This is a genomic window from Proteiniborus sp. DW1 (assembly GCF_900095305.1).
GTDB lineage: Bacteria > Bacillota > Clostridia > Tissierellales > Proteiniboraceae > Proteiniborus.
In genome coordinates, this window is record NZ_FMDO01000007.1 from 57,672 (window position 1) to 115,342 (window position 57,671).

Genomic DNA, 57,671 nt, shown 5'->3' on the forward strand with positions numbered 1-57,671 from the left:
GAAAATAGGAAAAGAGCCAAGCAAAAAATCCAGTCATCTAGCCCATATTTAAGGCTTGCTCGTGAATCACTAACTTATTTCCTAGCTAGTGGTAAACACATGGATATTCCTTCCTATGTAACAGAGGAAATGCTGACAGAAAAAAGAGGAGTTTTCGTATCATTGAAAAAAGAAGGACAATTAAGAGGATGTATTGGAACTGTTTTTCCAGCCACTGAGAATGTAGCGAATGAGATAATCAGAAATGCTGTAGAAGCAGGACTATATGATCCTAGATTTATAGCTGTGACAGAAGGGGAGCTAGAAGAAATAGATTTTTCTGTAGATGTGCTTACAGAGCCTGAAAAAGCTACTATGGGAGAGCTAGACCCTAAGAAATACGGAGTAATAGTGAGAAGTAGAGGTAAAACTGGATTGTTGCTTCCTGATTTAGATGGGGTAGATACTGTAGAAGAACAGCTAAGTATTGCATTACAAAAGGCTGGTATAGGTAAGAATGAAAAATATACTATTGAAAAATTTGAAGTCATTAGATACAGTGAAGTGTAGGTGGTGTTTTGTTACGAGAGGCATTATTTTATAAAAAACATGATGATAAGATAAAGTGCTTCCTGTGTCCCCATAATTGCAATATACCAGAGGGAAAGCATGGACTATGTGGTGTTAGAGTCAATAAGGAGGAAATCTTAAAAACTATAAATTATGGGGAAATAACCTCTATGGCAATAGACCCTATAGAAAAAAAGCCACTTTATCATTTCAAACCAGGCGGCAATATATTGTCTGTAGGCAGCTTTGGATGTAACTTTTCCTGTGACTTCTGCCAAAATTATTCCATATCCAAGTATAAGCCTGATAGCAAATATATATTGCCTGAAGAGCTAATCCCAATATGCTCAAGTGCTAGTGATAGCATAGGTATAGCCTTCACTTATAATGAGCCATCTATATGGTATGAATATGTACTTGATACCTCGAGGCAGCTTAAAGAAAAGCATCCAGACCTAAATGTAGTACTTGTCACTAATGGTTTTATTGAAGAAGGGCCATTAGTAAAGCTTTTACCATATATAGATGCCATGAATATTGATTTAAAATCCTTCCAAAATGATTATTATAGAAAAACCTGTGGGGGAGAAAAAGATGCAGTGCTTAAGACTATTGAGAACTCGTACAAGGCATGTCATGTTGAGATAACTACATTACTTGTAAATGGGCTAAATGATTCTGAAGAGGAAATCAAAGAGATAGCATCTTATTTAGCAGGATTGAATAAGGACATTCCATTACACCTGACTAGATATTTTCCAAGCTATAAAATGGAGGCTCCACCTACAGACATAAAAACAATGCTAAAAGCTAGGGAAATAGCAGCTGAATATTTAAATTATGTATATTTAGGGAATATACCCAATACAAGTGCTTCCACCTATTGTCCTCAATGCAAAACCCTTTTAGTGGAGAGAAGTGGGTATTATACCAAGACATTTTTGGAAGAAGAAAGATGTCCAGAATGTGACTATGAAATAAATATTGTGTTATAAAGCAACTTGGAAACTTTTGAAGTACACTCTAAATGTTAGGCGTCTATAACATCAGAGTGTATTTTTTTAGAGTTGCTTTTGAACAAAATCATGATAAAATAATATAATGTTTAATGTTATAAAAAATAAAGCAGGAGTTGTTTATTGTGGGAGCTTATAAACCTAAGAACATAAAAAGAAAAATCTATATACTTCTAACTAATACAGGCTCTATTCCTACAAAGATTATAAAAGTATATACTAAATCTCCATATAATCACGTGGCTATTTCATTTACTAGAGATTTAAGAAGGTTTTATAGCTTTGGCAGAAAAAAGTACTATAATCCTTTATTTGGAGGTTTTGTGATTGAAAGCATAGATAGTAAAATATACGACTACTTTAGTGAAACTACCTGTTCAATTTTTTCTCTTGAGGTAGATTGGCAGGTTTATTATCGTATGAGAAAGGTGGTCAAAGAGTTTGAAAAAGAGAAAGATAAGTATGTATACAGCTTTTTAGGACTATTAGGAGTTATTATAAAGATTCCTATTGAAAGAGAGTATTGCTATTTTTGTTCCCAATTTGTTGCTACAGTACTTGAAAAAAGTGGACTTAATCTATTTAATAAACCACCAGGATTAGTGACTCCAAATGATTTTATGAGGTTGGAGGAGCTTGAGCATATTTACACTGGTAAGCTTTCTGACTATTCCAAGGAAGGAAGTTTAAGTATGAATTTTATCCCATCTACAAGTGATGTATAAAAGCCCATTAGATAGCAAAACTCTATTTAATGGGTTTAATATTTGTAAGAAAAATTTAAGAAATTAAATGACCTATTCTTAAATATTCTGCTGTAAAATTGAAATAGATAGAGCTAATATTTAAAAAAATGATATAATGTAATTGATTTCCAATAGAAGTGAGGGATGAAAATGTGGGAGTACAATGTACTTGTAGTAGATGATGAGGATGAAATAAGGGATGCCATAGAGATATATTTAAGAAACGAAGGAATTAAAGTTTTCAAGGCAAAGGACGGATTAGATGGACTGATGATATTAGAAGAGGAGGATATACATCTTATACTAATGGATATAATGATGCCTAGAATGGATGGGATAAAGGCTACATTTAAAATAAGAGAAAGTAAAAACATACCTATAATCATGCTTTCGGCAAAGTCTGAGGATACTGATAAAATACTGGGATTAAACGTAGGTGCAGATGACTATATTACTAAACCCTTTAACCCTATGGAGCTAGTGGCTAGAGTAAAGTCTCAGCTTAGAAGATATATTAATCTAGGAAATTATAAGCAAGGCGAAGATGAGATAAATGTAAATGGTCTTATATTAAATAAAAGCACCAAAATGGTAACTGTAGATGGAGAGGAGATTAGGCTTACTCCTATAGAATACAAGATACTTGAGCTTCTCATGGAAAATAGAGGAAGAGTGTTTTCTATTGAAGAAATATATGAGCGAGTTTGGAAGGAGCCATATTTTAATTCTGACAATACAGTAGCAGTCCATATAAGGAGAATAAGAGAAAAAATAGAAATAAACCCTAAAGAGCCTAAATATTTAAAGGTGGTGTGGGGGATTGGATACAAAATTGAAAAATAGCAACATAAGCCTCCTTATACTGATCATAGCTGTATATATGCTAGCAATATGTGTACTAACTGTTATTGACATTAAGGGACACTCGGATTTTCTTACAATGGATCCGAAGGAAGCTTCTATTAAAATGGGTTATGAATTTCAATATTTTAATTCCATAAGGGAAAGAGTTTTTAAGGAAATAGGAATATTGGTATTTGCCTTAGGAATTAGTATCGGATTAATCTTTATTGGTATAAAACAATATAAAATACATGGGCTTTTAGATAAGCCCTTAAATTTATATATAAAGATACCAATAGATATTAGAGCTTTAGGATTTTTAATGTATTTATTTTTTATGCTTGATGTTACTAGGGGAATACATTTCTTTTATCTGCCCATAGGAATTGACCACGTTATTAAACTTACATTTATAAGTATATATATTTTTTACCTGGTTCTCAACTTATGGGAAGCATATAAGTTCATTACTATTAGCGACTATCTAATACAAGAGCTTAGAAAGAGTTTCATATATACTACAATAATTATGCTAAGAGATAGCTTCGCAGTTAAATCTGTAGGAGTTAGTATTTTAATAATAGTGTGGTTAACAGCTTTTACTGGACTTTTCTTTGCAATATTTTTCATTTCATACTATGAAAGTAGCCCATTATTTTTGATATCAGCATTATATATGATTTTATATCTAATATTTGTTCCACGTTATGTTATCAAACACGTCAGTCATCTCAATAAAATAATTTTAGGTGCAGAGGAAATTGCATCTGGAAACCTTAATCACACCATAGAGGAAAATGGTAATAGTAGTTTATCAAGGCTTGCAAATAGCATAAATAACATGGGTTCTGGCTATAGAAAATCTGTGGAAGAACAACTAAAAAGCGAAAGACTCAAGGCAGAACTGATAACAAATGTGTCACATGACCTAAAAACACCTTTGACTTCAATAATTAACTATATTGAGTTATTAAAAAAGGAAGACATCCCAGGTGAAGCAAAGGACTATGTAGGTGTTCTAGATAGAAAGGCACAAAGGTTAAAGGCTCTAATTGATGATTTGTTTGAAGCATCAAAAATGGCTAGTGGAACAATTGAGCTTGATATAGAAAAGCTAGATATTGTATCACTTCTAAAACAATCTCTAGGAGAATTTGATGAAAAAATAAAAAGTTCAGCTCTGGATTTCAAAGTAAATACTCCAGAAAAACCTATATATGTAGAGCTTGATGGAAAAAAGACATGGAGGGTATTCGAAAACCTCATTAGCAATATACTTAAATATTCAATGGCAAATACAAGAGTATATATAGATATATCAGAAAATGATAATAATGTTATTGTTACTATGAAAAACATATCAAATCATGAACTGGATTTTAATTCAGAGGAATTGTTTGAAAGATTTATTCGTGGTGATAGGTCTAGGAACACAGAAGGCTCTGGGCTAGGTCTAGCCATAGCAAAGAGTATAGTAGAGCTTCAAGGTGGAAGAATAGATATAGAAATTGATGGAGACTTATTTAAGTCAATAGTGTATTTTAACAAGATGCAATTAAGCTAGGAAATCTATTAATTTCCTAGCTTTTTATGACTTAACTCAATTTTTTGAATGTATAATATTAAAGTTTTTCCTCAAATTGCCGATATTAAATGTAGATAAACTTGATGTGGAGGGAAAGAGCATGAGAGTAGAGAGTATAAAAACTACTGAAATACAGTTTAGCTCACAGCGTCTAAGTGCAGGGGATAGCATGCAGAGAGAGTTGCAAAAGAATACAGAAAAAGAGAATACTGAAGCAGTTTCCACAAAAAAATATTCTGAAGAAGACATAAAAACAGCAATAGGAAACGTAAACAAGGCACTAAATCCTTATGATAGAAAGCTTGAGTTTTCAATACATGAGGCTACTAATCTAATATCTGTAAAGGTAATAGATACAAACACTGACGAGGTAATTAGAGAAATCCCGCCTGAAAAAATACTTGATATGGTTGCTAAGCTATGGGAGATGGCAGGTATTATTGTAGATAAGAAAATTTAAGTGAGGTGAAAATATGAGCAGTATAAGATTAACTGGGCTGGCCACTGGAATAGATACAGATGCAATGATAAAAGAGCTTATGAAAGCAGAAAGAACCAGAGTAGACAAGGTACAGCAGGATAAGCAAATATTACAATGGAGACAAGAACTGTATAATTCAATCAATAAAGATTTTGCAAACTTTATATTAAATACCAGAAAAGAGTTTGGATTAAATGTGACGACAATTACTGGTAGTATAGACGGCAAGTCCTTAAATAACTTAACATGGGTAAAAAAAGCAGTGTCCTCCAATGAAAATATAGTTAAGGCAAGTACTACATCCCAAGCTGCTAATGGAACTCATGAGATAACTGTACATAGATTAGCTGATGGGGTTAAGGGAGTTAGTAGTAAGGATATTAGAGAAGATATAGACAAAATATTAACAAGTTTAGGTGCTGAAATAGATGGAGAAGATGGAGAAAAAATAAAGATTCCTGAGTCTTTTAGCTTTGAAATTAATGACAAAACTATTACTGTAAATAAAAATGACACCATGAGTACAATAATAAAGCGAATAAATGATTCAGGGGCGGGAGTACAAGCATCTTACGATGCTAATATAGGTAGATTTTTTATTCAAACAAAGACTACAGGGACAGATGCGAAACTTTCTTTCAGAGGAACAGATGAACTATCTAGAAACTTTATAGATGCTTTAAAATTAAATATTACATCTGGAGATACTACTCTATATACATATAGCGAATCTGAACATCTGTTTGACAAAGATCAGTTTACTGGTACAAATGCCCTTATATCCTTCAATGGTGCTACAGGTATAGAGCAACCTACTAACCAATTCACCATCAACGGCATTAGTCTTGATCTTAGACAAGCTGATCCAGATACCAAAATAACTATAAGAGTAGATACAGACGTAGACGCAGTATACAATAAGATTAAAGATTTTGTGGACAAATATAATGAAATAATGGATAAAATGGGTAAGCTCTTAAGCGAAAAGAAGTATAGGGATTATAGACCTTTAACTTCGGAACAAAAAGAAGCCATGAAAGAAAAAGAAATCGAGCTATGGGAAGAAAAAGCTAAGAGTGGAATCCTAAGAAATGACACTGTAATCTCAAGTATTATGCAAAACATAAGAAGCTCTTTATACAGTAAAGTTGACAAGCTTGAAAATAGTCCTCTTAACTCACTGTATCAATTAGGTATAGAAACTGAAGAGTACTCACCAGGAGCTATAGGTGGTAAATTACAAATAGATGAAGAAAAACTAAGAAAAATGATAACAGAAGATGTAAATGGTGTGCTAGAGGTATTATTTAGTGAAGCGAAAACTACCATAGAGGATGGAAGAACGGTTCCTGTAAAGGAATCAGGTGGAGTAATTACAAGAATATTTAACAACATGATAGATGGAATGAGTGATATTCTTGGCAAGGCTGGTCCAGGAGAAGATTCTAACTTATATAGAAATATAAATACAAGGCTAATGATAGACTTTGTTACTGAACATAGCAGTATGAGCACGCTGGATAAGGATATTAAAGATATAGATGAAAGAATAAAAGACTTGAATACAATGCTAATAAATAAAGAGAATAGGTATTACAGCAAATTTGCTGCTATGGAGAAGTTCATACAACAAATGAATAGTCAGAGTAGTTGGTTGATGCAGCAGCTTGGCATGTAAAAAATAGAAAGGTGGCTACAAAGCAATGACTTATAATAATATGTATCAACAATACCAGCAATATCGTCAAAATTCAATAACAACAGCATCTCCAGAGGAGCTAACTTTAATGCTCTATAATGGAGCTATTAAGTTCATCAACCTAGGAAAGGTCTATATAGAAAAAAAAGAAATAGAGCAAGCTAATAGTGCTATTAAAAGAGCGCAAGATATTATTCATGAGTTAAATAATACTTTAGATATGAGCTATGAAATATCAAATAATCTTAGAAGTATATATACTTTTATATTAGAAAAATTAATAGATGCAAATATTAAAAAAGATGTGAAATGTTTAGATGAGGCTTTACCACTAATAGAAGAAATCCGAGATACTTGGAAGGAAGCTATGAAAGAAGCCAGAAAAATTAAATATGGAGCTCTTTAGGTGGGGATTATGGTAGAAAATATTATTATCGAAATGATAGAATTAACAGAGAAAAAGCTAGAAAGTCTAGATGTGATTTTAAATTTAAAATCAAAGCAAAAAGAAGTTATTGATCAGGAAAACATGGACGATTTAAGCACCATAATAGACTCAATACAAGAGCAAATAAATATAATTGATAAAATAGATTCTCTATACATCCTGAAATTAAATGAGCTTAAGTCCAGTACAGGCATGGAGAGTATTGCTCAACTAAACAATGAGATGTATCCTAAATCAAGAGTTTTACAAGATAAACTAAGCAAAACTAATTCCAAGCTCCAGTTAATCAAAGCTCTTGATGATGAAAACAATCATTTAATAAATGAAAAATTCCAAGAAACAAAAGATATGTTGAAAAACCTAAGACAAGGTAAAAAAATGGCGAAGGGTTACTTTACAGAATATAACGGAACAATGTTCATAGATGAAAGAAATTAGCTAAAAAGAGATTGTGCAATTAACAGTGCACAATCTCTTTTTTTCTAGTACTAGACTGATAGCTTGAATATGTTTCTAAGCTCTAAAAGTAGTTCAAGAGAGTTTTTTAGATGATAATTATATACAATATCAAGATCACTTAGCTCATCTGTTCCTTCCACATTCATATTGTATTTACTATTTATAATATTAGAGTTTTCAATATTTACATTTAAGTTAGAGCCCATTTCAGCTAATATAGTAAGATTGTTATATAGCTTCTTCAATAAAACCATGGAATGTTCTAGATTTATATCACCTAAGCCTTTTCTATAGAGCTTAATGTTCATTTCCTTTATTAATATAGGATACTCTTTATTAATAATTTCAAGCTCATTTTCAATATTAGTCAAGTATTCCTTATCTGTATCTGGCTCCTTTTTTAAAATGATAGTTCTTAGAGCTTTAGAAAAATCATCTATTATTTTTAAAGATGCTTCATGTATTTTATTTTTAGTAAGTGGTGGAGAAATCACAAAGTTAACTATTACAGCTACAACTATTCCAACCATAGTGTCAAGAATACGATTCAAACTATAATGTAATTCCTGACCTTTTTCTACATTCATTATAATGGAAATAAATACTATGGTGGCTATTGATATGGATTTAGTCCAGTTTAATTTGTTACACAGATAGATAACTACTATTATACCGATTCCAATAATTATAGGGTTACCAATGGATATAAAAGAACATAATAGTCCAATTGCTGCGCCTAACATGGTTCCTAGGATCCTGTCTCTTCCCATTCTATATGAATCTACTAGGTTGCCTTGCATAGCTATTATTGCTGCGACTCCTGCAAAAAATGGGGAGTTTAGATTAAGAGCATAACCCAAACTAATACTTATAGTTACAGCAATGGATGTTTTAATTGTCCGCATACCTATTTTCATACTAATCATCCTTATTAAAACAGTGTTTATATAAGCTATTATCAATTTCACCTATATATATATTAATATTTTATGTACATAATGTCTATATACTATATATAGCCCTGAATAACATTAGTAAACACAAAAAAGCACAAGTATAACTTTTGATTATTTGCAAACCTTCAGATATATAGTAGTAAAATGTAGAAAATAAGTTTTCCACTTTATGAGTACATGTTGTCCACAATAAGATTAGTACAAATATACAGTTTTCCACAGATTTATACACATTATCCACAGACAATCACATCACTTATCCACAAATAAACAACAGGGTTGCTGTGGATATTGTTTAAATAATTATATGAAATGACGAATTATAAAAGAAGGTGTTTTTTAGTTTGGACAATGGGTATCATATAAGTATAAACGAACACTTTTAAAACTACATAATTTTTTAAAAATTTCGAGAAGTTAAAAGGATAATTAAATTTTATGTAGAATTTTATATTTAATAACTGAATATAGTTTTTATAATCAATCATTTAAACTGAGAGGAGTTGAAGTATATGAAAATTACTATCAGCGGCAAAAATATGGCAGTAACAGATGCATTAAGAGAAGTCACAGAAAAAAAGTTGAGCAAGCTAGATAAATACTTCTTTGAAGATGTACCAGTGGACGTTACATTAAGTGTTGAGAAGAATAGGCAGATTATTGAAGTCACAATTCCTTTTTCAGGTGCTATCATTAGGGCAGAAGAGTCTACAGAGGATATGTATCAATCAATAGATAAGGTTGTTGATATTTTAGAAAGACAGATAAGAAAACATAAGACAAAGCTTCAAAAGAAAAACAAGGGATTTGAGACTATTAGATTTGAAAACGTTCAGGCACTTCCAGTCGGAGAAAATGGAAAAGAATCCAGTATTGTAAGAACAAAGAGATTTGCTATGAAGCCAATGGATGCTGAGGAAGCAGTACTACAAATGGAACTACTTAGACATGCTTTTTACGTATTTAGAAATGCTGAAACAGACGAAGTAAATGTTGTATATAAAAGGAAAGATGGAAACTATGGGTTGATTGAACCAGAGTTTTAATATATATAATATATTTGCGACAGAGATTATCTGTCGCATTTTGAATTTTCTAAGGGAATTTATAAACATATAAAGGGATTAGTCTAAATGCATAGAATATTTACATTATAATATGTCATTTGACGAAGGGGGATTTTAAGTTGCTGATAGAAAGCATGGTTTTAGCTATTTTATTTGGCAAAATAAGAGGGGGTAAGGTCTCTAGGTTGTCTAATTTAGAATTTAAGAGGGTTTGGGTATTTGTTTTGGCACTGATAATTCAAGTTGGGGTAATATTGTTTGCGGTAAACGGAAATGAGTTTGCACTTAAGTATATAAGAGAGATTAACGCAATTTCTTATGTACTTCTGTTTGCAGGTTTCGTAATTAATGCAAAACAGAGAGTGCTGATTACGATGTTACTAGGGATGTTAATGAATGTTCTTGTAATGTTCTCTAATGGATGGCAAACACCTATTTCTATTGATGGACTGACCTTAGCTGGTTATGAGGAATTGGCGAAACTCACATTATCTGGTAAATTGGCTTTTTATACACCATTAAGTGAGACCACAAAATATGGATTTTTAAGCAAGATAATTACTATCCCACCGCCATATTTTTTTCCACAAGTGCTTAGTATAGGAGATGTATTTATAGCTCTAGGATTATTTACATTTGTACAAAGTATAATGACTAACGATGGATTTGGGAAGAGTGGTGTAGTTAGATTCAATTATAAGAGTAAAATATAGAAAAATTACATAAATATAGGCTTGCCTATATAAGAAAATCCTGCAATTTGGAAATTGTTCTTAATAGAAGCATCTTGTGAAGGCGCTATTATATAACGAATAGGCAAGTTCTAGTTTGTAATACTTATAATCAAGAACTTGCCCTTATGAGTTTTAAGCAGATTGCCGAAATCTTTGGTTTCGTGCAAGTTGTTTATGCAGTGACTCAAGAAAAGCTTCCTTGAATGCGTGAGATAGAAGCTTTTCTTATTTAATTGTTTGCTTGTAATTATTTGTCATCAATGATACAATAAATTGATAAGGCAAAAAAATAGAGAGGTGAGAATTATGAAGAGGATTTTCGAAAAGTTCTTTGGTACTCACAGTGAAAGAGAGATAAAGAAAATAGAACCGATTATAAATAAAATTGAAGCATTAGATGAAACTATGCAAAAGCTAACAGACAGTGAATTAAAGGCAAAAACTCAAGAATTTAAGAATAGATTGAATAATGGAGAGACATTAGATGATATATTACCTGAAGCCTTTGCTACAGTTAGAGAAGCATCCCACAGGGTTTTAGGTATGAAGCATTATAGAGTACAGCTAATAGGAGGTGTTGTTCTTCACCAAGGAAGAATTGCTGAGATGAAAACAGGTGAAGGAAAAACACTTGTTGCAACACTTCCTGTATATTTAAATGCTCTTACAGGTAAAGGAGTCCACGTGGTTACAGTAAACGATTATCTTGCTCAAAGAGATAAAGACTGGATGGGCAAGGTATATGAGTTCCTAGGTCTATCAGTAGGATGTATAGTACATGATATGGATAATAGTGCAAGAAGAGCAGCATATAATGCAGACATAACCTATGGAACTAACAACGAATATGGATTTGATTATTTAAGAGACAACATGGTCATATATAAGCATGAAATGGTTCAAAGAGAGCTAAACTATGCTATAGTTGACGAGGTAGACAGTATTTTAATTGACGAGGCCAGAACTCCTCTTATTATCTCTGGTGAAGGTGATAAATCTACAAAGCTTTACTATGCAGCTAATCAATTTGTTAAGACGTTAAAGGGTAGAATAATAGACCCTAATGAGGAGAAAGTAAGCAAATTTGATAGAGAATATAAGGAAGAGACAGTAGATTTTGTTGTTGATGAAAAATCTAGAAATGTAACGATTACTGAGAGGGGAGTAGAAAAGGCAGAAAAAGCCTTTGGCGTAGAAAACCTTGCAGACCCTTCTAATATGGAGTTATCACATCATATAAATCAGGCCTTAAAGGCTAATAATTTAATGAAAAGAGATATAGACTATGTAGTTAAAGATGGAGAAGTCATCATAGTAGATGAATTCACTGGAAGACTTATGTTTGGTAGAAGATATAGTGAAGGACTTCATCAAGCTATAGAAGCTAAGGAAGGACTTGATGTAAGAAGAGAATCTAAGACTTTAGCTACTATTACATTTCAGAACTACTTTAGAATGTATAAAAAGCTTTCAGGTATGACAGGTACTGCAAAAACTGAAGAAGATGAGTTTAGAGAAATATATAATGTAGATGTTATAGAGATTCCAACTAATAAAGCTGTTATTAGAAAAGATTATCCTGATGCAGTATATAAAAATGAAGAATTTAAATTTAAAGCAGTTGTAAATGAAATAAAAGAGAGAAATAGCAAGGGACAGCCTGTTCTTGTAGGTACTATTTCTATTGAAAAATCAGAGTTATTAAGTAAAATGCTTAAAAAAGAAGGTATAAAGCATGAGGTATTAAATGCTAAGCACCATGAAAGAGAGGCTGAGATAGTAGCACAAGCAGGTAGATTTGGTATGGTTACCATAGCTACTAACATGGCAGGACGTGGTACAGACATAGTTTTAGGTGGTAACCCAGAGTTTATAGCTAAAAGCGAAATGAAGAAAAAGGGCTATAGTGATGAAATCATATCTGTAGTAGATAGCTTTGCAGATACAGAGGATGAAGAAATACTTGCTGCAAGAAAGGTATATAGAGAATTATTAGATGAAGCTAAAAAGCACACTATAGAAGAAAGTGAAAAGGTAATACAGGCAGGTGGGCTTCACATAATAGGTACTGAAAGACATGAATCTAGACGTATAGACAATCAGCTTAGAGGTCGTGCTGGACGACAAGGAGATCCAGGTTCATCAAGATTTTATGTATCGTTAGAAGACGATTTAATGAGACTCTTTGGAAGTGATAGGATCAAAGGCATGGTAGAGAGCCTTGGTATGCCGGATGATGAACCATTAGAACACAACCTTCTATCAAAATCCATAGAGAGTGCACAAAGTAGGATAGAGGGACGTAACTTCAGTATCAGAAAGCATGTTCTTCAATATGATGATGTTATGAACAAGCAAAGAGAAGTAATATATGCTGAAAGAAGAAAGGTACTTGAAGGAGAAAATTTAAGAGACTATATTCTTTCAATGGCTGAAGGCATAATTGATGGCGCTATAGCAATCTATACAGAAGGACTAAAATATCCAGAAGAATGGGATTTAAAAGGACTTGTAGACTATATTTCAGGATTTATGCCCATTAAGCCTATGGTTAGCTTTGGAAATATAGAAGAGCTTACAAAGGATAGTCTAAAGGATATATTAGTAGACGCTTCCACTAAGTTCTATGAAAATAAAGAAAAGGAAATTGGGGAAGAAGTAATTAGAGACCTTGAAAGAGTCATATTGTTAAAAATTGTAGATACAAAATGGATGGACCATATCGATGCAATGGATCAGCTAAAACAGGGTATAGGTCTAAGAGCGATGGGTAACGAAGACCCAGTAATAGCTTATCAGGTAGAAGGTTTTGATATGTTCGAAGAAATGACTAAGAGCATTCAAGAAGACACAGTAAGAGCACTGTTCCATCTTGAAAAGCCAGAAAAGGTAGAAAGAGAAAGAGTAGTCAAGGTAACAAGAACAAGTCACGGTGAACCTGAAAAGAAATCAAAACCAGTAGTAAAAGGCGAAAAAATAGGCAGAAACGATCCATGTCCATGTGGCAGCGGGAAGAAATATAAGAAATGTTGTGGGCAAAACGAGTAGAACAGAATTATAAAATCTAAGATAGAGCTGTCATCCTGAGCGTAAGCGAATGTATCTCTCTTTGAGATCTTTCACTGACGTTCAGGATAAGATTAAGAGTGCATATTTTATCCATATTCCGGGGACATGTAATAAAGATTGGGAATACAGAAGGAGCTGATGATTTGATAGAATTTGAAATATATAAAGAACGAATATCTAAATTACGGGAAGAATTAATAGAGGTTGGTGTTTCTCTTTGACTTAGAAGGTCTTAGAGAAACAGTAAAAAAACTAGAAGAAAAAACATACGAACAAGACTTTTGGTCAGATGTAGGGAAAGCCCAAAAGACTATGCAAGAGATTACCTTTATAAAAGATAAAATAACAGAATACGAAGAAATATCATCACAACTGGAAGATATGGAAGTACTTCTTCAGCTATTAGAAGAAGAAGAGGATCCTACTTCCGAAAAAGAATTGCGGCAAGGTACAGAAGATGTGGAAGAAAAGATAGGAAACCTTAGAGTGAAGACATTACTTAGTGGAGAATATGACAAAAACGGAGCAATACTTTCTATTCATGCAGGAGCAGGTGGACTAGAAGCTCAGGATTGGGCAGAAATGCTCTTAAGGATGTATAAAAGATGGGCAGAAAGAAAGGGCTATAGTACAGCGATTCTTGACATACTTTCTGATACAGAGGGAGGAATAAAAAGCGTAACTCTTTCAATAAGAGGGATAAATGCCTATGGGTATCTAAAATCTGAAAAAGGAGTTCATAGGCTGGTAAGGATTTCACCATATGACTCTTCAGGTAGGAGACATACCTCCTTTGCATCAGTAGATGTATTTCCAGAGCTAGATGAAAACATAGAAATAGACATAAATCCTAATGATTTAAAAATAGACACATATAGATCAGGAGGAGCAGGAGGACAGCACGTAAATACTACAGACTCAGCCATAAGGATAACTCATATACCTACAGGTATAGTAGTCCAATGTCAGAGTGAAAGATCTCAGCATAGCAACAAGGCTACAGCAATGAGAATGCTCATGGCAAAGCTAATAGAAATTAAAGAACTTGAGCAAAAGGAGAAAATAGAAGATATTCAAGGTCAATATAATCAAATAGGCTGGGGCTCTCAAATAAGATCATATGTATTTCATCCATATAGTCTAGTAAAGGATCACAGAACAAATGCAGAAACAGGCAACACTTCAAGCGTAATGGATGGAAGCCTAGATATGTTCATGAATGAATATTTAAAACACAAAGCAAAATAGTCATCAATATGATGGCTATTTTTTATGACCTAACCCGATTTCCTGAACGCTTTTTCAGGAAATCGATGGTAGGTCAAACTGGGGAAAATATCCTAATCCTTTTTTATGTTAATAGAGGAAATTACAATAAAATGTAGAATATTGTTGTAGGGGTCATTGTAGCCTAGGTTATTATTCGTCTAAAGGAATAGGGGGAAGATGAAAATGAACAGTAAAAATTTGTTTTCTAAAATGAAGAGGGATAAGAAGGAGAAAAAAGAAATAATAAGCAAGTCCAACAGAAAAAGTTTGTTACTAAGTAGAATAAAATCGTTCAAAAGAAAAGATGACAAAGCAAATAACCTTAAGACAAAAAGAAAAATAGCAAATCAATTGACCAAGATAGTTATGGTTCTTGCAATCTTACCATTACTATTTATAGGAATTACAAACTATTTTATGGAAACTGAGAGAAGCATTAAAAGTATTGAGGAATCAAATCTAAATATGGCTAAATCCATATCTAATCAAGTAGAAGCACAGATAAACGGTTTGTTTGACGTGTTAAAAATATTGCATTTATCTAATGATTTTATCAATTTAGATATAAGCAAAGCAAGAGGGATTCTTACAAAAACCGTATATGAATACGATAGTATAAATTCAATTCAAGTCTATGACGAAAAAGGAAATCAGCTTTTATCAAGTAAAAATATGGATACTGATGTAAATGTTTCAGGTGAGGAATGGTTTCAAAAGACCTTAGAAGAAGAAAGATATGTATCTGATTCCCATATAGAAGATATGCTACCAGAAATAATAATAGCTATGCCTATAAAAAATGTAGTAAATCAAACAAAAGCAGTTATATCTGCTAATATTAGTTTGAAAAACCTGACTTCTATAGCCGAGGAATTTAAAATGGGTGAAACAGGCAATACTTATATAGTGGACAGAAATGGAGTAATGATTGTGCATATGGACTATAGAAACAAGGTATTTACTCCGTTTGATGCTAAGGAAGCAGGTATAGAAGGTGTAGTTAAGGTATTAGAAGGAAATTCAGGTGTAAGTACGTATAAAAATGAAAATAATGAAACAGTATTGGGTGCTTATTGCTATATGCCATCTACAGGTTTTGGAATACTTGTAGAACAGAATGAAGCAGAGGTAACTAAATCAGCTGTTATAAATTTTGGAAGAACCTTATGGGTAACAATAGTAGCAGTATTTATTATCATATTCCTAACTTCAATTATTTCAAGAAGATTTTCTGCGCCAATAGTTAATCTTGTTAAAGTGGTAGATGAAATTGGGAGTGGAGATTTAACAAAGAGAGTTAAGGTGAATTCAAAAAATGAAATAGGAAAGCTTCAACATGAGTTTAATAAGATGGTGGATTCTTTATATAATATTATATCTAATGTAAGTCAGGCTATAATAAACTTTAAGGAAAATGTAGAACAATTAAGCCAGAATACTGAGTTAACTGTAGTAGCTTCTGAAGAGATAACCAGAATAGTACAACAGGTTGCATCTGGTGCTGAGGACCAACTTAAAAATGTTGAGGATACCATAGGATTAGTTGAAGGAATAGCGAAAAATGTAGAAGTGGTAGATGCTAATGCCAATAGTATTTTAGTAGCAACTAGCGAAGCCTCACATATTGCAAAAGAAGGCTCAAAGGATGTGGAAAGCACAAGAAGCTCAATGTACTCAATAGCATCAAAAGTAAAACAGTCAGCTGAACAGATTCAAGCGCTAAATGAAAGAACCAATGAGATAGGAAATATTATTACCTTTATAGACAATATTTCAAAACAAACTAATTTGCTTGCACTAAATGCTGCTATTGAAGCTGCTAGAGCAGGTGAATATGGTAAAGGCTTTACAGTAGTTGCAGAAGAGGTAAGAAATCTAGCAGAGCAGACTAGTGATGCTTCAAATAATATAGTGAATCTTATTAGTCAAATTCAATTGGAGATGGATAAAGTATCAAAATCAATGGAGGAAGGAATTATAGAGGTAGATAAAGGAAGTCAAGCAATTGAGAAGACAATTTCGTCCTTTGAGAAAATAGTAAGGGAAACTGATAAAGTATTTCAAGGTGTAGAGGATTTTGCTGTAGTAGTTGAAGAATTATCAGAGAACATGAATAAAATAGAAGGCTCTATAGCTTTGGTAAGTGCAGTATCACAGCAGACAGCAGCAGGTACCCAGACTATAATGGCAAGTACAGAAGAACAGCAATCAGCTATTCATCAAGTCAACCAAGCCATAGAAGATCTTAACAAAATGACAGATAGCTTAAATGAAATGATAAAAGGCTTTAAAATAAACTAAAATACAAAGGATTCAGTATATTAATATATTGAATCCTTGATTTGACACTTTATGAATAGGATGAACAGGCTCTAATAAATACAGTAATTAAGATATTTGAAAAAAGGAGAGAGAAATTTTGGATTTAATTTTAAGATTAGCTGAGGAGTTTAAGTTAAAAAAATTTCAAGTGGAGAACACAGTAAAGCTTATAGATGAGGGAAATACAATACCTTTTATAGCAAGGTATAGAAAAGAGCAAACAGGTGAATTAAGTGATGTTGTATTAAGAGACTTGTTCGAAAGACTTACATATTTAAGGAATCTTGAAAGCAGACAAAATGAAGTAATTCGTCTAATAGAAGAGCAAGGAAAACTAACAGATGAATTGAAAAAGGAAATATTATCTGCTGAAACACTTCAGAGAATAGATGATTTATATAGACCATATAGACCAAAGAGAAGGACAAGAGCAATAATCGCTAAGGAAAAGGGTTTAGAACCTCTAGCTGATATTATATTATCTCAAACCATTAATCAAGGAAGCCTAGATGAAATAGGATCTCCATACATAGATTCAGAAAAAGAAGTAAATACCATAGAAGAGGCTTTCCAAGGTGCTATGGATATAATAGCAGAAATAATATCTGATAATGCTGAGTTCAGAGATATAATTAGAAAAATAGTTTTTGACAAAGGAATAGTTGTCACAACTGCGTCAGATGAGAAGACTGACTCTGTATATGAAATGTATTATGACTATAAGGAACCTGTTAAAGCAATTGCAAATCATAGGATATTAGCAATAAACAGAGGCGAAAAAGAAAAGTTTTTAAGAGTTAAGATAGACAGTCCAGATGATGAAATAATAGATATATTAAAGTCAAAGGTATTGACCAATGAAAAAGCAATAACAACACAGTACTTGATTTCAGGTATTGAAGATGGATATAAAAGGCTTATTTCACCTTCTATTGAAAGAGAAATAAGAAATACACTTACTGAAAGAGCAGAGGAGCAGGCTATTAAGGTATTTGGAATCAACCTAAAGCCTCTACTAATGCAACCACCTGTAAAAGGTAAGGTTGTTATGGGCTTTGACCCTGCATACAGAACTGGATGTAAAATTGCAATAGTAGATGAAACAGGTAAGCTTTTAGATTATACAACTGTTTATCCGACAGAACCTCAGAATAAAGTAGAAGAAACTAAAAAGGAGTTAATAGACCTTATCAAAAAATATAATGTAGATATTATCGCTATTGGGAATGGCACTGCTTCTAGAGAATCAGAGACCATAGTAGCAGATATGCTGAGGGACCTTGACAGAAAGGTGTATTATACTATAGTTAGCGAAGCAGGAGCATCTGTATATTCTGCATCTAAGATAGCAAATGAAGAATATCCTGATATAAATGTATCTATAAGGGGAGCTATTTCCATAGGCAAAAGACTTCAAGACCCTCTTGCGGAGTTAGTAAAAATTGACCCCAAAAGTGTTGGTGTGGGACAATACCAGCATGATTTGAATCAAGGAAAACTAGATGAAACTCTAAAAGGCGTTGTGGAAGACTGTGTAAATAGTGTAGGAGTTGATTTAAATACGGCTTCTGTATCACTGCTTAGCTATGTTTCAGGTATTACATCAAGTGTTGCAAAGAATATAGTTAGTTATAGAGAAGAAATGGGTAAATTCACCAATAGAAAAGAACTTCTGAAAGTAAAAAGGCTAGGAGATGCTACATTTGTACAATGTGCAGGTTTTTTAAGAATATCTGATGGGGATAATCCTCTTGATAATACAGCTGTTCACCCAGAATCCTATGATGTAGCATTTAAGCTTATTGAAAAATTGGGATTCTCTAAAGATGATATTAAAACAGGAAAATTTAAGGAAATAGACTCAATGATAAATGAAAAAAATATTATAAGGCTTGCTGAAGAACTTCAAATAGGAGTTCCGACCCTGAGAGATATTGTTAAAGAATTAAAAAAGCCAGGCAGGGACCCTAGAGAAGATATGCCAAAGCCAATCTTTAGGACTGATGTATTAAAGATAGAAGACTTAAAACCCGATATGATACTGACAGGAACGGTAAGAAATGTAGTAGATTTTGGAGCATTTGTAGATATAGGAGTTAAGCAAGACGGTTTAGTCCATATTTCTCATTTATCTAATAAGTTTGTAAAGAACCCAATGGAAGTAGTCTCAGTAGGAGACATTGTAAATGTAAGGATACTTGATGTGGACATTGAAAAGGGAAGAATATCCCTCAGCATGAAGGAAGTCTAGGCATTATATTGCTAGAAACAATCTATCATGCTAAGTTAAGCTAATTTATCTCTCTTGGAGAAATTCCGCTATGTCTGGAATGATTGTTAAGATACTATAGTTATACTCTAGGAGAAATATGGAGGATAGAAAAGTGGATAGAATTCAATTACATAAAATAAATGAGAGATTGGAGTTTATAAACGAGCTAATTCTAGATGTAGCATATAGGCAGAGCAATGAAGAGGTGTTAGATACAGCATTGAAAAAAATTATGGAGATGCTCCAGATAGATTATGGATATGTAGTCAGCTACACTGAAATTGATAAAACAATAAGAAATGTTGAAATACAGTGCAATCTACCAGATGGTTTTTTAGAAGAAGTAATAAACTATAGATTTGAAAATATTTTAGTGAGAGACTCCATAAGAGATTCCATGAAAAAAGAGGTTTCAATAGTATCAAAAGAAGATCTTAGTACTCCATATCAAAAGTATATAAGTAAAAAATATGGATTTGAGACTATGATAATTGTGCCTATAGGATTTAACGATGTTTTTTCAACTATATTAATGCTATTATTTTTGCGTAAAGAAAAAGATAATATTCTAGAGTATGTACCACTTCTAGAGACTATAGGAAATACTCTTTGGGTACTATTACACAAACAAAAGATATATAGGGAATATCAAAACAATATCATTAGAACAGAAAAGCTCAAAGTTTTAGGAGAATTAGCAGGGGGAATAGCCCATGATTTTAATAATTTATTGACTACAATCCTAGGATTTTCTCAAATTGTACTAACACGAGAACTAAGCGAAGATATAAGAACATTTATTGATATAATATATAAGTCAGCTATTGACGGGAAGAGGATAGTGGAAAGAATACAAAGCTTTAATCGTAAGCAATTAGGTAGAAGCAAAGAAGTGCATCTTATAAACCTAATAGTTGAAAGTGGAATAGAGATGGCTAGACCTAGGTGGAAGCACTTCTATGAAACACATGGTAATAATCTTATTATAATTAAGGAGCTTAAATCTAATAGCAAAATATATTGCGTAGAGCATGAAATAAGAGAAGTAATTATAAACTTATTATCAAATGCTATGGATGCAATGGAACAGGGTGGTACTCTTACTATTAAGACTTATGATGAAGATGATAAAGTAGTAATTGAAATAAGTGACACAGGCCCAGGTATTTCGGATGAGGTCAGAGAACAAATTTTCGAACCTTTTTATAGTACTAAGGGGGTAAATGGTACAGGTTTAGGTCTTAGTATTGTAAGAGACATCATAAATGCCCATGAGGGAAATATCAAGCTTAAAAGTGAGATAGGTAAAGGTTCCACATTTAAATTATACTTTAATAAATACATAGAAAAGGAAGATGCTCTTATATCATTTGATTCAGATACTGACATCAACCTAAACTTAGACAAAGAAGTTAATATTCTAGTTGTAGACGATATACCACAGGTTGGAAATACGGTGGTGGAGATGTTAAAAACTATTGGCCTACATGCTGATATAGAAACTGAAAGCACAAAAGTAATACATAGGTTATTACAAAAAAAATATGATATAATTGTATGTGATTTAGCTATGCCTGAGTTGAATGGTATAAGCTTGAGCCAACAAGTAAAAGAAAAATATTCTAATATTAAATTTATGATACTAACTGGTTGGCCTGAAAGATTAAAAAAGGAAGACCATAACAGCATAGATCTAATATTGAGAAAGCCAATTACTATGGAGGAATTAGCCCAAGCTATTAAAAATATATTATAAGCTGTAACGGGGAATTCATTTATCCTAGGGACTTACATGAAAACATTTATTTTGTTTTATAAGACTAGTGTAACAATAGTTTAGCGATAGTTTATTATTGTTTAACTATCTTTAGCTACTGTTTAACTATAGTTCAATATATTAACAAGGGGGAATTTTGATGCTATTAATTAAGAATGCCAGAATCTATACAATGACGGAAAACGGAGTAATAGAAAATGGGAGTATTTTAGTAGAGGATGGAAAGATAAAAGAGGTAGGCAGGGATATAGTTGCTCCACTTGATGCAGAGATAATTGATGTAGAAGGTAGATTAGTTACACCAGGCTTTATAGATGCACATTGCCATTTAGGAATGTGGGAAGATGGAATAGGATTTGAAGGTAGTGATGGAAATGAATTTGTTGATCCAGTTACACCACACCTAAGAGCCATAGATGGAATAAATCCAATGGATGTTACATTTAAAGAAGCTAGAGAAGGTGGAGTTACATGTGTAGCTACAGGTCCAGGTAGTGCAAATGTAGTAGGAGGACAGTTTGTTGCTATAAAGACTTATGGAGATAGAATAGATGATATGATAGTAAAAGAACCATTGGCTATGAAAATTGCCTTTGGAGAAAATCCGAAAAGAGTATACGATGGCCAAAAGAAATCTCCAGTTACTAGGATGGCTACTGCTGCCATACTTAGAGATACACTTTCTAAGGCTAAAAGATATGTAGAGAAACTGGAAAAATCAAAGGATGACCCGTCCAAAGCTCCGGAATTTGATATGAAAATGGAAGCAATGGCAAAGGTTATTAGAAAGGAACTTCCACTAAAAGCTCATGCTCATAGAGCTGATGACATATTTACAGCTATAAGAATAGCAAAGGAATTTGATATAGATATTACTCTAGAACACTGTACAGAAGGACATTTAATAGCTACTCATCTTGCAAATGAAGGGAAACCAGCTATAGTAGGACCTACTCTTTCTGACAGGTCAAAATTTGAACTTAGAAACCTTACATTTGATACTCCTAAGGTGCTACATGATGCAGGAGTTAAAATAGCCATAATGACAGATTCACCTGTAATACCACTACAGTACCTTCCAATCTGTGCAGGTTTAGCAGTTAGAGCAGGATTAGATGAAATGGAAGCATTCAAAGCCATTACAATCAATCCAGCTGAAATATTAGGAATACAAGATAGAGTTGGAAGCATAGAAGTAGGCAAAGATGCAGATATAGTAATATTTGATGGAAATCCATTAACAGATTTAGGCTGTAAGACTCATTCTGTATTTATTGATGGAAAGAGAATAAAATAGATTATGACGAAAAAAGCGGAGAAGTTTCTCTGCTTTTTGTATTGTGTAGAAATTGAACGAAAACTAAAGGGATGGTGGAGTAGAAAACAAAAGATTTTTGGAGAAGTTAGTTTTCTAATCATTATTGACAATATAATACTATTATGAGATAATTAAATTGTTAAAAATATAATATTAAAATCTTCAGGGCAGGGTGTAATTCCCGACCGGCGGTATAGTCCGCGAGCTGCTAATGCAGTTGACTTGGTGAGATTCCAAGACCGACAGTAAAGTCTGGATGAGAGAAGGTTTTGCTAATATCCATTTACATAATGTATTTCGAATTTTTTCGAAGCTGACAGTGATTAACGGATATAGATTAGCTTATCAAGCCCTGATGTTATTCTTCAGGGCTTTTTTATGACTTAACCCGATTGTTTCGGATGCTTTTCCGAAAGAATCGTAGGTAGGTCAAACGCACCGAGCACCAAATTTATGGAGGGTAGTTGATCGAATAAATTTGTGTTGCTGACTGTGAATACCAATTGCTCTGAAGGAAAATTATGATTTGGAGGGATGGTATAATGTTAATGGTAAAAGGACAAATTAACACAAGGACAATGGTAAAAACAGCAGTACTATCAGTTTTAGCATTTTTAATAATGTACTTTGAAATGCCTTTATGGTTTACACCACCTTTTTTAAAGGTAGACTTAAGTGATATTCCAGCATTAATAGGTGCATTTGCATTAGGTCCAATAGCAGGAGTAGTTATTGAGTTAATTAAGAATATTTTAAATTTAGCAATTGAAGGTACTACAACAGCAGCAGTAGGAGAACTTGCAAACTTTTTTGTAGGAAGTATATTCGTTTTTGTTGCAGGATTTATTTATCAAAAGTATAAATCATTTAAGAGTGCTATATCAGGTATGATAGTTGCAACCATAGCTATGACACTTGTAGCTTCAGTTCTAAACTATTATTTCCTTATACCTTTCTATGCAAAGTTATTTGGAGTATCAGTAGACAAATACGTAGAGATGGGGGCACAGGTAAACAGATTTGTCACAGACTATAAAAGTTTTATATTGTGCGGTATATTACCTTTTAATTTCGTAAAAGGAGTTATGGTATCGCTTATAACAATACCACTATATAAAAGAGTATCACCAATATTACACAGATAATTAATATTTTAGTAGTCTTTAATCATCCTGCAGATACAGGGTGATTTTTTTATATACTTGTATATCCATCTTAAACTGGATATAATAGTTTTGTAACCCATAGGAAAGTCTTAAATTTCCTTTATTATTAACTTTTTGCAAAATGGGTTTCAATAAGACTTCCTCAGTTTATTAGAGTTTCATAGAAGTTTTTATTAGATAAAAAGGAAGGATGAAGCAATTGCTTAAAATAAATATAAATAACATAACAGAAACAGAAAAAGTCGGCTACATACTTGGTAAACTTCTAACAGGTGGCGAAGTAATATGCATGACAGGTGATTTAGGTGCAGGTAAGACTACTATGACTCAGTCTATAGCAAAAGGCTTAGATGTAGATGACTATGTAACCAGCCCTACATTTACTATAATAAATGAATACCAGGGCAGATGCCCGTTATATCATTTTGACGTCTACAGAATTAACGATGTAGATGAAATGTATGATTTAGGATATGAAGAGTACTTTTATTCAGATGGAGTATCTATTATAGAATGGGCAGACATAATTAAAGAAATACTCCCTAAGGAAAGACTGAATATTGAAATCAATAAAAAAGATAATATAGATAATAGAGAGATAATTATATATGGAAATGGAGAAAAATATATAAATATCATTAAATTACTTTCAGAGAAAATATAATACGATTATTGATAGATAAAGGAGCTGAAAAAATGAAAGTTTTAGCCATAGATACATCCAGCGTGTCTGCAACATGTGCAATAATAGATGACGATAGGCTATTAGTGGAGTACACTCTCAATCATAAGCTAACTCATTCACAGAAAATAATGCCTATGATAAAAGAAGTACTTAGTAGCTTAAGTTTAAAACCTGAAGACATAGATATATTTGCAGTTGCAAAGGGACCAGGCTCATTTACTGGACTAAGAATAGGAGTAGCTACAGTAAATGGACTAGCCCAATCAGTAAACAAAAAAGTAATAGGAGTACCTACACTTGATGCACTTGCCTTTAATTTACCATATTGTGAAGGAATAGTAGTTCCTATAATGGATGCTAGAAGGGATAGAGTATTTACAGGAATATATAAATGGACTAATGGGAATTTACATATAATCAAAGAGCAAGCAGCTTTAGAGGTTAAAGAACTTATAGATATATTAAAAGAAAGACCAGAAAAAATAGTCCTTGTAGGAGATGGAACTCTTGTTTATAGAGATGTATTTTCAGAAGCATTAGGAGAAAAGGCTATATTTGCTCCAAGAAGTGCAAATATGGCAAGAGCTTCTTCAGTGGCTGAGCTTGCAATGGCTAAAGCTTTACAAGGAAAGGTAGAGAGCTACTTTGAACTAGTTCCTGACTATTTAAGAGAATCCCAAGCTCAAAGAGAATACAATGAAAAACATAATATAGCCGGTGACAATAATGAGTGATGTAATAATTAGAGAGATGACTGAAAAAGATATAGACCAAGTGCTAGAAATTGAAAAAGAAGCCTTTGAAACACCTTGGTCCAGAGAAGCATTTGTATTAGAATTAGTGAAAAATCAATTAGCAAAATATATAGTAGCTGAGAAGGATGATAAAATTGTAGGATATGGTGGACTGTGGCTCATACTTGATGAAGGACATATAACTAACATAGCCGTAAGTTCACTTTATAGAGGACAAGGTATAGGTAACTTGCTTATTGAAAGGTTAATAGAGATATGCGAGGAAAGAGGAATAAACAACATGACTTTAGAAGTGAGAAAGTCAAACTTAGTAGCTCAATCATTATATAAAAAGTATGATTTTATAGACTGTGGAATTAGAAAAGGCTACTATACAGATACAAAAGAAGATGCAGTTATTATGTGGAGGATAGGTGAAGCAAGGGGACGGAGTTAGTGCTTCGCTCTTGTTTGTTAAATTTGTAGCTAAAATAATGAAATTATATATAATTATTATAATTATAGTTGAAGTATATTTAGTAAAAGTTTAGTCTAATATGATTAAGTAATATTTTTCTAGGAGGGAAAGACATGAAGAAAAAAACTATAGGAATAGTCATAGCAGCTATATTAGGTTTAGCTGTAATAACTGCTGGAGTGATGAAGGCAAAAAATACAGAAAAGGTTGCCAGTACATATGTATCAGTAGTGGAAGTAGAAGTAGAAAAGGATTTTGATTCAACCTTGATTACTGAAGGAACTTTGAAATCCAAGGAGCAAAGAAATGTGGTTTCAGATCTTCCTTATGTGATACAGGAAGTAGTATTTAAAGAAGGTGACAAAGTATCAGAAGGAGACATATTATTAAAGCTTGATGTAAAAGATTTAGAGTATAAAATAGAAACTGCTGAACTAAGTCTCGAAATGGAAAGACAAAGGCTCAAAAATCTAGAAAGACAACTTAGTGAATCAAGTAATACATTAGAGATTGAGAAAAATCTTGAAAATGCTAGATTAGCCTATGAAAATGCTCAAACTAAGTACGAAAACTCTAAAACTCTATATGATGCAGGAGCCGTAAGTAAGGAAATGCTAGATTCTGATGAAGCTAATATGATTACTGCAAAAAACAACTATGAGTTAGCACAAAAGCAAATAGAAGAAGCTCAAAATAAAGAAGACTTAAAATCTAATATAGATATTCAGAGAAAAAATGTAGAGATTCAAGAAATATCTCTAAAGTCTCAAAAGGAAGCATTGGAGCAGTCAATTATTAAAAGTCCTATATCAGGAACTATAGTGCAAGCAAATGCCCGTGTAGGAATACCTGCTACATCTGCAGCACCACTTTTTGTTATAGAGGACACAGATAATCTAGAAATAGAAGTTGGTATAGGGGAGTATGACATAAGCGAAATACAAATAGGACAAAAGGTAAAGGTTACAGGAGAAGCCTTTAAGGACAGAGAAATAAATGGAGTAGTATCTTTTATAGCACCATCTGCAACTATAGTATCTACTGGAACTGGAAAAGAAACACAAGTTATTGTTAAAATAGATATACCTAATGCTGATAATTATCTAAGACCAGGATTTACAGCTAATGTAGCTATTAATACAGCATATAAAAAAGAAGCATTAGTTTTACCTTATGAAACAGTATATGAGAAGAAGGATGGAACAAAGGTAGTATTTAAAGTTGAAGATAATAAGATAAAGGAAATTCCTATCTCTATAGGAATTCAAGGTGACCTAAAGCAAGAAGTAATTTCACCAGATATTAAGCTAGGGGATAAGATAGTTACAAATCCTACTGAAAAACTTTATGATGGTTTAGAGGTTTCAATTTTAAATAGTATAGGTGAGCAGAAATGATAAAGATAGAAAACTTAGGAAAGATATATGATACTGGCAAGATATCCGTAGAGGCGCTTAAAGGTATAAACCTTGAAGTAAAAGAAAATGAATTTGTTTCCATAATGGGAACTTCAGGTTCAGGAAAATCTACTCTAATGAATATATTAGGCTGTTTAGATAGACCTACATCAGGGAGATATTCTTTAGATGGAGTAGCAGTAGAAAAATTAAATGAAGCGGAACTTGCAACAATTAGAAATAAGAAAATAGGTTTTGTCTTTCAATCCTTTAATCTGCTGCCTCGTACTTCTGCATTAAAAAATGTTGAACTTCCAATGACTTATGCTGGGATACCTAAAAAGGAAAGAAGATTAAAAGCCTTAGAAGTATTAGAAAAGGTAGGATTAGGAGAAAGAGTAGGTCATTTACCAAATGAGCTTTCTGGTGGTCAAAAGCAAAGGGTAGCTATTGCAAGAGCCTTAGTCAATAACCCTGCAATACTGCTTGCTGATGAACCTACAGGAAATCTTGACACCAAATCTGGTGAAGAGATTATGGCAATATTCCAGCAGCTTAATAGGGAAGGAGTTACCATAATATTAGTAACCCATGAGCCTGAAATTGCTCAGCATACCAAAAGAATAGTACTATTTAGGGATGGATGTATAATAGATGATAGAGAAGTAGAAAATCAAGTTATTATAAAGCCACAGTCAGTAAGTGAGTAATATAGAGGTGATAGGATGAATTTTTTAGAGAGTATAGGCTCTGCGTTATCTAGTCTTTGGGCTAATAAAATGCGTACTTTTTTGACTATGCTTGGAATTATCATAGGAATAGCTTCAGTTATAACAATAGTATCATTAGGTCAAGGAAGCCAGGCTCAGATAGGGAATGAGTTTGAAAAAATGGGTGCAAATTTAGTAGCTATTTATACAAACTGGGAAGAAGATCTAAATAGAAATGATTACTTTAATGATGAGGATTTAAAGACAGTTAAGAGAGTATTTGGAGATAGGATAACAGGGGTTTCTGTTGTTCTTGGAACTAGTGGTACAGCTTCTAAAGGTAGAAACAATGGCTCTGTAAGCTTATATGGTGTTAGTGAAGATTATAATAAAATGACACCAGTAGATATTATTAGTGGAAGATTTTTATTAGAATCTGATATAAAGGCTGGAAGAAAGGTTGCTATAATAGATGAAAGACTGGCAGACAAATTATTTAAGAGAAAAGATGTATTAGGAGAGAACTTAATAGTAGATACTGGCTACTCTAAGATTTCTTTAACTATTATAGGTATTTATGAGACTCCTAGTGGGACTCTTGAAAATCTTGCACAGCAGCTTATGGGAGATAATACTAACATTTATGTTCCATATACTATGATGAGGAGTTTAGGATATGGCGATATATATAGCCAGTTCCAACTGAACGTGGTAGATAGTAAAGAAATAGATGAAGTAAGTAAAGAAGTAATCAATGTGCTAGAAAGAAGACATAGAGTCGTTGGTAAAAACTACTATCTATATCAGAGTGCACAGCAGCAGATGGATATGATGAATAATGTGCTTGGTATGGTAGCTAGTGTTATTGGAGCTATAGCAGCTATATCTCTTTTAGTCGGAGGAATAGGAGTTATGAACATAATGCTTGTATCAGTTACAGAAAGGACTAGGGAGATAGGTATAAGAAAGTCCATTGGTGCTACAAGGAAGGATATACTAGTACAATTCTTAGTAGAAGCTATGATTGTATCGGGAACTGGTGGGCTAATAGGGACAGTTTTAGGACTTACAATACAGGGCATAATTTCTATGTCAATAGGAATACCGCCATCTGCTTCCTTAGGCACTATATTAATAGCTGTACTATTCTCAGCAGCAGTAGGTATATTTTTTGGGATATACCCTGCGAACAAGGCAGCAAAGCTTGATCCAATAGAAGCTTTGAGGTATGAATAATATGAGAGGGGTGTTAAAATGGAAGAAAATATTAACCAAAATCAAAGTGCAGTAAAACCTTTTAGCTGGTGGGAAAGACTAAAATATGTTTTCATAAGTCCAAGTAAGGCCTTTGAAAACATAAAGGAACATCCAAGGGTATTGTTTCCTATGCTTATAATACTAATTGGTATGCTAGCTATAACGGTACCGAGGCTTAATATGATGAAGGAGCTTTTGAGAGATACCTATATACAGCAATATGCACAAAGTGGAGTGGAAGTTACAGAAGGGTTTATTGATAACATGGTAATGGGTGGTATTGTTGGTGCTATTGTTGGACCCATCATTGGTGCAGTAGTTGTATGGCTAGTAAAAAGCGCACTAATAAATGCATTTTCTGGCTTTGTAAATGGGACTGGAACATTTAAACAAGCACTTTCAGTAATTACATATTCTTATTTCCCAGTTTTTTTAGGAAATATTATAATTACTATAATATTGTTGATTACTAAGCAAAGTAATATTATTACATCCTTAGCAGTTTTTCTTCCTGATTCCCAGGCAGGTACATTTTTATACGCTATATTAGCAAACCTAGATATATTTGTTATTTGGTATCAGATACTTGCTATTATAGGTATATCAAAAGTGTATTCTATTAGCAAGAAAAGCTCTTCTATACTAGTTCTGGGTACATGGTTTATATATATATTGATTATCTCTGGATTAGGGTCATTAGGAGCTATGGCTTTAGGAATAGCTTAAGATTTTTAAAAATTAACAATTTGATTTTATAAACACAGGTTTTTTGATCTGTGTTTATTTTTTTGGCTGCGAGTAGATTTGATAAAAAATATAATATCTACAAATAATAAAATAAGTTATAAAATAAGTTACAAAAAACAAATGGAGGGATATGAATGGCAAGCAAGGAACAATTGAGAAGAGTTGCAGAAAAATGTAGTGAGCATAGATATACATCAGATGATAATAGGTTAATGTCTTCAACAAATCCATCTGGATATGTAACAAAAAGCTGTGAAAACTGTATTCATTTCACAAAAGATCATAAATGCGACCTAGATTTAACTGATGAGATTTTGGTAAATATGGCTATGGAAATGGATTATGATGAGTGGAAATAAGACATAGTTTAGAACTACCAGATGAATACATGAAAAGCTGGGTCAAACTACCCAGCTTAAACTAATCTAGTATTGAATTTCATCATGCTCATTATTTTCCTGTTCCATTACATAACCTTCATTAAAGAATTTATCTTGTACTGCCATCATGAGAGCATAGTCCCCATAGCTTATGCCTTTTAACATACCATCAGGCATTATATTAGCAGAAGAAAGTTTCCAATAAAAAGGTCTTCTATTATTAGCCACGACATCACTCCTAAGGAAATTTTTTTATCCTTATGAAATTCAGCCTATGGATAAATTTTTATAGACTATTAAGTCTATAACTATATTTTCTGTTAATCATGAAGATAATATTTAGACAATATTTAGAATAAAAATGTCTTCATTCAATTTTAAAAATAATTAATTACAGTCATTCTGAGGAAAAATAGTTCAGTGTAAAGCTATATATGAGATTAAGAAAATGAAATATGGTAATATGGTTTTTATGAGGATATAATATATGATATAGTATCATAAAGGTTATGTCCTGTGTCAGTCGGGACGTAATTAAAGAGATTGTGTTATAGAGTTAGATTATTCACTTAAATTCAGGGTAACAACGGTATGGTTTGGAGGAAATGAAATGAAAGAAGCAAAAAAAGACATAATCACATTAGCCATTGAAACATCTTGTGATGAAACTGCTGCGGCAGTTTTAAAAAATGGCAGATATGTACTATCAAATGTTATATCTTCACAGATAGAAATACATAAAAAGTTTGGAGGAGTAGTACCAGAGGTGGCTTCAAGAAAGCATATAGAGAATATAAATGTAATCATACAAAATGCATTAGATGATGCAAAAATAACTCTAGATGATGTGGATAATATAGGTGTAACCTATGGACCAGGTCTTGTAGGAGCTCTTTTAGTAGGTATATCTACTGCAAAGGCCCTTGCTTTCGGTAAAAATATACCTCTGGTTCCGGTAAATCACATAGAAGGTCATATTTATGCTAACTTCATAGAATATACTGAGTTAGAGCCACCTTTTGTATGTCTTATAGTATCTGGTGGACATACTCATTTAGTATATATGAAGGACTACGGGGAATATGAACTTCTTGGCAGAACTAGAGATGATGCAGCAGGAGAAGCATTTGATAAAATAGCTAGAGCATTAGGACTAGGATATCCTGGAGGCCCACTTATAGATAAGCTTGCTGCCATAGGCAATAAGCATGCAGTGGAGTTTCCAAGAGTATATCTTGAAGAAGGCAGCTATGATTTTAGTTTTAGTGGTCTTAAGTCTGCTGTGCTTAACTATCTAAATACTGTAAAGCAAAAAGGAGAAGATATATCAGTAGAGGACGTGGCAGCCAGTTTTCAACAATCTGTAATAGAAGTGCTGACAGAAAAAGCAATAAGTGCTGCGAAACAGATGCATTCAAATACTATAGTAGTGGCAGGTGGAGTAGCTGCCAATCAAGGGCTTAGAGATATGTTGACTGAAAGAGGAAAGAAGGAAGGATTAAATATTAAATTTCCTTCTAGGATTTTATGTACAGATAATGCAGCTATGATAGGCTGTTCGGCCTATTATAACTTTATAAAAGGAAATATAGCAAGTCTTGATTTAAATGCAGTGCCTAATTTGAGGCTAGAGGATAAGATAGTTTAGGGATTATTAAGGCATTTCTTCTGTGACTAGATTATTTGACAGAACATATAGAAGATAATAAGTTGCATATTAAAACGGCTTAGGTTTTACATTATGTTTATTATATTATGTAAATTAGATTCTCTAATTTTTGACATAATTAGTCACAAAATTATTCACAACTTGTCCACATTGTTATAGATATAAATTTAGGTTTTCTGTGGATAATGTGGAAACAGTATTATGAAGTACGTATAATATTGCATAATAATGTGGATAACCTTGTGGATTATGTGAATAATATGTGGATTAAATGGGAAAAATAAAATTCTTTGTTATTAAGTTGGGATAATATAGTATAATATCTAATTTTATGTGTTTACATAATCCGACAAAGTAATGTATCAATAACAAGTTTTTACAAATATAAGAGAATTATTGCATAATATGTCTAATAGAATTCTTATTGAACCTCTTAAGGACAATATTGACACCGATAAAAAACATCAATAGTATATATGAAATCGATGATATATAAAGGATAGCAATAGAAGTAACAAGTTATATAAATGGCGAATACCTATTATTCAGATATAACTTATATCTGAATAATAGGTATTCATTTAATCTTTTAACTAACATACTTAAATCTATATGTTCTTATAATTAGTCTAATTTTTCTTCTTCAGATATTTCTTCAGTCAATACAACCCATTCATCATACAGCTTATCTAGTTCGTCCTTAAGCTTGAGGATTTCTTGATGAATACTTTGACTTTTTTCATGGTCAGAATATACACTGGGGTCACACATTTCATTTTCTAGCTCATGAATCTTATTTTCATGCTCTGATATGTTTTTTTCCAAGCTTTTTATTATTTCTCTTTGCTTTTTCTCAAGAAGCTTTTTATCTTTTTCCTTTTTCTTTTCAGCCTTAAGCTGAGTTTTTGTTTTTTGTACTTCATTATCTTCATCATCATAAATAGGGGCATTCTTTTTTTCTAGATAATATGAATAATTACCTAGATATTCAGAGATACCTGCACTAGATAGGTCTAGTATTTTATTTGCCACTTTGTTTAAGAAGTATCTATCATGTGATATTACTAGAAGAGTTCCATCATAGTTTTGTAGAGCATCTTCTAGGACCTCTTTAGAATCTATGTCTAGGTGATTTGTAGGCTCATCCATCAGGAGCAGATTTGCTTTTGACATCATAAGCTTAATAAGTGCCACTCTGCTTTTTTCTCCACCACTTAACTCTGATATTTCCTTAAAAATATCATCACCAAAGAATAGAAACTGGGCTAGAAGAGATCTTATTTGGTAGTGGTCTAATGATGGATTTTCATCCCATATTTCATCAACAAGGGTTTTTTCATCATTAAGATTAGATTGCTCCTGATCGAAATACCCTATATTTACATGGTGACCGAGTTCAATTTTGCCATCACTAATAGGGACTTTACCCATGACCATTTTGAAAAGAGTTGTCTTTCCAACACCATTAGGACCAATAAGTCCTACTTTTTCTCCTCTGTATATCTTAAAATTCACATTGCTAAACAGCTTATGGTCACCAAAGTATTTACTTAGATTTTCTACAGATATAACATCATTTCCGCTCTTTATTTTTGGCTCAAATTTAATTTTAGACTTTTTATTCTCACCAAGAGGAGTCTCAATTCTCTTCATTTTATCAAGCATTTTTTGCCTGCTTTGAGCTTGCCTAATGTATCTTTGACCACCGTAGGACATAAATCTTCTAATGATTTCTTCCTGTCTAGAAATCTCCTTTTGTTGTTCCTCATATTTTTTTTCTAAAAGTTCTAGCTCATCTTTTCTTTTTTTCATAAAGGTAGTATAATTTCCACTATATATTTTAAGTTGAGTGTTTTCCAAATAAAATATTTTAGATACAGTATTGTCAAGAAAGTACCTATCATGTGATATTATTATTGCTGCACCCTTATATTCTTTAATGTATCTTTCTAGCCAGTCTATAGCTTGTATGTCAAGATGGTTAGTGGGCTCGTCTAAAAGTAGAATATCAGGCTTGCTTAGAAGTAGCTTTGCAAGCATAACTCTCGCCTTTTGGCCACCACTTAAATGAGATATGGGCATATAAAATTGCTCTTCACTAAAGCCTAATCCCTTTAGAGTACCTTTAATTTCACTTTTAAAACCATATCCATTTTTGTTTTGAAACTCTTCCATAAGATGGGCATATTCATCCATTAATGAATCTAATAAATTAGACCCTTGTTTTTGTCCTTCAATACTAATACTATTTTCAAGCTCTCTTAATCTATTTTCCATTTTTATTAAAGGTATAAATACTTCCATAACCTCATCAAAAATGGATTTATCGCTTTCTATTTGTGTATGCTGTTCAAGATAGCCTATTTTACAATCCTTTGATACATATATTTCACCTGAATCCATAGAAGTTTTTCCACATAGAATATTAAATAAAGTTGACTTGCCAGCACCATTAAGGCCAACAAGACCAATCTTTTCATTATCATTAAGTGAAAAAGTGATTTTATCCAGTATTGTATCTACTACATAGCTTTTAGATATATTGCTGCATGATAAAACTATCACTTTGTTTCCTCCTTGCCTTATCTAATAATTATAATTTTATCAAAAAACGTTTAAAAATGAAACAATAGGGTATGATTTTTAAATAGATAAGATACAATAGAGCTAAGAGGTTTACATTATTGATATGCAAGGAAGTGTTAGCATTATAAAATTGACAGTAAATTAACTGGGTGGTATAATAGCTTAAACATTTCCTTTGTGAGAAAATCTTGATTAGAGTAGGTGGATAATTTTTATGGAGAGAGAAAATAAAGTTTCTATGGCAGTCATAAGAAGACTTCCTAAATACTACAGATACTTAGGAGAACTATTAGAAAAAGATATAAATAGAATATCATCTCAAGAATTAAGTAATATAACTGGTTTTACAGCTTCCCAAATTAGGCAGGATTTAAATAATTTTGGTGGTTTTGGGCAACAAGGTTATGGTTATAATGTTGAAGAATTGCATAAGCAGCTTGGAAAAATCTTGGGATTAGATAGAACCTATAAAGCAGTTATAGTAGGTGCAGGGAACTTAGGTCAAGCAGTAGCAAACTATAGAGGATTCGAAGATGCTGGTTTCAGGCTTTTAGCATTATTTGATAAAAACCCTAAACTAATAGGGCTAAAGATTAGAGATATTGAAATACATGATGTTGACATGCTTGAAGACTTTATTACTGATAATAAAGTCGAAATAGGAATCATAACTACACCAAAGGAACAGGCTCAGTGGGTAGCGGATATATTTGTAAAAAGCAATATAAAGGGCATATGGAATTTTGCTCCTACTGATTTAAAGATTCCTGAAGATGTTGTCGTTGAAAATGTTCATTTAAACGAAAGCTTGTTTATCTTATCATATATGTACAAAGAAGTGAATAATAAGTAAAAGTGTCCCAGTACTGGACACAGTATAAAGTTATAGTATACAAAACAGACTACATTCTAGAATATAGTCTGTTTTTTTGTTGTATTGTTCTTAGATAAAGTAAATTACTTGTCGATTTTTTAAATAGATAATAAAATATAATTGAATCATTTTTAGGTTTGTTATCAATTTAACGTAGTTGATAATTTAATACATTATAACCAATATGTAAGCTTGTAAAATACCTGTTTATTGAATTGATGTTAAGAAAATGTAAGATAAAAAATAACTAAGGCAATAGATTATTGAACTATATTAGCGTATAATAAAATTAATGACAAGGAGTTTACATACTTGAAACTAAGTATGTCTAAAAATTATCAATGTTTCATAGAGAATAATGAGGAGGGAATGACATGAATTTTAGCTTTACTAGCGAGCAGGAAATGATAAGAAAGACCATGAGGGAATTTGCTGAAAAAGAAATAAAGCCTATAGCGGCTGAAATTGACGAGACAGAAAGATTCCCTATGGAAAGTGTACAAAAGATGGCAAGATATAACATGTTAGGTATACCAGTGCCAGAGCAGTATGGTGGAGCAGGGGGAGATGATATAGCTTATGCTATAGCTGTAGAGGAATTATCTAGAGTATGTGGAACTACGGGGGTAATATGTTCTGCACATACATCTCTTGGATGTTGGCCTATTCTAAAGTATGGTACGGAAGAACAAAAGCAAAAATACCTGATTCCAATGGCTAAGGGTGAATATCTAGGAGCTTTTGGTCTTACAGAGCCAAATGCAGGAACTGATGCAGCTGGACAACAAACTGTGGCAGTTCCTGATGGTGATGACTATGTATTAAATGGAACTAAAATATTTATAACAAATGGTGGACAGGCAGATGTTTACATAATTTTCGCTATGACTGATAAGTCTAAAGGCACTAGAGGAATAAGTGCATTTATAGTAGAAAAGAATTTTCCAGGATTTAAAATTGGTAAAAAGGAAAACAAGATGGGTATTAGGGCTTCTTCTACTACTGAACTTATATTCGAGAACTGTAGAGTTCCGAAGGAAAATCTACTAGGGGAGTTAGGTAAAGGCTTTAAAATAGCTATGACCACACTTGATGGTGGAAGAATTGGTATAGCTGCACAAGCATTAGGAATAGCTCAAGGAGCATTAGATGAGACTATTAAGTTTGTTAAAGAAAGGCAGCAATTCGGCAGGGCAATAGGACAGTTCCAAGGAGTTCAATGGATGATTGCTGATATGGTTACTAAGGTAGAGGCTGCTAGACTAATGGTATACAATGCTGCTTATAGAAAATCAGCAGGGCTAGATTATGGTAATGCTGCTGCAATGGCAAAGCTATTCGCATCTGAGACAGCTATGGAAGTAACTACAAAGGCAGTACAGCTACATGGTGGCTATGGGTTTACTAAAGATTATCCTGTTGAAAGAATGATGAGAGATGCTAAGATAACTGAAATATATGAAGGAACTTCTCAAGTTCAAAAAATGGTAATATCAGCAAATGCATTGAGATAGAAAAGGAGTGAGAATGCTATGAGAATAATTGTTTGTGTAAAGCAAGTTCCCGATACTAACGAAGTCAGAATAGATCCAGTAAAAGGAACTCTTATTCGTGAAGGTGTTCCAAGTATTATAAATCCAGATGATAAAAATGCTTTAGAGGAAGCTCTAAAAATAAAGGAAGCTCATGATGATGTAGAAGTAATAGTGCTTTCAATGGGACCTCCTCAAGCTAAAGAAGCTTTAAAGGAAGCTATTGCAATGGGAGCAGATGAGGCTATACTATTAAGTGATAGAGCTTTTGCAGGGGCTGATACATGGGCTACATCTATTACATTGGCTGCTGCTATAAGAAAAATTGGGAAATACGACATAATATTCTGTGGTAGACAAGCTATAGATGGAGATACAGCTCAGGTGGGACCACAAATAGCTGAACATCTAGGACTTCCTCAAATTACATATGTGGAGAAACTTGAACTAAGTGGCAAAGGTGTTATTGCACATAGAGCATTAGAGGATGGTTATTATGTAATTAAGTCAGAGATGCCAGTGGTTCTTACTGCCATAAAAGAATTAAATGAACCTAGATATCCTTCTATTAAAGGCATATATAAGGCCTATAGAAATGAAGAATTAGTCAAAGTTTGGACGGTTGATGACATAGATGTAGATAGGGAACAAATTGGCCTTAAAGGTTCACCTACTCAGGTTAAAAAATCATTTACACCTGCATCAAGTAAAACAGGTGGTGAAATGCTAACTGGTAGTCCAAGTGAAATTGCAAGACAGTTTGTAGTGAGGTTAAAGGAGAGACAAATTATATAGTCGTATTATGCAAATGTTCACTTAATATTTCTATCCTAGTAGTATTAAATTTTTATGTTGAGGTGATATAAATGGCTGTTAAGGTTATAGATGAAAAGTGTACTGGCTGTACTACATGTGTTGATGCCTGTCCGTTTGAAGCTATAGAGATGAAAGAAGATAAAGCATATATCAAAGATAGCTGCACAACATGTGGTGCTTGTGTAGATGCTTGTCCCTTTGATGCAATAGTCAAAGAAGACGAGGCTAAGATAGAAACAGATGACATATCTAAATACAGAGGAGTTTGGGTTTTTGCAGAGCAAAGAGAAGGTAAATTATTAAACGTTTCAGTTGAGCTTTTAGGAGAAGGTAGAAAAATAGCAGATAAACTGGGAGTAGAGTTAACAGCAGTTTTACTTGGGAACAAGGTAGACGATATTGCAGAAAAGCTAGTTAAATATGGTGCAGATGTGGTATTATATGCCGAAAGTGAATTGTTAGAAACATATACAACAGATGGATATACAAAGGTTATATCAGATTTAGTTAAAGAAAGAAAACCAGAAATTATTCTAATAGGTGCAACTAATATAGGTAGGGACCTAGGCCCTAGGGTTTCTGCAAGGGTACATACAGGCCTTACTGCGGATTGTACAAGACTAGAAATAGATGAAGAGGATAATAAGCTTCTTATGACAAGACCTGCCTTTGGTGGAAATTTAATGGCTACTATAGTATGTCCTGATCACAGACCACAGATGTCTACAGTTCGACCAGGAGTAATGGAAAGAGCAAAATATGACGAAAATAGAAAAGGCAAGATTGAGTTAGTAGATATTGAGGTGACCAAGGAAGATATTAAAGCTAAGGTTGAAAATGTAGTTAAATCAGGTAAAGCAGAAGTTCCATTAGAGGAAGCTAAGATAATAGTAGCAGGAGGAAGGGGCTTAGGAACTAGAGAAGGCTTTGAGCTAGTAGAAAAGCTTGCTAAGAAGTTAGGAGGGGTTGTAGGTGCTTCCAGAGCTACAGTAGATGAAGGATGGATTGAACATTCTCATCAAGTAGGTCAAACAGGAAAAACTGTAAGACCTAAGCTATATATAGCTTGTGGTATATCAGGAGCTATTCAGCACTTAGCAGGTATGCAGGATGCCGAATGTATAATAGCTATTAACAAGAATCCTGATGCACCAATATTTAAAATCGCAGACTATGGAATAGTTGGAGATGTAAACGAAATAATACCAGCAATTCTTGAATCATTAGATAATGTAGATGATATACTGGCAGCTGTAAAGGCAATGGCATAAGAATCTATAAAATGTACAAAAAGGTAAGATACGACGAAGGCTTTCGTCGTTCTTGCTTTTTTGAGTCTATTAGCTTGTAAAAAATGGAGTAATATTTAGTGCTTTCTGTAATTTGAAAAAAATGTAGAAATTTATATAATTTTAGGGTATAATCATAAAAATACTATCTTTGTTTAAGATGTCTTGTTTTATCATTTTATTTGAAAAGGAGGGGAAAATGATGAAAAAGAAAAATAGAAGTAGGAAAGTTATGAAGGCTATAGGAGATAGCAGGGTGAATCTAGGAATTCGAGGTAAAATATCAATTGTTTTTGTTTTAATTATTACTTTATCTAATATGGTTTTGGGCTTAGGAGCTTATTTTACTTCTAAAGCTGTAGTTAGAGACCAATTTGAGGACTTAACTAAAACTCTTGGCAACGAAATAAGTAGGACTATAGAGTCATACTTTCATAGCTTCGAAGAGGCAATCAAGTTTATGGCTACAGATTCAAATGTAAGATCAGTTAACTCAAATGAGGAATCTGCTACATGGATGGTAAAGAGCTTTGAAAATTTCATAAATAGTTATACTGATGTTACGAACGTCTATTTAGGAACAGAAAAAGGTGATATGTATTTATATCCTAAAAGTGAATTACCTTCGGATTACGATCCTAGAAAAAGAGATTGGTACATAGAAACTGTAAATAATAAGGAGTTAACATGGGTAGCCCCTTACATAGATACAGGGACTAAGGAACTAGTCATAACAGCAGGAGTACCTATATATGAGGCTGTAAATCCAAATAAACTAATAGGAGTGTTAGCAATAGATGTTAAACTAGACACTCTATCTGATATTATTACTTCTATAACTATAGGGAAAGATAGCTTCCCTATACTGTATGATAAAGAAGGTACTGTTCTTATACATAAAAACAAAGATTTAATTGGGCAGCCATCTACTATTCCTAAGCTTATAGAAGCTATAAAATCTGGCGATGTAAGTTTTTTAGAGTATAATAGTGATGAAAATGGTATTGAGAAAAGGAAATTAGCAACCATTAGCGTGCTAGACAGACTAGACTGGAGAATAGTTTCAGGCATAAATCTAGAAGAAATCTCAAGCCATACCTCAAAGTTATTATTCAATACATCTTTAATTTGCTTTATTTCTATTGTAGTAACGATAATATTTGCTTTTATTTTTTCAAGAACTCTGACTCGACCAATAAAATCTCTTTCTTATAATATGGAAAAGGTAAAAGAGGGAGATTTTACATCTAGACCTAATATTAAGACAAGAGATGAAATTGGTTTACTTGGAGAAAGTTTTAATATTATGATAGATAATCTATCTAATCTTATAAATGTAATTCAGAATGTTTCTTATGAAGTATCAGAATCTGCTCAGCACTTAGCTGATACAGCAGAAGAGACTAGTATATCATCAGAAGAAGTTACAAGAACAGTAGAAGAAATAGCAAAAGGAGCTTCTGAGCAAGCTCATGATACTGAAACAGGAGTTATGCTGGTGACAAATCTTGCTGACAGGTTTGTAGAGCTTGCCAATAGTTCTAATGAAATGTTTGAAGTGGCTAGAGATGTAATGAACACTAGCATAAACAGCGTTAAGATAGTTGATGAACTACATTCAAAGACAGAGTTAAATAATGTCGCTACTAATGAGGTAGAAAATGAGATACTTAATCTAGATGAAAAAATAAGGTTCATTGGAGAGATACTTCAAACTATTAACTCAATTGCAGAGCAGACTAATTTACTAGCACTGAATGCATCTATTGAAGCTGCTAGGGCAGGAGAACATGGTAGGGGCTTTGCAGTCGTAGCAGATGAGATAAGAAAGTTATCATATGAATCTAGAGAGTCTTCGGATAAAATTAAGGACATCGTAGAAACCATTCAAAATGATAGTAAACATACTGTAGATACAATGAAGATTATGAAGGAGAGGACAGAGGAACAAACTCAGGCTGTAAAAGAAGTCAACAATGCTTTTGATAAGATATCTAGTGCAGTAGAGAAAATAGCTCAGAAAATCGAAATGATTCATAACTATGTCAATGACATGAACAGAGATAAGGATAAAATCGTAGAGTCAATTGAAAGCATATCAGCAATATCTGAAGAGACTGCAGCGGCATCCGAAGAGGTAACTGCATCTATGGAACAGCAATCCGCTGCTGTAAATGAGGTAGCAGAAGCAGCTTTAAGGTTAAATGAACTTGCCATGGAATTAAATAAAGAAATTACAAGATTTAAAATTTAGAAGCAGCCTATTGGCTGCTTTTTAAGTGTATAAAGACAGTAATCTATGATACAATATACTTGTAGTTTAACAATTTGGGGGAATTCATATGGAAATAATCGCCCTAATAGGCCATAGCGGTACAGGAAAGAGCTACAAGGCAATTGCTGTAGCTAAAGAAAGGGATATAGAATATATTATTGATGATGGGCTATTAATAAGGGGAAATAAGATAGTAGCTGGAAAATCTGCAAAGAGAGAAAATACCATAGTTAGTGCTATTAGAAGAGCTGTGTTTATGGACAATGTCCATAGATTAGAAGTGAGAAATGCAATAATAAAGCATAATCCTTCTAAGATATTGATACTAGGCACTTCAGATAAAATGATAGACAAGATTACAAGCTCCCTAAGACTTCCTGAGGCATGTGAGAGAATTTATATCGAGGATATTTCAACTGAAGAAGAAATAGACATAGCCAGGAAATACAGAAAAAAGGAAGGGAAGCATGTTATTCCAGTTCCTACCTTTGAGGTGAAAAAGGATTTTTCTGGGTATTTCATTGACAGCCTAAAAATATGGAGAAAGAAAGAGAATCCTAAAGAGCATACGGTATATGAAAAGACTGTAGTAAGGCCTACTTTTAGTTATCATGGTAAATACACTATTTCAGACGGTGTAATAAAGGATTTATTGAGACATGTTGCAAGTAAAGTTATTGGAATTTCGAAGGTTTATGGCGTACAGATAAAGAGCCTAGAGCAAGGGATTATTATTAGTTTTAATGTGGAATTTATGTATGGAAATCCAATAATGCCTTTGATTACACTTATGCAGAAGCAGATTATCTATGAGGTTGAGAATATGACTTCATTAAATATCCTTGCAGTTGATGTAACTGTTAAGAAAATAGTCATACCTTAAATATAGAAAACTCCCTTCTTCTATTGATTTCAAGAAGAAAGGAGTTTTTTTATAAGTTTTTATAGTTTAAATGTGTTTACAAGATTATTTAATTCATTAACAACTTCACGTAGATCAATAGCCATTTGGGCAATACTTTCTATTGTAGCAGTTTGCTCCTCAGTTGTAGCAGCAACTTCTTCTGAAGAAGCTGCTGACTCCTCAGATATGGCTGAAATACTCTCTATAGATGAAACTACTCTATTCTTAGTCTCATCAACTACATTTACCTTATCTAATAACATATTTATTTGATGTACAGACTTTTCTATAGACTCATAGATTAACATAAATGCCTTACCATTTTCATCCACTGCTACATTAGATTCATTAAATATCTGGTTGAATGTATCTACATTTGCCTTGGTTTTAGACATGTTTTCACGTATATTAGATATAATACCTTCTATTTCATCAGAATATCGTGCAGATTGCTCAGCAAGTTTTCTTATTTCATCTGCAACTACAGCAAATCCTCTACCATTTTCGCCTGCTCTAGCTGCCTCAATAGAAGCATTTAACGAAAGCAAGTTTGTCTGCTCAGATATAGACTGAATCGTATTTACTATATCATGAATAGAGTTAGATTGATTTGATAAGTCATTTATATTGTTAGATACTTCAACAGCTAACTTAGCATTTTGGTTAAACTTATCTTGAAGAACCTTTATTTTCTCAACGCCTTCAATACTATGTTTGCTCATTTCGTCTGAAAAGCCTTTTAATCTAGAAACACTTTCACCAATATCATTTATTTCCCTAGCTAAGATTAATAGTTGCTCTGTACCTTCTTGTGTTTCTTTAGCTTGCTCTGTAGCTCCAGCTGCCATTTCTTCTATAGCTCTTGCAACCTCTTGAAGAGCAATAGAAGTTTCGTCTGTGGCAGTTACTAGCCTTGTTGAATATTGATCTAAATGAATAGAGTTTTTTGAAATCTTATTTACCATTTCTCTTAGAGCTTTTCTCATTTTGTCTACTGATACTGCCATCAATCCCGTTTCATCTCTTAAAGAATATAACTTTTTATCTTCATATTCTATTAAGTCAAATTCAGATGTTCTATTAATAAATCCTGTTAAGCTGACTATAGGTGAAGAAATTCTCTTACCAAATATAAATGCAACTGCAATAGATATTATTATTCCTCCTATAGCTAGTGAGATAAGAAGTTGAATCAAGCCATGCATTTCCTTATATATTTCAGTTATTGGAGCAATAACTATTAATGTGTAACCATTGCAAGTTCTAGCATATCCTAATAATTTATCCTCACCCCCAAAAAATGTTTCTAAGACGTCTGATGACTTTTGTTCTATGGTATCTACTATGTACTTGTATTGGCCATTGTTTATTGTACCTATGTTATCGTTCACATTTAATGTAGGGTGAACTAAATAATCATACTCCTCGTTTAGGAGAAAAGCATATCCTGTATCAAAAATCTTAACTTCATTTACAAGTTTTTTAAGATCTTCAAACTCAATTCTGACTCCTGCAACACCTACAACTTGATTATTTATTATTATTGGAGAAGCAAAGTTTACAATTTCAGTATTAGTCTTTTCATCTATATAAGGATGTGACCAAATACTTCTTTTTTCATTGATTACGTTAGTGTACCAGATGTTATTGTTACTTGTTTTACTGTAATCCTTAGCCTTAAGGTTTTCTACCTTGTTTAAGGCACTTGAATCTTTAACTTTTACATAGTCTAGATACTTAAAATCTCCTGTCAATTCAGGCCTAAAATAAACAAAGATGCCACTAATACCTTCACTGGACTTTCCAACATTTTTTACTATATGATCAAGATCGCTTAAATAATGCTCTGAAGCTTCAGGATCATTAAGCAAAGATATGACATCCTTTGTATCAGTTATTGTTGATATGAGAACCTTAACTGAATTTTCAAAATGGCTTATTGACTGATCCAGCTTATTTACACTACTAGTGGCAGTTAGTAAAATATTTTCGTGTGCCCCCTTCATTATTACTTTACTGCTAGATATTGTACTTACTGAGCCAATAATTACTGTTAACACTACAGTACAAGTTAGTATGGATGCTATAACTTTTGTCCTAATACTTTTCAATTTTATTCCTCCCATATGTAAAATATTATAGAAGGGTAATTTGGTTAATTGGGAATGTTTCAGTTAATTTTACTACATATTGCTTCTTATTAAAAGAATAGAATAGGATGAAATATCGTAGAAATATAAATATATATGCATAATACACCAATAATCTAAATTTTTCATTATTTATTAAAAATATGAAAACTAGTATTAAAGACCTAAATATTATATATTAAATTTTTGAAACATATAGAGAGTTATTCTGTATTTTTGTATCGAATTTAACATAGTGTTTTTGCATCTTATTTACAGAATGATACTAATATGTTATAATTACCATGAAATCTAGTAGTAAGGGCACTTAGGAAAACGATTTACTATGTAAGTCGGATATTATGTTAGTTTTTAAAATGCTAATATTTAAGGGGGAACTGAAATGGCGGAAAAAACTTTAAATCCTTTTGAGATTGTTCAACAGCAGATAAAGTCAGCATGTGACAAATTAGGAACGGAAGAGGCTGTCTATGAACTGCTTAAGCAACCTCTAAGAACACTCGAAGTTAATTTTCCTGTTAAGATGGATGATGGTAGTATAAGAGTATTTACTGGCTATAGGGCACAACATAATGATGCTCTTGGTCCAGCAAAAGGAGGAATAAGATTCCATCCAGGAGTTAATTTTGATGAAGTTAAAGCATTATCAGCATGGATGACATTTAAGTGCGGGGTAGTAGGAGTTCCATATGGTGGAGGAAAAGGTGGAGTAATTGTTGATCCTTCAGAATTATCTCAAGGAGAACTAGAAAGACTTTGTAGAGCTTACATAGTAGCGATATCACCTATTATTGGGGAAAAGAAAGATATACCAGCACCGGATGTCGGTACCAACCCGCAAGTAATGTCTTGGATGACAGATGAGTATTCTAAGATGAGGGGAGAAAATGTACCTGGAATAATTACTGGAAAACCTGTTGCTTATGGAGGATCTCTAGCTAGAAATGAAGCTACTGGATATGGAGTTGCTTTAATGATGAGAGAAGCGGCTAAGAAAAATGGCTTGGATATGAAGGACCTAAAAGTAGCAGTCCAAGGTTTTGGTAACGTAGGAAGTTTTGCTGCATTATATGCTCAGGAAATGGGTGCAAAAGTCGTTGCGATATCAGATTTTTCATGTTGTTTAGTTGATGAAAATGGAATAGATGTGAAGGCTCTAAAAGAATATTCTACTAACAATAAAAATAGATTCATAACTGGATTTGGTAATGGGACCAAAGAACTTGACAGAGAAGAGATATTTGGAGTAGAATGCGATCTTTTCTCACCATGCGCATTAGAGAATGCTATAACAAGCCAAACTGTAGATAAAATAAAAGCTAAAATAGTAGTTGAAGGAGCTAACGGACCAACTACTCCAGAGGCTAATAAAGTTCTTAATGAAAAAGGTGTCTTTACAGTACCTGATATATTAGCTAATGCTGGAGGCGTAACTGTATCTTACTTTGAATGGGTACAAAACTTAATGAACCATTACTGGTCATTTGAAGAAGTACAACAAAAACAAGAACAGTTAATGGTTAAGGCATTTAATGAAATAATAGATTTATCAGAGCAATACAATGTTGATATGAGAACAGCTGGATACATGATATCTATCAAGAAGGTAGCAGATGCAATGAAGTTAAGAGGATGGTATTAAAATATAGAAATAACATACAACCCTTGGTAACAATTTATCAGGGGTTTTTTTAGAAAGCACGACTTTTCATCATTGAGAAGTCGTGCTTTTTTTTTGAGAATTATGCTAATTCTCATGTTTATTTGTTGATTAAAAACTTTATAATATATGGAACATATGTCGAATTTACACTAACTATTTCGACATTGTTAATATTCTGATATAATATATTTAAATTGACAAATAAAATTCATGACTTGTACTATTTTATATAAACATAAGGAGGTTCTAGTTTTATATGGACAGGATTCCAACAATACTTATAGATTCACTTCCTATTATTGCTAAGGTTACTTCTGGATATTCGACACTTACTAACAAAAATGGTGAAAGATTAAAGACTGTAGATTCTTCTGGACGCGAAATAGAAGATCTAAAGGGAATATACTATGACTTAGCAAAGCAAGCAGCAGATGAACAAAAGCCTATATATGGTATGTCACAGATTGAAACTGGAGCAGAAACCTGGTGTATACCAATAGGGGATTATGTATTATGTTGTAGTAATGTTGAGCGGATTAAATATAGTAATGCTCTTAAGCAGTCCTTGATTGATGCTTTACCTTTTATTGCCCGTGTTGCAGGAGGAGAGGCAGTGGTATTTGACGGCGAAGGTAAAAGATTGGCATCAATTAATTCAAATGGAGAGGTAAACGAAAAGTTTTTAGGAACCATAAGCAAAGATGCGAATGAAGCAATGAAAGCACAGAAACCTGTTATTGGTGAATCAAACTATATTAGTGGTGCAAGTGCTGTTAGGATTCCAATGGGTAAGGATTTTGGCTTCGGATTTAATAATGAGGACCATATTCAGAAAAACAATAGTTTAATGAATGAAATGAAGAAATATCAAAATGCAAAATATAACTTTTCTGATATTATAGGAAATACTAAAGAAATAGGTAGAGCAAAGGAAATAGCTAATATAGCTGCCCAGTCTAGCTCAAATGTTTTAATCTTTGGTGAAACTGGAACAGGAAAGGAAGTTTTTGCTCAATCTATTCATAATGCAAGCAATAGGGCTAATAAGCCTTTTGTAGCTATAAACTGCTCTGCCATACCTCAAAATCTTATGGAAAGTAGTTTTTTTGGATATGAAAGTGGAGCCTTTACGGGAGCAAAAAAAGGTGGTTCTGCTGGAGTTTTCGAACAAGCTAACGGAGGAACGTTATTCCTTGATGAGATTAGTGAAATGCATCTAGATCTCCAATCAAAGATACTGAGGGTTCTACAGGAAAGGGAAGTAAGGAGAATAGGAAGTGAGAAAGTAATTCATCTGGATATAAGAATAATATCTGCTTCTAACAAGGATTTGGACAAGCTAGTCAATGAAGGGAAGTTTAGACAGGACTTATTTTATAGATTAAACGTCCTTGATATACAGCTTCCTTCATTAAGATATATAAAAGAAGATATTCCGTTACTTGTTAAACATGCAATTAAAAAAATGAATATTATTTTTGGAAGATTTGTGGAAGGTATAGACGATGAGGCTTTAGGTACTCTCGTAAATTATAGTTGGCCTGGTAATATTAGAGAGTTGATGAATTGTGTTGAAAAAGCATTTAATATTATTGGTAATGAGAGAATAATAAGGGTGAAGCATTTACCTAGAAACATTAAGGAAAGCCTTAATGTTTTAGATGTCAACGATGAGGGGCTTGAAGAAATGCTAAAAAGATATGAGCGAGAAATAATTCTTAAAGCTCTTAAAATAAATAATGGGATTAAGTCTAAAGCAGCTAATTATCTAAAAATTAGTACAACTACTTTGTGGAGGAAAATAAATCAATTGAATATTGAGAATGAATAGCGTTTCAAAATTGAAATTTGCATTGCGATTTTGAAATACTGATTACTGTTGAATTTGTAAAGCTAGTAGTTTTTTTCTGAAAACATTTCAAAAATGAAAATGTTTTCAGAATTTTTTTATTATTTTACATACAATCCACAATGATTTTTAAAGTTCATTAGTGAGAAAATAAACTTAAAAGATTATTTGTTAAAAGGTTGTAACAGTAGATGATTATATAGATTGCATAGCTACTTGGAAATAGTTATTTTTTTATCAGTATTTATAACTTGGCAAGGCTTTTGCATAAATACACTATAAGAAATTGCAGCAGCTTAAGAACCAAAATTTGAAATATTCAAGTTAATAATGTGTAGGAGGGATAAGATGAAACAATTTTGTTACTATGCTCCATCAACAATTGAGGAAGCAGTAAAGATACTAACGGGAGCAGATGAGAATACTCAAATTATAGCCGGAGGGACTGACTTTATTGTTCAAATAAATCAAAAGATGATTTCTCCAGAAAAAGTAGTGGATATTAAAAAAATTAAGGAAATGAAGTATGTAAAAGAGGAAAATGGATTCATAAAGATTGGTGCTGCTACTAATTTTAGTGAACTAGACTGCTCTGAAATATTATTAAGAAAGGCTAAGGCTCTCGCTATAGCTTGTGGAGAAGTTGGCTCTACACAAATTAGAAATCTAGGAACTATTGGAGGCAATATAGTAAATGCTTCTGCTGCAGGAGATTCTATAGCCGCTCTTATGGCTCTTGATGCTTCAGTTGTTTTAAAAAGTGAAAAAGAAGAAAGAGTTATGAAATTAGAAGAATTCTACCAGGGTCCTGGGAACTGCCAAATTAGAAAAGATGAACTATTGACTGAGATATTTTTCCAAAGTCCTAATGAAAGGACAGCTACAAGTTTTAAAAAGCTAGGAAAAAGAAAAGCTTTAGCTATAGTTGTTATAAGTGCAGGAGCTTTAATCGAAAAGGATACTGATAACAAATGTACAAAGGCACAAATTTCATTAGGTGCTATTTCAAGATATCCAATAAGAGTTAGAGAAGCTGAAAAACTATTAATTGGAAAAGAATTAAATGAGCAAAATATTGAAGCGTGTTTAGAGAAGTTAGCTGAAATAACAGACATCAGTGTTACCAACTCACCTTTTAAACACTTGGCCCTCTATAAGAGTTCAGCTATTAAGGGTATTGCAAGAGATATGTTTGCTGATATATTGGCAGATTTAAAATAGTATTATCTATCAAAAGAGGAGGTTTATATTTTGGAGAAAATAAAAATATCGTTTAACCTAAATAATGAAGATGTAACTATAGATATAAATCCAAATAAGAGATTAATAGACATGCTTAGAGAGGATTTTAAACTAACAAGTGTTAAGGAAGGGTGTTCTGAAGGTGAGTGTGGTGCTTGTACTGTAATAGTAGATAGCTGTGCAGTAACTTCTTGTATTATGCTAGCTCCTCAAGTTCATGGAAGTACTGTAATTACCCTTGAAGGTTTATCTAAGAATGGCGATTTAGATAAGCTTCAACAGGCATTTATTGATGCTGGTGCTATTCAATGTGGTTTTTGTACTCCAGGAATGATACTTTCAGCTAAGGCTTTGTTTATGAAAAAATCTAATCCATCAAGAGAAGAGATTAAAAAAGCAATGTCAGGAAATATTTGTAGATGTACTGGATATAAAAAAATAATTGATGCAGTTGAAATAGCAAGAGATAAATAAATGAAAGGAGGAACTAGAGTGGACAATTTAAATATAATTGGCAAGAGCGTTGAAAAAAAAGATTCACTTAGTAAAGCAATAGGTACAGCAATTTTTTCGGCTGATATAGAATTAGATAATATGTTATATGGTTCAGTTAAAAGAAGTACTGTAGCTTCTGCTATTTTAAAAAATATTGATACTAGTAAAGCAAAGGCGTTGCCAGGAGTTGCTGCTGTACTGACATACAAAGACATACCTGGAGATAATAGAGTAGGTATCATAATTAAAGATGAACCCATACTAGTTGATGACAAAATTAGAAGAATAGGTGATGCTCTGGCAATAGTTGCTGCTGAGACAAAAGAAATTGCCGAGGAAGCCTTAGATTTAATAGAAGTAGAATATGAAGAATTAGAAGGAATATTTACTATAGAAGATGCACTAAAAGAAGGGGTACATGCAATTCATGGAAACTCAAATGTTCTTCAAAATAAGGATTTGATTTTTGGTGATGTAGATGAAGCGTTTAAGCAATGTGATGTAATAGTTGAAGATACTTATAAGACAAATTATTTTGCTCACATGTTTATCGAACCTGAGGCTGGTGTTGCCAAGTATGAAAACGGTATTTTAACATTCTGGAGCTCAACTCAGAATCCTCACTTTGATAGAGGCGAAGTGGCAAGAATGCTTAAACTTCCACAAAGTAAGGTTAGAAGTATTCAAGCTACTACAGGTGGTGGATTTGGAGGAAAGCTTGATATATCAGTACAATGCCATGCTGCTTTATTGGCATATTATACTGGTAGACCAGTGAAGTTTGTTAGAAGTAGAGAAGAGTCTATGAAAGTTTCTTCAAAAAGACACCCTATGACTTTGAAGCTTAAAACAGGAGCAACAAGAGATGGAAAAATTTTAGCTTTAGATGCACATATAACAGGAGATACAGGTGCATACGCATCATATGGACCTGCTGTTATAGGTAGAGCAATGACTCACTTAACTGGACCTTATGAGATTCCAAATGTAAGAGTTAAAGCAACTTTTGTATATACTAACAACCCAATGGCAGGTGCATTTAGAGGCTTTGGAGTTCCACAAGCAGCTATAGCCCATGAAGGACAAATGGATTTACTTGCCAAAAAGTTAGGAATGGATCCAATCGAGCTAAGATTAAAGAATGCTCTAAGAGTTGGTTCTGTCACATCTACGGGTCAACTACTAACCGATGGTGTCGGTATAGTTGAGACTATAGAGAAAGCAGTGGAAAAAGCAAAAGAAGTGATTTTTACTGAAGGAGAGGTGAAATAGGATGAAGAAAAGAGGAGTCGGAGTAGGATGTATGTGGTATGGAATAGGAAATACAGGATTACCAAATCCTGCTGCAGCCTTTGTAGAAGTACATGGAGATGGCTCTGTGACAGCTTTAGTTGGTTGTGCAGATATAGGACAAGGCTCTTCAACAGTAATGGCGCAAATTGTCGCTGAGACATTGGGAGTTAACTATGAAGATGTGAATGTGACTGCTGCTGATACAGGAGTGACACCAGAAGGTGGAGCTACTTCAGCAAGTAGACAAACATACATTTCTGGTAATGCGTGTCTTGCGGCAGCTAAAATGGCAAAAAAAACCTTAATAGAGGTAGCTGCTGAAGTTCTTGGTGTAGATGAGGAACTAGTCAACATTAAGAATAAAAAAGTAATAGTTACAAATGATGAATCAAAGCAAATGGATTTCTCTGTTCTTATGGATGAGATGAAGAAGAGAGGTAAGATTGCACTTGGAAGCGGTTCATTTAACCCTGATACAACAGCTCTAGATCCCGTTAACATGCAAGGTATACCATATGCTTGCTATGCATATGCAACAAATATTGTAGAGGTAGAAGTAGATACAGAAACAGGAGAAGTACAAGTGTTAAAGGTAGTAGCTGCACACGACGTTGGACAGACTATTAATGAAAAAATGGCTGAGGGACAAATAGAAGGTGGAGCTGCCATGGGAATGGGACTTGCTTTACTAGAAAAGGTTGAAGTAGAAAAAGGAGTTATTAAAAATCCAGGTTTTTCAAAGTATTTAGTTTATACAGCTGCGGATATGCCAGAAATATATCCAATACTTGTAGAAGATCCTACATTAACTGGGCCTTATGGTGCAAAGGGATTAGGAGAACCTGCTCTAATACCTGTAATACCAGCAATCTTAAATGCTATTTATGATGCTATTGGAGTTAGGTTTACTGAAGTTCCTGTAACACCTGAAGCAATAATAGAGGCATTAAAAAACAAAAACTAAAAAAATATTAGGGGGTAGTTTCATTGAGTAAAAATGAAAACACAGCGCCAGCATCAAAACAAAGCTTTTTAAAGAGGAAGAATATTGAAATCTCTGTTAAAAGGTACCTAATTGATGCCATGGGTACAATGGCACTTGGTCTTTTTGCATCCTTATTAATTGGTACTATATTAAACACTTTAGGGACTAAGCTAAACATACCTTTTCTAAGTGAAACCTTGTGGCCTATAGCTAAAGATATGACTGGAGCAGCTATAGGGGTTGCCGTAGCTTATGGTTTACAAGCTCCTCCACTAGTATTGTTTGCTTCCACTATTACAGGTGCAGCGGGAAATGCATTGGGTGGACCAGCTGGAGCCTTTGTTGCAGCGGTACTTGGTGCTGAACTTGGTAAAATTGTATCTAAAGAAACTAAGCTTGATATTATAGTTACACCAGCAGTTACGATTATTGTAGGAGTTTTAGTTGGAACAGCTATAGGACCAGCAGTTAATGGATTTATGACAGCAACTGGTGAGTTAATAATGTATGCAACAACTTTACAGCCATTCTTAATGGGAATAATAGTTTCTGTTATAGTTGGTATGGTTTTAACTCTTCCAGTTAGTAGTGCTGCTCTTTGTATGATGCTATCTCTTGGTGGAATAGCAGGTGGAGCTGCAGTTGCAGGATGTTGTGCTCAAATGGTTGGTTTTGCTGTGATGAGCTTTAAAGAAAATGGTTGGGGAGGATTAGTTGCACAGGGATTAGGAACATCTATGCTTCAAGTACCTAATATAGTTAAGAACTGGAAAGTATGGATTCCTCCTACATTAGTTTCAGCTATAACAGGACCTATGTCGACAATATTATTTAAAATGGAATGTACTCCAATGGGTGCAGGTATGGGAACTAGTGGTTTTGTTGGACAATTTGGTACTATAGAAGCTATGGAGGCTGCTGGTAAAGGTGGAGCCATGATGTGGGTTGGAATCTTAGTACTACATATTTTAGTACCAGCTGTACTTACTCCTATAGTAGCTAATGTTATGAGAAAAATGGGCTGGATTAAAGAGGGAGACTTAAAGTTAAGCTTATAATCAGTAAAAGCTTTAAATATTGTCTATAAAATTTGGGATAATTTGGTTAGGAATGTTTTTGCCACTAGCAGAGTAGAGATACTCTACTAGTGGCTATGTTAATTATATTAGAGTACTTGAATGAGGGGGCCTAGATGAATGATTTAATACTTTACACCATATTTGCATTTGCTGTGCTAGGATGTATTGATAAAATTATAGGAAATAAATTTGAATTAGGTGCCAAATTTACTGAAGGCTTTTTAGCTATGGGAAACCTAGCTATACCTGTAATCGGAATATATGCACTGGCACCTATAATTGGAGATATATTACTAAAAATTACTTTTCCTTTTTTTCAATTAACAAATATTGATCCTTCAATACTACCAGCATCTATATTTGCTGTTAATATGGGAGGATATGTTTCAGCTGTGAGAATGGCCCAAGCAACGGAAATGGGAGTTTTTTCTGGGATTATTTTAGCATCTACGTTAGGTGCAACGGTAGGTTTTACGATTCCTGCTGGAGTTGAAATTATTGAAAAAGAGGATCAAATCTATTTTGCTAAGGGAATATTAGCAGGAGTTGTTACTATACCATTAGGATGTATTGTAGGAGGTGTGGTTTTAAGGATTCCAACACTGATTCTTATACTTAATATATTACCAATTATGTTAATTGCTCTAATTTTTGCAATAGGTCTATCGAGATGGCCAAATAAACTATTAAGAGGGTTTACATACTTTAGTAAGGTAACCACAACCATAGGTGCATTAGGAGTTATCTTAAGCATATTTGAGAGAATTTCAGGGCTAAATCTGATAGCGGGCTTAGGTTCGTTTGATGAAGGGTTGAGAATAGTAGGAAGCATAACTGTAGTATTATGTGGTGCCTTTCCTATGATTCATGTAATAACAAAAGTTTTCAAGAATTCACTTATGAGGCTTGGGAACAAGGTGGGGGTTGGAGAAAATGCTATTATTGCTATGTTGATCTCCTTATCAAGTAATGTCCCTGCTTTCATTATGATGAAGGACATGAATATTAAAGGAAAAGTTCTATTATCAGCTTTTATGGTGAGTGGAGCATTTACTTTTGGCGGTCAGCTTGGATTTGTAGCTAGTGTAGATAAAACTGCTATTATTCCATTCATTGTTGCAAAGATAATAGCTGGTTCTAGTGCAATTATTTTAGCTATGATACTTATGAGAGAAAGTGTTGAAGCGAATATATAGTTGATGGTTAATATTTTTAGATATATGGTTTTTTATCTTAAATTTCAATAATATGAATTTCAAAATTGAATATGCATTACAAATATGAAATGCTGTTTAATAAGACTATTGTAATAAGTACAGGATTGAACCAAAATAGCATTTCAAAAATGAAATATGCAATTAAAAATATTGCTATTCTCCCCAATTTTTAAGGGAAAAAAGTTGGCACAATAATTGCTATGTATACTGATATAACAGAAAAATAAAACATAAATATATAGAAGCAAAAAACAGGAGGTATAGTATGAAAATAGGTTTTATTGGCTTAGGGGTCATGGGGAAAAGAATGGCTGCTAATGTACTTAAGAGTGGCTACCAGCTTATAGTATCTGACCTAAATAATGATGCAGTAAAAGAATTGGTAGAGATGGGTGCAGAGGAAGGACAGACTCCTGCTGAAGTTGCAAAGGATGCAGATATTGTACTTACATCGCTTCCGAACTCTGCTATTGTAGAAAATGTTGTTTTAGGAGAAAATGGGATTCTAGAAGGTGCTAAAGAAGGAGCAGTAATAGTTGATTTAAGTAGTATAACACCAAAATCAATACAAAATATTGCTGAAAAAGCTAATCATAAAGGTGTAGAAGTTTTAGATGCTCCTGTAAGCGGTGGAGCAGCAGGTGCAGAAAAGGGCACTCTTACAATTATGGTTGGAGGAAATAAAGAGTCCTTTGAAAAGGCTCTCCCTGTATTAAATTGTATAGGAACTAAAGTATATCATGTTGGTGAAGTTGGTGCAGGAGATACAGTAAAGCTAGTGAATAATCTTCTACTAGGAGCTAATATGGTAGCAGTTGCTGAGGCTTTAGCTTTAGGAGTTAAGGCAGGTCTTAAACCAGATGTTTTATACGACATAATTAGTCAAAGCTCAGGTGCTTCATATGCATTAACGGCAAAATATAAAAACTTTATAGCTAAAGGTAATTTTGAACCAGGATTTATGATTGATTTGCAGTATAAAGATCTACAGCTTGCGGTAGATACTGCTAAGGATTTAAAGATGCCATTAATTATAGGAAACTTATCACAGCAAATGTTTGAAGCTGCAAGAGCAAAAGGATTAGGAGCTGAAGATATCTCAGCTGTATTAAAGTTATATGAAGATTGGGGAAATATAGAAGTAAGAGAGGAGCGGGCTTAGCTATGGAACTTAAGGCTATGATTAATGAAAGAATGCCATTGACTCTTGGAGACATAGTAGAAATTGCAGGTAAAATAGATGTAAGGTTTGTTGATGTAATTCTAGCTGAAGCGGAAATTCAGACAGGAAAAAATAGAGAAGAAGTGCTAGAAGAAGCGCTAAAAGAGTTTGAACATAATTTACAGGCAATAGAGCTGGGCCTAACTACAGGAAGCAGCTTACTTCTTGGTACAACTGGTTCAGAGCTAAATAATATGGAAGGTTTCAGACTATTTCAAGATGAATTTGTAGACAAAGCTCTGGTATACACAATAGCTGCTCAAGTAGGAAATCATGGTATAGGACTAAATCCATGCGCAGGTACTGGAGATTCTTGTCCTTACACAGGTTTTATTAAAGCAATGCTTGAAATTGGATATGAAAAAAGTAGGGTAGCAGAAATAGCTGCAATAATATTAAAAGTAGGTTCAATGTTTAGGGTGGGCAAGACAACTACTGGATGTAATATGGAAGGATTTGGTGCAGGCTCTGCAGCTATAGCAGCAGCAACAGTTGAGTTGTGTGGGGGTAGTGCAAAGGATGTAGAACGTGCAATGGTAATAGCGATATCCCCAACCATAGGCGTTCCATGTACCCCTAGAGTTATGGTTCCTGCACTATGTGCGACTCATATAGGAGGAGCTATATTAAATGGTATATTATCGGCTAAACTAGCTGTTAAAACAAGCATAGAAGTAAATGTGCCTATAGATGTAATGTTAGCTATGGCAGCTGAAATTCACCCAATATCAGCTAAATCTTTAGTGCCTACAGTAGTAGAGTTTATGCAACCATTCTTTAAGACTAAAGAACCTGTGGAAAGATTGATAGATCAGAAAATTAAAGATGAAGAGAAGGTTCATATAGAACAAACATTAGTTAAAGCTAAAGAAATAGCTAAGAGGTTGGCTAAAGGTGCTAAACCTATTACAAATACTTTAGGAGAAGCAGTTGTTGGAGGAAGTAGTCAAGCTGTTGGTTCACCAACAAATACGGGAAGAATCGCACACTTTTTATCAAAAGGAAAAATAAATAAAGTAAAAATCGAACTTTATCCCGAATTATTTGCACGTAGGGGAATAAATGTTCCAGGTGTGTTAATGGGAGCAGTATATGGCTCATCAACTGCAGATGGAAAAATGTATAAGGAAGTAATGGAATTAGTAGAGAAAGAAGGAATAGCAGTAGAAATAGTTAAAGTGGATGAGTATCAAGTTCAAAGAGTTACAATTGTAACTGATGAAGGAACATTCATGGTAGATGCATTAAATAGAGGTGGAGGAAGGCTGGTTCTTCGTGATGCTACACCTTCAAAACAGGAAGCTGTTAATATAGCTAATAAATTAGGTATAGTGCTAGTTGAAGCGTAGAAAGAAGGTGAAATAATTGAACATTATAGAAAGAATTATCGCAAAAAAGGCTAATAAGGAAAGTGTTAGGGTTGGAGAGGAGCTAAGTGTGAAAATCGATTTAGCAATAGCTCATGATGTTACTGGTCCTTTAGCAATAGAGCAATTTTTAAAAATAGGATGTAATGAGGTATTTGATAAGGACAAAGTTGTATTTGTAATGGATCATAACATTCCTTGTTCATCAGTTGATTCTAGAATTCAACATAGGACAATACATGAGTTTTGTGATAGATTTGGCGCTAAAATGTACAAGAGAGCTGAAGGGGTTATCCATCAGGTCGTACATGAAGAAGGCCTATATAAAAAAGGAGATATAATTGTAGGAGCTGATTCTCATACTTGTACAGCAGGAGCTTTTGGAGCAGTGGCTATACCACTAGGTTCAACTGAGCTTGCAGCAGTTATGGCTTTAGGAGAACTTGACTTAGAAGTACCAGAAACTTATCTGATTAATATTGATGGAAAATTAAATCCTGGTGTTTATGGAAAAGATATTATCTTATATATAATAGGCAGGTTTGGGACAAATGGATTTACAGATAAAGCAGTTATTATTAGTGGAAGTACAATATTGGGACTAAGCAATGATGATAAGATGACAATCTCCAATATGATGATAGAAATGGGTGCTATGATTGGTTTTATAGACCAAGGAGACGAAGAAATTGGTAAAGTAAAGGTTGTGTATAATATAAATGCAGCTAATATTCCTCCTGTGGTCGCTTGTCCTTCATCACCAGGAAATGTAAGGGCCATTAAGGAAATAGAAGGGATAAAGATAAATCAAGCAGTTATCGGAAGCTGTACAAATGGTAGACTGTCAGATATGAGAATAGCTGCTGAAGTATTAAAGGGTAGAAAGATTGCCCATGGAGTAAATATGGTAATAGTTCCAGCTTCAAAGAGAATCTTAGATAAAATGGAAGAAGAAGGGCTAACAAAGATATTTAGAGAAGCAGGAGCAATAGTTACTAAT

Annotated in this window: 48 protein-coding genes and 1 riboswitch (2 of these 49 cut by a window edge); of the genes, 44 read left to right on the forward strand and 4 right to left on the reverse strand. The window is 33.3% G+C overall.

The features are described 5' to 3' along the window. The 9 genes from amrA to flgN form a co-directional block, all read left to right on the forward strand. Positions 1–549 carry the 3' portion of an AmmeMemoRadiSam system protein A gene (gene amrA / locus DW1_RS01635; protein ID WP_074348895.1) on the forward strand. It extends 858 nt beyond the left edge of the window, so the window shows 549 of its 1,407 coding nt (coding positions 859–1,407); its start codon lies beyond the left edge, outside the window; its stop codon occupies positions 547–549. 8 nt (positions 550–557) lie between these two features. After that, complete coding sequence (gene amrS / locus DW1_RS01640; protein WP_074348896.1) at positions 558–1,544, forward strand: AmmeMemoRadiSam system radical SAM enzyme; 987 nt, start codon at positions 558–560, stop codon at positions 1,542–1,544. A 146-nt stretch (positions 1,545–1,690) separates the two neighbouring features. Then, the gene (locus DW1_RS01645; RefSeq protein WP_200800450.1) at positions 1,691–2,290 is read left to right on the forward strand and encodes a hypothetical protein; all 600 of its coding nucleotides are present in this window, start codon (positions 1,691–1,693) and stop codon (positions 2,288–2,290) included. Between the two features lie 171 nt (positions 2,291–2,461). After that, a complete protein-coding gene (locus DW1_RS01650) occupies positions 2,462–3,154 on the forward strand; it encodes a response regulator transcription factor (protein ID WP_074348897.1) in 693 nt (230 codons plus the stop codon). Further along, positions 3,132–4,718 carry a sensor histidine kinase gene (locus DW1_RS01655; RefSeq protein ID WP_074348898.1) on the forward strand — a complete coding sequence of 529 codons (1,587 nt, stop codon included), beginning with the start codon at positions 3,132–3,134 and terminating at the stop codon, positions 4,716–4,718. The genes DW1_RS01650 and DW1_RS01655 overlap by 23 nt, the downstream gene beginning before the upstream one ends. Before the next feature lie 121 nt (positions 4,719–4,839). Continuing rightward, entirely contained in the window at positions 4,840–5,199 is a 360-nt protein-coding gene (locus DW1_RS01660) for a flagellar protein FlaG (protein ID WP_074348899.1), read from the forward strand. A 13-nt stretch (positions 5,200–5,212) separates the two neighbouring features. Further along, positions 5,213–6,898 carry a flagellar filament capping protein FliD gene (gene fliD, locus DW1_RS01665; RefSeq protein ID WP_074348900.1) on the forward strand — a complete coding sequence of 562 codons (1,686 nt, stop codon included), beginning with the start codon at positions 5,213–5,215 and terminating at the stop codon, positions 6,896–6,898. 25 nt (positions 6,899–6,923) lie between these two features. After that, positions 6,924–7,325 (forward strand): flagellar export chaperone FliS, encoded by a 402-nt coding sequence (gene fliS / locus DW1_RS01670; protein WP_074348901.1) that lies wholly within the window; start codon positions 6,924–6,926, stop codon positions 7,323–7,325. A gap of 9 nt (positions 7,326–7,334) precedes the next feature. Continuing rightward, complete coding sequence (gene flgN, locus DW1_RS01675; RefSeq protein ID WP_074348902.1) at positions 7,335–7,805, forward strand: flagellar export chaperone FlgN; 471 nt, start codon at positions 7,335–7,337, stop codon at positions 7,803–7,805. Positions 7,806–7,855: 50 nt separating this feature from the next. Here the strand turns inward: flgN and DW1_RS01680 are convergent, their stop codons facing one another. After that, on the reverse strand, positions 7,856–8,743 hold the full coding sequence (locus DW1_RS01680; protein ID WP_074348903.1) for an FUSC family protein: 888 nt from the start codon (positions 8,741–8,743) through the stop codon (positions 7,856–7,858). Positions 8,744–9,294: 551 nt separating this feature from the next. Between DW1_RS01680 and raiA the strand changes: the two genes are divergently transcribed. From raiA to DW1_RS01765, 17 genes are all read left to right on the forward strand, one after another. Continuing rightward, positions 9,295–9,828, forward strand: a complete 534-nt coding sequence (gene raiA / locus DW1_RS01685) for a ribosome hibernation-promoting factor, HPF/YfiA family (protein ID WP_074348904.1) — start codon at positions 9,295–9,297, stop codon at positions 9,826–9,828. Between the two features lie 140 nt (positions 9,829–9,968). Continuing rightward, positions 9,969–10,562 carry a DUF5317 domain-containing protein gene (locus DW1_RS01690; RefSeq protein ID WP_074348905.1) on the forward strand — a complete coding sequence of 198 codons (594 nt, stop codon included), beginning with the start codon at positions 9,969–9,971 and terminating at the stop codon, positions 10,560–10,562. A gap of 327 nt (positions 10,563–10,889) precedes the next feature. Continuing rightward, positions 10,890–13,631, forward strand: coding sequence for a preprotein translocase subunit SecA (gene secA, locus DW1_RS01695; RefSeq protein WP_074348906.1), 2,742 nt, complete (start codon positions 10,890–10,892; stop codon positions 13,629–13,631). 164 nt (positions 13,632–13,795) lie between these two features. Next, a protein-coding gene (gene prfB, locus DW1_RS01700) for a peptide chain release factor 2 (RefSeq protein WP_143474335.1) occupies positions 13,796–14,900 on the forward strand; the annotation gives its coding sequence in 2 pieces (ribosomal slippage) (positions 13,796–13,870 and positions 13,872–14,900; 1,104 coding nt in all). 204 nt (positions 14,901–15,104) lie between these two features. Further along, positions 15,105–17,222: a methyl-accepting chemotaxis protein gene (locus DW1_RS01705; RefSeq protein ID WP_074348908.1), complete on the forward strand. Its 2,118-nt coding sequence runs from the start codon at positions 15,105–15,107 to the stop codon at positions 17,220–17,222. Between the two features lie 115 nt (positions 17,223–17,337). Continuing rightward, positions 17,338–19,494 carry a Tex family protein gene (locus tag DW1_RS01710; RefSeq protein WP_074348909.1) on the forward strand — a complete coding sequence of 719 codons (2,157 nt, stop codon included), beginning with the start codon at positions 17,338–17,340 and terminating at the stop codon, positions 19,492–19,494. Between the two features lie 133 nt (positions 19,495–19,627). Next, on the forward strand, positions 19,628–21,271 hold the full coding sequence (locus DW1_RS01715) for an ATP-binding protein (protein ID WP_159433532.1): 1,644 nt from the start codon (positions 19,628–19,630) through the stop codon (positions 21,269–21,271). Positions 21,272–21,431: 160 nt separating this feature from the next. Beyond that, complete coding sequence (locus tag DW1_RS01720) at positions 21,432–22,589, forward strand: amidohydrolase (protein ID WP_074348911.1); 1,158 nt, start codon at positions 21,432–21,434, stop codon at positions 22,587–22,589. 175 nt (positions 22,590–22,764) lie between these two features. Continuing rightward, positions 22,765–22,882, forward strand: a riboswitch (FMN riboswitch). Positions 22,883–23,152: 270 nt separating this feature from the next. Then, the gene (locus DW1_RS01725; RefSeq protein WP_083605467.1) at positions 23,153–23,755 is read left to right on the forward strand and encodes an ECF transporter S component; all 603 of its coding nucleotides are present in this window, start codon (positions 23,153–23,155) and stop codon (positions 23,753–23,755) included. A gap of 220 nt (positions 23,756–23,975) precedes the next feature. Beyond that, positions 23,976–24,440 carry a tRNA (adenosine(37)-N6)-threonylcarbamoyltransferase complex ATPase subunit type 1 TsaE gene (tsaE, locus tag DW1_RS01730; protein WP_200800451.1) on the forward strand — a complete coding sequence of 155 codons (465 nt, stop codon included), beginning with the start codon at positions 23,976–23,978 and terminating at the stop codon, positions 24,438–24,440. A gap of 32 nt (positions 24,441–24,472) precedes the next feature. Then, complete coding sequence (tsaB, locus tag DW1_RS01735; protein WP_074348913.1) at positions 24,473–25,195, forward strand: tRNA (adenosine(37)-N6)-threonylcarbamoyltransferase complex dimerization subunit type 1 TsaB; 723 nt, start codon at positions 24,473–24,475, stop codon at positions 25,193–25,195. Continuing rightward, positions 25,188–25,652 (forward strand): ribosomal protein S18-alanine N-acetyltransferase, encoded by a 465-nt coding sequence (gene rimI, locus DW1_RS01740; RefSeq protein ID WP_074348914.1) that lies wholly within the window; start codon positions 25,188–25,190, stop codon positions 25,650–25,652. Before tsaB ends, rimI begins: the two co-directional genes overlap by 8 nt. Before the next feature lie 134 nt (positions 25,653–25,786). Beyond that, complete coding sequence (locus DW1_RS01745; protein WP_074348915.1) at positions 25,787–27,070, forward strand: efflux RND transporter periplasmic adaptor subunit; 1,284 nt, start codon at positions 25,787–25,789, stop codon at positions 27,068–27,070. Beyond that, entirely contained in the window at positions 27,067–27,780 is a 714-nt protein-coding gene (locus DW1_RS01750) for an ABC transporter ATP-binding protein (RefSeq protein WP_074348916.1), read from the forward strand. The genes DW1_RS01745 and DW1_RS01750 overlap by 4 nt, the downstream gene beginning before the upstream one ends. A 15-nt stretch (positions 27,781–27,795) precedes the next feature. Further along, entirely contained in the window at positions 27,796–29,016 is a 1,221-nt protein-coding gene (locus DW1_RS01755) for an ABC transporter permease (RefSeq protein WP_074348917.1), read from the forward strand. An 18-nt stretch (positions 29,017–29,034) separates the two neighbouring features. Beyond that, a complete protein-coding gene (locus tag DW1_RS01760; RefSeq protein WP_074348918.1) occupies positions 29,035–29,763 on the forward strand; it encodes a Yip1 family protein in 729 nt (242 codons plus the stop codon). 155 nt (positions 29,764–29,918) lie between these two features. Beyond that, a complete protein-coding gene (locus tag DW1_RS01765) occupies positions 29,919–30,143 on the forward strand; it encodes a hypothetical protein (protein WP_074348919.1) in 225 nt (74 codons plus the stop codon). A 66-nt stretch (positions 30,144–30,209) separates the two neighbouring features. Here the strand turns inward: DW1_RS01765 and DW1_RS01770 are convergent, their stop codons facing one another. Next, positions 30,210–30,392: a hypothetical protein gene (locus tag DW1_RS01770; protein WP_074348920.1), complete on the reverse strand. Its 183-nt coding sequence runs from the start codon at positions 30,390–30,392 to the stop codon at positions 30,210–30,212. 382 nt (positions 30,393–30,774) lie between these two features. Here DW1_RS01770 and tsaD point away from each other — a divergent pair, with 382 nt between their 5' ends. Next, complete coding sequence (tsaD, locus tag DW1_RS01775) at positions 30,775–31,812, forward strand: tRNA (adenosine(37)-N6)-threonylcarbamoyltransferase complex transferase subunit TsaD (RefSeq protein ID WP_074348921.1); 1,038 nt, start codon at positions 30,775–30,777, stop codon at positions 31,810–31,812. A gap of 645 nt (positions 31,813–32,457) precedes the next feature. Here tsaD and abc-f read toward each other — a convergent pair. Continuing rightward, positions 32,458–34,398 (reverse strand): ribosomal protection-like ABC-F family protein, encoded by a 1,941-nt coding sequence (gene abc-f, locus DW1_RS01780; RefSeq protein WP_074348922.1) that lies wholly within the window; start codon positions 34,396–34,398, stop codon positions 32,458–32,460. 235 nt (positions 34,399–34,633) lie between these two features. Between abc-f and DW1_RS01785 the strand changes: the two genes are divergently transcribed. The 6 genes from DW1_RS01785 to DW1_RS01810 all read left to right on the forward strand — a co-directional run bounded on the left by DW1_RS01785 (position 34,634) and on the right by DW1_RS01810 (position 42,088). Continuing rightward, positions 34,634–35,272 carry a redox-sensing transcriptional repressor Rex gene (locus tag DW1_RS01785; protein ID WP_074348923.1) on the forward strand — a complete coding sequence of 213 codons (639 nt, stop codon included), beginning with the start codon at positions 34,634–34,636 and terminating at the stop codon, positions 35,270–35,272. A 395-nt stretch (positions 35,273–35,667) separates the two neighbouring features. Next, positions 35,668–36,807: an acyl-CoA dehydrogenase gene (locus DW1_RS01790; protein WP_074348924.1), complete on the forward strand. Its 1,140-nt coding sequence runs from the start codon at positions 35,668–35,670 to the stop codon at positions 36,805–36,807. 18 nt (positions 36,808–36,825) lie between these two features. Next, entirely contained in the window at positions 36,826–37,620 is a 795-nt protein-coding gene (locus DW1_RS01795) for an electron transfer flavoprotein subunit beta/FixA family protein (protein WP_074348925.1), read from the forward strand. A gap of 71 nt (positions 37,621–37,691) precedes the next feature. Next, complete coding sequence (locus tag DW1_RS01800; protein WP_074348926.1) at positions 37,692–38,912, forward strand: electron transfer flavoprotein subunit alpha; 1,221 nt, start codon at positions 37,692–37,694, stop codon at positions 38,910–38,912. Positions 38,913–39,132: 220 nt separating this feature from the next. Then, positions 39,133–41,184 carry a methyl-accepting chemotaxis protein gene (locus DW1_RS01805; RefSeq protein ID WP_159433533.1) on the forward strand — a complete coding sequence of 684 codons (2,052 nt, stop codon included), beginning with the start codon at positions 39,133–39,135 and terminating at the stop codon, positions 41,182–41,184. Positions 41,185–41,272: 88 nt separating this feature from the next. Then, complete coding sequence (locus DW1_RS01810) at positions 41,273–42,088, forward strand: Asp23/Gls24 family envelope stress response protein (protein ID WP_074348927.1); 816 nt, start codon at positions 41,273–41,275, stop codon at positions 42,086–42,088. Positions 42,089–42,147: 59 nt separating this feature from the next. Here DW1_RS01810 and DW1_RS01815 read toward each other — a convergent pair whose 3' ends face one another. Then, the gene (locus tag DW1_RS01815; protein WP_074348928.1) at positions 42,148–44,220 is read right to left on the reverse strand and encodes a methyl-accepting chemotaxis protein; all 2,073 of its coding nucleotides are present in this window, start codon (positions 44,218–44,220) and stop codon (positions 42,148–42,150) included. 421 nt (positions 44,221–44,641) lie between these two features. On the opposite strand from DW1_RS01815, the gene DW1_RS01820 reads away from it, so the two are divergent. The 11 genes from DW1_RS01820 to DW1_RS01870 all read left to right on the forward strand — a co-directional run. Then, complete coding sequence (locus DW1_RS01820; RefSeq protein ID WP_074348929.1) at positions 44,642–45,901, forward strand: Glu/Leu/Phe/Val family dehydrogenase; 1,260 nt, start codon at positions 44,642–44,644, stop codon at positions 45,899–45,901. Positions 45,902–46,178: 277 nt separating this feature from the next. After that, complete coding sequence (locus DW1_RS01825) at positions 46,179–47,753, forward strand: sigma-54 interaction domain-containing protein (protein ID WP_074348930.1); 1,575 nt, start codon at positions 46,179–46,181, stop codon at positions 47,751–47,753. Between the two features lie 366 nt (positions 47,754–48,119). Continuing rightward, entirely contained in the window at positions 48,120–48,992 is an 873-nt protein-coding gene (locus DW1_RS01830; protein ID WP_074348931.1) for an FAD binding domain-containing protein, read from the forward strand. Between the two features lie 30 nt (positions 48,993–49,022). Further along, on the forward strand, positions 49,023–49,487 hold the full coding sequence (locus tag DW1_RS01835) for a (2Fe-2S)-binding protein (protein WP_143474336.1): 465 nt from the start codon (positions 49,023–49,025) through the stop codon (positions 49,485–49,487). An 18-nt stretch (positions 49,488–49,505) separates the two neighbouring features. Continuing rightward, the gene (locus DW1_RS15860) at positions 49,506–50,780 is read left to right on the forward strand and encodes a xanthine dehydrogenase family protein molybdopterin-binding subunit (protein ID WP_074349114.1); all 1,275 of its coding nucleotides are present in this window, start codon (positions 49,506–49,508) and stop codon (positions 50,778–50,780) included. A gap of 1 nt (position 50,781) precedes the next feature. Continuing rightward, positions 50,782–51,765 (forward strand): xanthine dehydrogenase family protein molybdopterin-binding subunit, encoded by a 984-nt coding sequence (locus DW1_RS15865; RefSeq protein WP_074348932.1) that lies wholly within the window; start codon positions 50,782–50,784, stop codon positions 51,763–51,765. A 23-nt stretch (positions 51,766–51,788) separates the two neighbouring features. Then, positions 51,789–52,844, forward strand: a complete 1,056-nt coding sequence (locus DW1_RS01850; protein WP_074348933.1) for a PTS sugar transporter subunit IIC — start codon at positions 51,789–51,791, stop codon at positions 52,842–52,844. A 134-nt stretch (positions 52,845–52,978) separates the two neighbouring features. After that, the gene (locus tag DW1_RS01855; protein ID WP_074348934.1) at positions 52,979–54,061 is read left to right on the forward strand and encodes an ethanolamine utilization protein EutH; all 1,083 of its coding nucleotides are present in this window, start codon (positions 52,979–52,981) and stop codon (positions 54,059–54,061) included. Between the two features lie 286 nt (positions 54,062–54,347). Beyond that, a complete protein-coding gene (locus tag DW1_RS01860; protein ID WP_074348935.1) occupies positions 54,348–55,244 on the forward strand; it encodes an NAD(P)-dependent oxidoreductase in 897 nt (298 codons plus the stop codon). A 2-nt stretch (positions 55,245–55,246) separates the two neighbouring features. Further along, positions 55,247–56,653 (forward strand): L-serine ammonia-lyase, iron-sulfur-dependent, subunit alpha, encoded by a 1,407-nt coding sequence (locus DW1_RS01865; RefSeq protein ID WP_074348936.1) that lies wholly within the window; start codon positions 55,247–55,249, stop codon positions 56,651–56,653. 16 nt (positions 56,654–56,669) lie between these two features. Beyond that, positions 56,670–57,671: the 5' portion of a 3-isopropylmalate dehydratase large subunit gene (locus DW1_RS01870; RefSeq protein WP_074348937.1), read on the forward strand. The gene runs 204 nt beyond the window's last position; the window shows 1,002 of its 1,206 coding nt (coding positions 1–1,002); it begins with the start codon at positions 56,670–56,672; its stop codon lies off the right edge, out of view.

Coding starts and splice junctions, on each gene's coding strand:
- DW1_RS01825 (WP_074348930.1), top strand. CDS start 46,179: ATGGACAGGATTCCAACAATACTTATAGATTCACTTCCTATTATTGCT.
- tsaB (WP_074348913.1), top strand. CDS start 24,473: ATGAAAGTTTTAGCCATAGATACATCCAGCGTGTCTGCAACATGTGCA.
- DW1_RS01790 (WP_074348924.1), top strand. CDS start 35,668: ATGAATTTTAGCTTTACTAGCGAGCAGGAAATGATAAGAAAGACCATG.
- DW1_RS01680 (WP_074348903.1), bottom strand. CDS start 8,743: ATGAAAATAGGTATGCGGACAATTAAAACATCCATTGCTGTAACTATA.
- secA (WP_074348906.1), top strand. CDS start 10,890: ATGAAGAGGATTTTCGAAAAGTTCTTTGGTACTCACAGTGAAAGAGAG.
- DW1_RS01800 (WP_074348926.1), top strand. CDS start 37,692: ATGGCTGTTAAGGTTATAGATGAAAAGTGTACTGGCTGTACTACATGT.
- DW1_RS01745 (WP_074348915.1), top strand. CDS start 25,787: ATGAAGAAAAAAACTATAGGAATAGTCATAGCAGCTATATTAGGTTTA.
- DW1_RS01650 (WP_074348897.1), top strand. CDS start 2,462: ATGTGGGAGTACAATGTACTTGTAGTAGATGATGAGGATGAAATAAGG.
- DW1_RS01830 (WP_074348931.1), top strand. CDS start 48,120: ATGAAACAATTTTGTTACTATGCTCCATCAACAATTGAGGAAGCAGTA.
- DW1_RS01755 (WP_074348917.1), top strand. CDS start 27,796: ATGAATTTTTTAGAGAGTATAGGCTCTGCGTTATCTAGTCTTTGGGCT.
- DW1_RS01785 (WP_074348923.1), top strand. CDS start 34,634: ATGGAGAGAGAAAATAAAGTTTCTATGGCAGTCATAAGAAGACTTCCT.
- DW1_RS01805 (WP_159433533.1), top strand. CDS start 39,133: ATGAAAAAGAAAAATAGAAGTAGGAAAGTTATGAAGGCTATAGGAGAT.
- rimI (WP_074348914.1), top strand. CDS start 25,188: ATGAGTGATGTAATAATTAGAGAGATGACTGAAAAAGATATAGACCAA.
- DW1_RS01720 (WP_074348911.1), top strand. CDS start 21,432: ATGCTATTAATTAAGAATGCCAGAATCTATACAATGACGGAAAACGGA.
- DW1_RS01660 (WP_074348899.1), top strand. CDS start 4,840: ATGAGAGTAGAGAGTATAAAAACTACTGAAATACAGTTTAGCTCACAG.
- DW1_RS01855 (WP_074348934.1), top strand. CDS start 52,979: ATGAATGATTTAATACTTTACACCATATTTGCATTTGCTGTGCTAGGA.
- DW1_RS01810 (WP_074348927.1), top strand. CDS start 41,273: ATGGAAATAATCGCCCTAATAGGCCATAGCGGTACAGGAAAGAGCTAC.
- flgN (WP_074348902.1), top strand. CDS start 7,335: ATGGTAGAAAATATTATTATCGAAATGATAGAATTAACAGAGAAAAAG.
- DW1_RS01820 (WP_074348929.1), top strand. CDS start 44,642: ATGGCGGAAAAAACTTTAAATCCTTTTGAGATTGTTCAACAGCAGATA.
- fliD (WP_074348900.1), top strand. CDS start 5,213: ATGAGCAGTATAAGATTAACTGGGCTGGCCACTGGAATAGATACAGAT.
- DW1_RS01865 (WP_074348936.1), top strand. CDS start 55,247: ATGGAACTTAAGGCTATGATTAATGAAAGAATGCCATTGACTCTTGGA.
- DW1_RS01860 (WP_074348935.1), top strand. CDS start 54,348: ATGAAAATAGGTTTTATTGGCTTAGGGGTCATGGGGAAAAGAATGGCT.
- DW1_RS01795 (WP_074348925.1), top strand. CDS start 36,826: ATGAGAATAATTGTTTGTGTAAAGCAAGTTCCCGATACTAACGAAGTC.
- DW1_RS01725 (WP_083605467.1), top strand. CDS start 23,153: ATGTTAATGGTAAAAGGACAAATTAACACAAGGACAATGGTAAAAACA.
- DW1_RS01765 (WP_074348919.1), top strand. CDS start 29,919: ATGGCAAGCAAGGAACAATTGAGAAGAGTTGCAGAAAAATGTAGTGAG.
- raiA (WP_074348904.1), top strand. CDS start 9,295: ATGAAAATTACTATCAGCGGCAAAAATATGGCAGTAACAGATGCATTA.
- DW1_RS15865 (WP_074348932.1), top strand. CDS start 50,782: ATGAAGAAAAGAGGAGTCGGAGTAGGATGTATGTGGTATGGAATAGGA.
- DW1_RS01760 (WP_074348918.1), top strand. CDS start 29,035: ATGGAAGAAAATATTAACCAAAATCAAAGTGCAGTAAAACCTTTTAGC.
- DW1_RS01705 (WP_074348908.1), top strand. CDS start 15,105: ATGAACAGTAAAAATTTGTTTTCTAAAATGAAGAGGGATAAGAAGGAG.
- tsaD (WP_074348921.1), top strand. CDS start 30,775: ATGAAAGAAGCAAAAAAAGACATAATCACATTAGCCATTGAAACATCT.
- DW1_RS01750 (WP_074348916.1), top strand. CDS start 27,067: ATGATAAAGATAGAAAACTTAGGAAAGATATATGATACTGGCAAGATA.
- fliS (WP_074348901.1), top strand. CDS start 6,924: ATGACTTATAATAATATGTATCAACAATACCAGCAATATCGTCAAAAT.